The organism is Sulfitobacter geojensis, assembly GCF_000622325.1.
GTDB classification, from domain to species: Bacteria; Pseudomonadota; Alphaproteobacteria; order Rhodobacterales; family Rhodobacteraceae; genus Sulfitobacter; species Sulfitobacter geojensis.
This window is the reverse complement of sequence record NZ_JASE01000005.1, coordinates 1,024,139-1,081,809: the sequence shown is the minus strand read 5'-3', so window position 1 is coordinate 1,081,809 and position 57,671 is coordinate 1,024,139. Positions and strand designations below refer to the sequence as shown.

At 59.1% G+C, this 57,671-nt stretch carries 45 protein-coding genes and 1 pseudogene (2 of these 46 running past the window's edge); 16 read left to right on the top strand and 30 right to left on the bottom strand.

The genetic code is table 11. The annotated features are described in order from the left end of the window. From Z947_RS21470 to Z947_RS0107310, 3 genes are all read right to left on the bottom strand, one after another. Positions 1–672 carry the beginning of a caspase family protein gene (locus Z947_RS21470; RefSeq protein WP_156026632.1) on the bottom strand. The gene continues 1,800 nt to the left of window position 1, outside the view, so the window shows 672 of its 2,472 coding nt (coding positions 1–672); it begins with the start codon at positions 670–672; its stop codon lies beyond the left edge, outside the window. Next, positions 623–1,111: a peptidoglycan-binding domain-containing protein gene (locus Z947_RS0107315; RefSeq protein WP_025043655.1), complete on the bottom strand. Its 489-nt coding sequence runs from the start codon at positions 1,109–1,111 to the stop codon at positions 623–625. The genes Z947_RS21470 and Z947_RS0107315 overlap by 50 nt, the downstream gene beginning before the upstream one ends. 303 nt (positions 1,112–1,414) lie before the next feature. Continuing rightward, the gene (locus Z947_RS0107310; protein ID WP_025043654.1) at positions 1,415–2,896 is read right to left on the bottom strand and encodes an inorganic phosphate transporter; all 1,482 of its coding nucleotides are present in this window, start codon (positions 2,894–2,896) and stop codon (positions 1,415–1,417) included. A gap of 251 nt (positions 2,897–3,147) precedes the next feature. Here Z947_RS0107310 and Z947_RS0107300 point away from each other — a divergent pair, with 251 nt between their 5' ends. Continuing rightward, the gene (locus Z947_RS0107300) at positions 3,148–4,428 is read left to right on the top strand and encodes a flavin-dependent oxidoreductase (RefSeq protein WP_025043652.1); all 1,281 of its coding nucleotides are present in this window, start codon (positions 3,148–3,150) and stop codon (positions 4,426–4,428) included. A gap of 68 nt (positions 4,429–4,496) precedes the next feature. Continuing rightward, positions 4,497–4,826, top strand: coding sequence for an arsenate reductase family protein (locus tag Z947_RS0107295; RefSeq protein ID WP_025043651.1), 330 nt, complete (start codon positions 4,497–4,499; stop codon positions 4,824–4,826). Positions 4,827–5,313: 487 nt separating this feature from the next. Here the strand turns inward: Z947_RS0107295 and ugpB are convergent. Beyond that, positions 5,314–6,561 (bottom strand): annotated as a pseudogene (gene ugpB, locus Z947_RS20850) (sn-glycerol-3-phosphate ABC transporter substrate-binding protein UgpB); the annotation flags it as partial. A gap of 321 nt (positions 6,562–6,882) precedes the next feature. Between ugpB and Z947_RS0107280 the strand changes: the two are divergent. Further along, entirely contained in the window at positions 6,883–7,290 is a 408-nt protein-coding gene (locus Z947_RS0107280; RefSeq protein ID WP_025043650.1) for a DUF1801 domain-containing protein, read from the top strand. Here the strand turns inward: Z947_RS0107280 and Z947_RS0107275 are convergent. The 7 genes from Z947_RS0107275 to Z947_RS0107245 all read right to left on the bottom strand — a co-directional run bounded on the left by Z947_RS0107275 (position 7,287) and on the right by Z947_RS0107245 (position 17,559). Next, on the bottom strand, positions 7,287–8,714 hold the full coding sequence (locus Z947_RS0107275) for a DUF6880 family protein (protein ID WP_025043649.1): 1,428 nt from the start codon (positions 8,712–8,714) through the stop codon (positions 7,287–7,289). The two genes, Z947_RS0107280 and Z947_RS0107275, sit on opposite strands and share 4 nt — an antisense overlap. 40 nt (positions 8,715–8,754) lie before the next feature. Next, entirely contained in the window at positions 8,755–9,789 is a 1,035-nt protein-coding gene (rsgA, locus tag Z947_RS0107270) for a ribosome small subunit-dependent GTPase A (RefSeq protein WP_240477516.1), read from the bottom strand. Positions 9,790–9,871: 82 nt separating this feature from the next. Next, positions 9,872–11,431 (bottom strand): acetolactate synthase large subunit, encoded by a 1,560-nt coding sequence (locus tag Z947_RS0107265; protein ID WP_240477515.1) that lies wholly within the window; start codon positions 11,429–11,431, stop codon positions 9,872–9,874. A gap of 11 nt (positions 11,432–11,442) precedes the next feature. Beyond that, complete coding sequence (locus tag Z947_RS0107260) at positions 11,443–13,011, bottom strand: class I adenylate-forming enzyme family protein (RefSeq protein WP_025043646.1); 1,569 nt, start codon at positions 13,009–13,011, stop codon at positions 11,443–11,445. 5 nt (positions 13,012–13,016) lie between these two features. Then, entirely contained in the window at positions 13,017–15,011 is a 1,995-nt protein-coding gene (locus Z947_RS0107255; protein ID WP_025043645.1) for a TRAP transporter permease, read from the bottom strand. A 78-nt stretch (positions 15,012–15,089) separates the two neighbouring features. After that, a complete protein-coding gene (locus Z947_RS0107250; RefSeq protein ID WP_025043644.1) occupies positions 15,090–16,226 on the bottom strand; it encodes a TAXI family TRAP transporter solute-binding subunit in 1,137 nt (378 codons plus the stop codon). Between the two features lie 301 nt (positions 16,227–16,527). After that, positions 16,528–17,559 carry an L-idonate 5-dehydrogenase gene (locus Z947_RS0107245; protein ID WP_025043643.1) on the bottom strand — a complete coding sequence of 344 codons (1,032 nt, stop codon included), beginning with the start codon at positions 17,557–17,559 and terminating at the stop codon, positions 16,528–16,530. Between the two features lie 147 nt (positions 17,560–17,706). Here Z947_RS0107245 and Z947_RS0107240 point away from each other — a divergent pair, with 147 nt between their 5' ends. Both Z947_RS0107240 and Z947_RS0107235 read left to right on the top strand, forming a co-directional pair. After that, positions 17,707–18,474 (top strand): SDR family oxidoreductase, encoded by a 768-nt coding sequence (locus tag Z947_RS0107240; RefSeq protein ID WP_025043642.1) that lies wholly within the window; start codon positions 17,707–17,709, stop codon positions 18,472–18,474. 13 nt (positions 18,475–18,487) lie between these two features. Further along, on the top strand, positions 18,488–19,381 hold the full coding sequence (locus tag Z947_RS0107235) for an NAD(P)-dependent oxidoreductase (RefSeq protein ID WP_025043641.1): 894 nt from the start codon (positions 18,488–18,490) through the stop codon (positions 19,379–19,381). A 3-nt stretch (positions 19,382–19,384) separates the two neighbouring features. Here Z947_RS0107235 and Z947_RS0107230 read toward each other — a convergent pair whose 3' ends face one another. From Z947_RS0107230 to gap, 6 genes are all read right to left on the bottom strand, one after another. Further along, entirely contained in the window at positions 19,385–20,425 is a 1,041-nt protein-coding gene (locus tag Z947_RS0107230) for an aromatic ring-hydroxylating dioxygenase subunit alpha (protein WP_025043640.1), read from the bottom strand. Positions 20,426–20,648: 223 nt separating this feature from the next. Beyond that, positions 20,649–21,293, bottom strand: a complete 645-nt coding sequence (eda, locus tag Z947_RS0107220; protein ID WP_420804498.1) for a bifunctional 4-hydroxy-2-oxoglutarate aldolase/2-dehydro-3-deoxy-phosphogluconate aldolase — start codon at positions 21,291–21,293, stop codon at positions 20,649–20,651. 10 nt (positions 21,294–21,303) lie between these two features. Then, positions 21,304–23,112 (bottom strand): phosphogluconate dehydratase, encoded by a 1,809-nt coding sequence (edd, locus tag Z947_RS0107215; RefSeq protein ID WP_025043638.1) that lies wholly within the window; start codon positions 23,110–23,112, stop codon positions 21,304–21,306. A gap of 70 nt (positions 23,113–23,182) precedes the next feature. Further along, positions 23,183–23,929 carry an SDR family oxidoreductase gene (locus Z947_RS0107210; RefSeq protein ID WP_025043637.1) on the bottom strand — a complete coding sequence of 249 codons (747 nt, stop codon included), beginning with the start codon at positions 23,927–23,929 and terminating at the stop codon, positions 23,183–23,185. Positions 23,930–23,938: 9 nt separating this feature from the next. Next, positions 23,939–25,393, bottom strand: a complete 1,455-nt coding sequence (locus Z947_RS0107205; RefSeq protein WP_025043636.1) for an aldehyde dehydrogenase family protein — start codon at positions 25,391–25,393, stop codon at positions 23,939–23,941. A gap of 87 nt (positions 25,394–25,480) precedes the next feature. Continuing rightward, a complete protein-coding gene (gene gap / locus Z947_RS0107200; protein ID WP_025043635.1) occupies positions 25,481–26,482 on the bottom strand; it encodes a type I glyceraldehyde-3-phosphate dehydrogenase in 1,002 nt (333 codons plus the stop codon). Between the two features lie 234 nt (positions 26,483–26,716). Here gap and Z947_RS0107195 point away from each other — a divergent pair, with 234 nt between their 5' ends. Then, positions 26,717–27,745, top strand: a complete 1,029-nt coding sequence (locus Z947_RS0107195; protein WP_025043634.1) for a Fe(3+) ABC transporter substrate-binding protein — start codon at positions 26,717–26,719, stop codon at positions 27,743–27,745. A 72-nt stretch (positions 27,746–27,817) separates the two neighbouring features. On the opposite strand, the gene Z947_RS0107190 is transcribed toward Z947_RS0107195, so the two are convergent. Then, positions 27,818–28,768, bottom strand: coding sequence for a 2-hydroxyacid dehydrogenase (locus Z947_RS0107190; RefSeq protein ID WP_025043633.1), 951 nt, complete (start codon positions 28,766–28,768; stop codon positions 27,818–27,820). Positions 28,769–29,018: 250 nt separating this feature from the next. Here Z947_RS0107190 and Z947_RS0107185 point away from each other — a divergent pair, with 250 nt between their 5' ends. The 3 genes from Z947_RS0107185 (at position 29,019) to Z947_RS0107170 (ending at position 32,838) form a co-directional block, all read left to right on the top strand. Next, on the top strand, positions 29,019–30,071 hold the full coding sequence (locus tag Z947_RS0107185; RefSeq protein WP_156026689.1) for a cupin domain-containing protein: 1,053 nt from the start codon (positions 29,019–29,021) through the stop codon (positions 30,069–30,071). A gap of 322 nt (positions 30,072–30,393) precedes the next feature. Continuing rightward, positions 30,394–31,560: a nucleotide sugar dehydrogenase gene (locus Z947_RS0107175; protein WP_025043631.1), complete on the top strand. Its 1,167-nt coding sequence runs from the start codon at positions 30,394–30,396 to the stop codon at positions 31,558–31,560. Positions 31,561–31,575: 15 nt separating this feature from the next. Beyond that, positions 31,576–32,838 carry a glycerate kinase type-2 family protein gene (locus tag Z947_RS0107170; protein WP_025043630.1) on the top strand — a complete coding sequence of 421 codons (1,263 nt, stop codon included), beginning with the start codon at positions 31,576–31,578 and terminating at the stop codon, positions 32,836–32,838. On the opposite strand, the gene Z947_RS0107165 is transcribed toward Z947_RS0107170, so the two are convergent. Continuing rightward, positions 32,835–33,749 (bottom strand): aminotransferase class IV, encoded by a 915-nt coding sequence (locus Z947_RS0107165; protein ID WP_025043629.1) that lies wholly within the window; start codon positions 33,747–33,749, stop codon positions 32,835–32,837. The two genes, Z947_RS0107170 and Z947_RS0107165, sit on opposite strands and share 4 nt — an antisense overlap. Positions 33,750–33,851: 102 nt before the next feature. Here Z947_RS0107165 and Z947_RS0107160 point away from each other — a divergent pair, with 102 nt between their 5' ends. The 3 genes from Z947_RS0107160 to rpe all read left to right on the top strand — a co-directional run bounded on the left by Z947_RS0107160 (position 33,852) and on the right by rpe (position 38,832). Beyond that, positions 33,852–37,055 (top strand): 2Fe-2S iron-sulfur cluster-binding protein, encoded by a 3,204-nt coding sequence (locus Z947_RS0107160; RefSeq protein ID WP_025043628.1) that lies wholly within the window; start codon positions 33,852–33,854, stop codon positions 37,053–37,055. After that, complete coding sequence (locus tag Z947_RS0107155; RefSeq protein WP_025043627.1) at positions 37,052–38,053, top strand: NAD-dependent epimerase/dehydratase family protein; 1,002 nt, start codon at positions 37,052–37,054, stop codon at positions 38,051–38,053. The genes Z947_RS0107160 and Z947_RS0107155 overlap by 4 nt, the downstream gene beginning before the upstream one ends. Before the next feature lie 89 nt (positions 38,054–38,142). Continuing rightward, positions 38,143–38,832, top strand: coding sequence for a ribulose-phosphate 3-epimerase (gene rpe / locus Z947_RS0107150; RefSeq protein ID WP_025043626.1), 690 nt, complete (start codon positions 38,143–38,145; stop codon positions 38,830–38,832). Between the two features lie 36 nt (positions 38,833–38,868). On the opposite strand, the gene Z947_RS0107145 is transcribed toward rpe, so the two are convergent. The 9 genes from Z947_RS0107145 to Z947_RS0107105 all read right to left on the bottom strand — a co-directional run bounded on the left by Z947_RS0107145 (position 38,869) and on the right by Z947_RS0107105 (position 48,762). Further along, positions 38,869–40,362: a class I adenylate-forming enzyme family protein gene (locus Z947_RS0107145; protein WP_025043625.1), complete on the bottom strand. Its 1,494-nt coding sequence runs from the start codon at positions 40,360–40,362 to the stop codon at positions 38,869–38,871. Positions 40,363–40,387: 25 nt separating this feature from the next. Next, positions 40,388–41,158: an oxepin-CoA hydrolase, alternative type gene (locus Z947_RS0107140; RefSeq protein WP_025043624.1), complete on the bottom strand. Its 771-nt coding sequence runs from the start codon at positions 41,156–41,158 to the stop codon at positions 40,388–40,390. Next, the gene (locus Z947_RS0107135) at positions 41,155–41,580 is read right to left on the bottom strand and encodes a PaaI family thioesterase (protein WP_025043623.1); all 426 of its coding nucleotides are present in this window, start codon (positions 41,578–41,580) and stop codon (positions 41,155–41,157) included. The genes Z947_RS0107140 and Z947_RS0107135 overlap by 4 nt, the downstream gene beginning before the upstream one ends. A 14-nt stretch (positions 41,581–41,594) precedes the next feature. After that, on the bottom strand, positions 41,595–42,728 hold the full coding sequence (locus Z947_RS0107130; RefSeq protein ID WP_025043622.1) for an acyl-CoA dehydrogenase family protein: 1,134 nt from the start codon (positions 42,726–42,728) through the stop codon (positions 41,595–41,597). A 3-nt stretch (positions 42,729–42,731) separates the two neighbouring features. Then, a complete protein-coding gene (locus Z947_RS0107125) occupies positions 42,732–43,937 on the bottom strand; it encodes an acyl-CoA dehydrogenase family protein (RefSeq protein WP_025043621.1) in 1,206 nt (401 codons plus the stop codon). A gap of 117 nt (positions 43,938–44,054) precedes the next feature. Beyond that, entirely contained in the window at positions 44,055–45,227 is a 1,173-nt protein-coding gene (locus tag Z947_RS0107120; RefSeq protein WP_025043620.1) for an acetyl-CoA C-acyltransferase, read from the bottom strand. Further along, positions 45,224–47,320: a 3-hydroxyacyl-CoA dehydrogenase NAD-binding domain-containing protein gene (locus tag Z947_RS0107115; RefSeq protein ID WP_025043619.1), complete on the bottom strand. Its 2,097-nt coding sequence runs from the start codon at positions 47,318–47,320 to the stop codon at positions 45,224–45,226. The genes Z947_RS0107120 and Z947_RS0107115 overlap by 4 nt, the downstream gene beginning before the upstream one ends. Before the next feature lie 17 nt (positions 47,321–47,337). Then, positions 47,338–48,114, bottom strand: coding sequence for an IclR family transcriptional regulator (locus Z947_RS0107110; protein ID WP_025043618.1), 777 nt, complete (start codon positions 48,112–48,114; stop codon positions 47,338–47,340). A 165-nt stretch (positions 48,115–48,279) separates the two neighbouring features. After that, positions 48,280–48,762, bottom strand: coding sequence for a class I SAM-dependent methyltransferase (locus tag Z947_RS0107105; RefSeq protein ID WP_025043617.1), 483 nt, complete (start codon positions 48,760–48,762; stop codon positions 48,280–48,282). Positions 48,763–48,945: 183 nt separating this feature from the next. Between Z947_RS0107105 and Z947_RS0107100 the strand changes: the two genes are divergently transcribed. Genes Z947_RS0107100 through Z947_RS0107085 form a run of 4 tightly spaced genes read left to right on the top strand, consistent with a single transcriptional unit; the run spans position 48,946 to position 54,791 of the window. After that, entirely contained in the window at positions 48,946–50,715 is a 1,770-nt protein-coding gene (locus tag Z947_RS0107100) for an ABC transporter ATP-binding protein (RefSeq protein ID WP_025043616.1), read from the top strand. Beyond that, positions 50,708–52,615 (top strand): ABC transporter substrate-binding protein, encoded by a 1,908-nt coding sequence (locus tag Z947_RS0107095; RefSeq protein WP_025043615.1) that lies wholly within the window; start codon positions 50,708–50,710, stop codon positions 52,613–52,615. The genes Z947_RS0107100 and Z947_RS0107095 overlap by 8 nt, the downstream gene beginning before the upstream one ends. Continuing rightward, complete coding sequence (locus Z947_RS0107090) at positions 52,612–53,640, top strand: ABC transporter permease (protein ID WP_025043614.1); 1,029 nt, start codon at positions 52,612–52,614, stop codon at positions 53,638–53,640. Before Z947_RS0107095 ends, Z947_RS0107090 begins: the two co-directional genes overlap by 4 nt. Next, positions 53,637–54,791: an ABC transporter permease gene (locus Z947_RS0107085; protein WP_025043613.1), complete on the top strand. Its 1,155-nt coding sequence runs from the start codon at positions 53,637–53,639 to the stop codon at positions 54,789–54,791. The genes Z947_RS0107090 and Z947_RS0107085 overlap by 4 nt, the downstream gene beginning before the upstream one ends. A 101-nt stretch (positions 54,792–54,892) precedes the next feature. Here the strand turns inward: Z947_RS0107085 and Z947_RS0107080 are convergent, their stop codons facing one another. Both Z947_RS0107080 and Z947_RS0107075 read right to left on the bottom strand, forming a co-directional pair. Beyond that, a complete protein-coding gene (locus Z947_RS0107080) occupies positions 54,893–55,657 on the bottom strand; it encodes an MBL fold metallo-hydrolase (protein WP_025043612.1) in 765 nt (254 codons plus the stop codon). Positions 55,658–55,764: 107 nt separating this feature from the next. Continuing rightward, on the bottom strand, positions 55,765–57,671 hold the 3' portion of the coding sequence (locus Z947_RS0107075) for a mechanosensitive ion channel family protein (RefSeq protein WP_025043611.1). 520 nt of this gene lie beyond the right edge of the window; only the last 1,907 of its 2,427 coding nucleotides appear in the window; its start codon lies off the right edge, out of view; it ends in the stop codon at positions 55,765–55,767.

The window sequence follows — 57,671 nt, the reverse complement described above, 5'->3', positions numbered from 1 at the left end:
AGAGGCCGGCACACCATCAAGGGTCACCGACAGCTCCTTGTCTGGAAACGGGTTCTCGCGGCAACTGTCCAGAATGGCCACCACCGAGCGCGCCCGCGAAGAGGCCAGCGCAAGGATGCTTTGTAAGGACACCGTTTCAAACGGCAGATCATACACCGACGTCACATTGCTGTCCGTTGGCAGGATGTAGTTTCTGCCGCCGACCTGCACGCCGTGGCCCGCGTAAAACACCAACACCTCTGCGCCGAACTCGACCTCGAACAGCATCTCTCGCATCACCGCTTCAAAGCCGCGCTTGTTCAGGTCGTAATGTTCGGACACCGTGTAATCGCTCTGCCGCAGCGTCTGCGCCAACAGCCGGGCATCGGCGACCGCATTTGGCAAATCGCCGACGTTGTCATAATCGCCATTGCCAAGGATCAGGGCAAACCGCTGGGTGCTTTTCTGGTTCAGGTCGAAAGCCACAGGTGCCATGCCGGAAACGCCGGTCGATCTGACGATCAACTGTACGTCCGATGTGCTGTTTTGAGCCACCGCCGCAACAGGTGAACACACCAATCCCAACATGCCGGCGATCAGGAGAGATCCCAACCGTGCCACGGTCATATGCCCTGCAGCGCAATCAGTTCCATGCGCCACCACCGGAGCCGCCTGCCCCGCCACCTGCGTCACCCGACGGCTCCGCAGTCGACGGTGTCGACGGTTTTTGCGCTGGTGCCGGACGCTGCTTTGGGGCCGCCTTGGCCGCAGTTTTTGCCTTTTTCGGCTGGGCGTAGGTGGTTGTGCTTGCCGCCTGTTGCGGCGCGTTCGACCGCAGACTTTGCAACAGCGGCGTGCTGACAAAACCGGTTACAGGCGCCCCGATATCGCGCTGATAAGTTCTGATCGCCTGACGGGTCGACGTGGTAATCACGCCATCCGCCCCGCCACGCATATATCCAAGGCGCGCCAGAAGTATTTCGATTTCCCGGTTCTCGCTTGCACTCATCAGATGATCTGCACGGGGCCAGTCAATATCCCGAAATCCCGCGGCACCCTGCCCGGGAGGGGCGCATGCCCCCAATAGAAGCGCAGAAATCGCACAAGTGGCGTACATAAATGGTCTGATCATTGCCGACCCTTTCAAAAGAATTGAACTATAAAAATGCGGCAACTAATAAATAATTATGTAACATTACGTGAGATCGCCCTAAAAACAAAAACATTTCTCGTGCAGGGCCGATGGACCTTGATCGTCCAGTAGGATCGCAATTGATTTAGTCAGACCGAAAGCAAAATAATTTCCGGTTAAAACAACTCCCTAGGAACAAGCGTGTGCTTAATGCATCGCTTGCAAATAACTCTGTGTTGCGCACTTCGGCGTTTCGCAAATACCCGCCTGGCGATCTTACTAAAGATACACCTCAACCGATGGTTAACTCATTACTTGATTGATCCCTAAAAAGATCACTGCCGACAGGACGGCCGCCGCCGGAACGGTAATGACCCATGCCGCGAGGATTGTCATGACATGCGAGCGGCGAACCAATTTGCGCCGTCTGCGCTCTTCTGGTGCGTGAACCGTTGTATCGGGCAAACGAAGGCGTGCCTTGCGCATGCGCCGTTCTGCATCCCATTCGCGGAAAAAACCAACTCCGAAAACACCGCCAACCGCAATATGGGTCGAGCTGACCGGCAGGCCCAGCCAACTGGCGAGAATAACTGTGATCGCAGCCGACAGCGCCACGCAATAAGCGCGCATCGGGTTCAGTTTGGTAATCTGTCCCCCGACCATGCGGATCAGTTTGGGGCCGAACAGAAACAGACCAAACGATATGCCCAAGGCACCGATCACCATGACCCAGAACGGAATGCTGACGGCTTGTGTGAAATCGCCGGATTGCGACGCCTGGACGATCGCGGCCAGTGGACCAACCGCGTTTGCGACATCGTTGGCACCATGCGCAAAGCACAACAAAGCCGCCGAAACGACCAGCGGGATACCAAACAGTACTTTCAGCGACTTGTTCCGGTTTTCAAGCCCCTCGGCCTGTTTGCGGATGACGGGGATCATCACCAACCAGACCAGAACACCAACGGCAAGCCCGATGATTAGGGCCGATGACATGTCAATCTTGATGATCTTCTTCAGCCCCTTCAGCGCCAGATAAGACCCGAACGCCCCTGCCATAATGCCGACCAGCAGCGGCACCCACGTACGCGCGGCCGCGATTTTGTCTTCGCGATAGATAATGCGCGACTTGATAACCCACAGGAAAAACGCCGCAATCACGCCCCCCAGCACGGGCGAGATCACCCAGCTGGCTGCGATCTTACCCATGGTTGGCCAGTTTACCGCTGCAAAACCGGCCGCGGCAATGCCCGCGCCCATGACGCCCCCGACGACGGAATGCGTCGTTGAAACCGGCGCCCCGACCCATGTGGCAAGGTTCACCCACAGGGCGGCCGACAACAGGGCTGCCATCATGGCCCAGATAAACACCGACGCTGTGCCCATGCTTTCGGGTGCAATGATGCCTTTGGCGATGGTTGAAACAACATCCCCGCCCGCAATCAGCGCCCCCGCGCCTTCAAAAACCACAGCAATTGCAATAGCACCGCCCATCGACAAGGCACCCGCACCCACCGCAGGCCCCACATTGTTGGCCACATCATTCGCCCCGATGTTCAGCGCCATATAGGCCCCCAAACAGGCGGCAATCACGACAATGACCGTATTGCTTTCCTGACCGAAGAACAGCATCGCGGAGATACCGGCCAACAGCACAAAGACCAGTGAAATGCCCGGTCCCACCAGTGGACGCGAAGTGTAGCTGCTGAGCCGGTCAAGATTGGAGTAACGTTCCAGATCGCGGTCCAGTGTCTCTAGATGCCGTGCGTCACCTTGTTGCGTCATATGTGTTACCCCTTTGAGTTAGCGAGTCCTCTACAGTTCAACACGGCTGAAAATCAACTGCCCAGTTGTGTCTGCACCGGTCTTAACCAATGGGCGCAGGCGGAATACACCAATCACGGGTAGCCTGCGCTTCTTTGCAAAGCCGTTGTGGTTTGGTGTGTTTTCTATGAAGGTCTGTGTTGACAGGCGCAAAAAACATAAATCGAAAATGGCAGGTATGCCCATTCTCCCATTTTAACGGATGCACAGATATGACCACTGACACTCCTGTACTCATCGCCGGCGGCGGTATTGGTGGCCTGACACTGGCGTTGACATTGCACCAGATCGGCGTGCCCTGCGTGGTGCTGGAAAGCGCCGCGGAAATGCGCCCTATGGGCGTGGGCATCAACATCCAACCCAATGCCGTGCGCGAATTGTTCGATCTTGGCATCACGGCTGACGCGCTGGACAGCATCGGCGTGCCGGCGCGGGAATGGGCGTTGGTCGGGTTGAACGGCAAGGAAGTCTATGCCGAACCGCGCGGGCAATTGGCCGGATACAACTGGCCCCAATATGCCGCGGACCGCGGCGCCTTTCACATGTTACTGTATCAAACTGTGCTGGACCGGTTGGGGCCGGATGCCGTGCGCCTTGGTCGCCGCCTGCAAAACTACGAGATATGCGACGGGGGCGTAACGGTTGATGTCACCAGGGAGGACGGAACAATCAAACAGCTGCGGGCCCGCCTGTTGATTGGCGCGGATGGCATCCATTCAACCGTTCGTGCACAGATGCACCCCGACCAGCCCCCTATCCACTGGGGCGGTGCATTGATGTGGCGCGGCACGGTGCGCATGAAGCCGCTGCGCACCGGATCGTCCTTTGTGGGCTTGGGCACACATCAGCATCGCATGGTGATCTATCCAATTTCACCGCCGGATGCAGATGGCACCTGCATCGTGAACTGGATCGCCGAAGTCACGATGGACAATGCCGAAGGCTGGCAACAGTCCGGTTGGTTCCGACCTGTCGAAGTTGACAGGTTTATCCATCACTTTGATCAATTCCGTTATGACTGGTTGGACGTGCCTGCCATGCTGCGCCGTGCGGATTGCGCATTCGAGAACCCGATGATCGACCGCGATCCTATTCCAACGTGGGTTGACGGCCCCGTTGCCCTGATGGGCGATGCGGCCCATGCGATGTATCCCACGGGATCAAACGGTGCCAGTCAAGCGATTGTCGATGCACGGGTCATCGGCGCACAGATGTTGGAACACGGCGTGACCGCGACTGCTCTTTCTGCCTATGACACGCAGCTGTGCGGCCCGATTTCTGCATTGGTGTTGCGTAATCGCGGGGCAGGCCCGTTTGGCATGTTGAACCTGCTTGATGAACGCTGCGGTGGTGTGTTCGACGATATCGAAACCGTCATGCCCGCCACTGAACGGCAGCAGTTTATGGCGAATTACAAAGCCGCCGCCGGTTTCGCCATCGAAAGCCTGAACGCCGCCCCCCCTACCGTGACCGCAGGGTCGCGGGTCACCTAAACCGAAACTGTTGCGCAGCCCTGGCCGATGACCCAAAGTGCACGACAACTCCCGAAAGGATTTGCACCATGATGATTTACGGACTGAGCACCTGTTCGGTATGCCAAAAAGCCCGCAAGGCGCTGGAGGCGGTGCGCAAAGATGTCGCCTTTCGCGATGTGCGCGCCGACCCGCTGAGCGAGGACGAATTGGCGGTCATGATCGCCGAATTTGGCGACCGGTTGGTGGACCGGACCTCAAACGATTACCGCGCGCTCAGCGCGTGGTTAAAAGCCTCCGAAGCCGAGGCACAGATCGCCGCACAGCCCAAGGTCATGGCCCGCCCCGTTCTACAGGATGGTGAGGACTGGTATTTGGGTTGGGATGATGCCGTGCAAAAGGCGCTTCTGCCCGCGTGAGTTAAGTTGCGCGGCGCAGGCCGGTATCCACATCGAACAGATGTGCCTTATCCGGCTGAATGGTAAAACGCAGTTCTTAGCTGGGCTGATCCATCAGATGCACACCTTGTAGGCTGGCAGTGAAATTACCGCTTACGGCATCGACAGCCCCGTGCAGCAATGTGTTTGCCCCCAGTGGTTCTGCCATTCTGGCCTGAACGCGGATCGCGCCGTCGTCCTGCACCAGCAGATGTTCCGGCCGCACGCCCAGCTTGACCGGTCCGTCCGGCCCGACGCCGGCCGCGACCACCTTGGCCTCGATCTGGTCCTTGGGCAGCTTTGCAATCTTCAACCCGTAGCCCATGTTCTGGCGCACCGACATATGCGGATAAAGCGCGTAGTTCTGGAACACCATCGCGATATCGCGGTCCATCGGTTCCTTGTCATTGGCGCGCTGGCCGCCAATCTGCACTTCGCCACCCGATACGGTTTCCAGCCCCGCAACCATGCGCAGCAATGCATCGCCAAGCTCTTTGGCGCTGTCCATTGCTTTTTGTGCTGTCTTGTCACCCGACCAGATACCTTCCAGATCTTCGTCGATGATGCCCCGGATCTGGTCAAACGATCCCAGACGCAGACCTTTGGAATTGGCCGTCGGCTGGTTGGTGGTCATCTGGATTACCGCAACATCGGTGCCGGGGTTTTCGTCATAAAAACCCGCCGCGCGTGTCGCTTCGCCGGCTTCCGTGGTGATTGGCAAGTAACCGGTGTCCTGATGCCATTTGGCCTGAACATCGGACGAGGACAGATAGCTCAGGAACGTGCCTGCACCTTTGTATTCTTCCGCCTCATGACCTTCCATCACCCACAAGGACGCACCACCGATGATGGTGTTTTGTGGCGCATTTCCAACGCCTTCCCAATAAGGCAGCGGACGCACGTCAAACTCAAACTCTGCATCGGCCTTGATCCCTGCGTAACCCGCCGAGCTTTCGGTGAACAATGCGCATTCGCCGGAGCGGAAGTTCGCACCGCCCTCGTTGCGACGGCCGGCATAGATGAACTTGCCATCCTTGGCCCACTGGCCCATCGCATTCAGGTGTGCCACCTGTGCTTCGCCGTTCAGCATCAGTTCTGTGTCGACACCGGCGAAACCGTTGTCTTTGCTGGCGAACGGCACGTCATGATAGGCCGACAGGTTCTCAAGGTGGATCCAGCTTTGCCATGCTGTGACCAGCGGGCAATCTTCGCCCCCCGCCTTCAGCGCGTCCAGTGTGGTGCCGACGTTCTGCCATGTGGACAGGTCTGTATCGGGATCAACACCGGCAGCTTCCATCGCATCGCGGTTCACCCAAAGAACAGGTGTGGAAGAGTTGAACGGCAACGACAACATGTCACCCTCCGCAGACGTATAGTACCCTTTTACAGCACCGATATAGGCATCCGGCTCAAACGTTGCGCCGCTGTTGGCCATGACTTCATGCACCGGACGGATTGCGCCCTTGGCTGCCATCATCGTGGCTGTGCCGACTTCGAACACCATCAGGATGTGGGGCTGTTCGCCGGCGCGAAACGCGGCAATCCCCGCGTTCAGCGTTTCGGAATAGTTTCCTTTGTGGGTCTGTACGACGGTATAGTCGTCCTGACTTGCGTTGAACTCTTCGACTTGTGCGGCGACCAGTTCACCCAGACGCCCCGTGAAAGCATGCTAGATATGCACTTCGGTTTGGGCCATTGCAGCGATTGGCGACAGCATGGTTGAAACGGCGAGCGCGCCGATGAAAGACTTTTTCTTGATTTCTCCCCTGCACCACAGCGGTGCGTTGTCATTTCGGCCACTGGTTTCAGACCAGAGCCGTGGCGCGGCGACACAAACGACATTCAGCTGCCCCGGTTCATCCGCAACACTTGCAGGGCGTTTGACAAGGTTTCGCAACGAACTTGTTAGAGAAAGCGTATTTTTAACAGTATGTTACGGAATTTCCTTCGGATCAGCGGGTAAACAAGTTTCATAAGCGGCATCGCTGCTTTAAACTTGAACTGAACACAATCGAAATCCCGCGGAAAAGGGAAATTCATGCACGCCATCCCTGCGCAGATATCGCCCGCCTTTGACAAATTCGCGCCTGATCATCGGGAGAGATTGCTCAGATTGCGGCAGATGATTTTTGACGCAGCGCTAGCCGACCCGCGCATCGGCGATATTGAAGAGGCGCTGCGCTGGGGCGAACCCGCTTATCTGACCAGCCAAAGCAAATCCGGCAGCACCATACGGCTTGGCGTTGAAAAAACGTCCGGCCAGCCCGCATTGTTTTTCAATTGCAACACCACGCTGGTCGAAGAATTCCGCGCCCAGTTTGGCACTGCTTTGGCCTACGCCAAAAACCGCGCAGTTCTTGTTTCAACGACAGATGGCGACGCGGGTCAAGCGCTTCGAATCTGCATTGCCGCCGCGCTCACCTATCACCTGCGCAAAAAAGCTTAGGGCAGCCGCGCCCAGAACGACGACTTGTGTTTGTGCCGCTCGCGCAAATACCCCTCGAACACTTCATGCGGCGGGAAACGGCCGTAATCCGTCACCTCAAGATCAGCGGCGATACAATCCATCAAATGATCGGCAGCATGGCCGTATCGTGTGGTGCGCCCCTCCGAGAGCGCATAATCAATCATCGCCCGCCACAACAAAACCGCAGCCCGCGGGTGCCTGTCACGCAAGGATTCCGCGGCAGGGGTCAGCAACTCGTAATGGTTCCCGTTCAGTTCTTCGGCGCGGTCCTCGACCAGTTTGGCCGCGAATATCAAATCGGGCCATTCCAGGAAGAAGGACAACGCGGTGGTGATGTCCTCAAACTGTAATGCATGCGCTTTGGCCTCATCCTCGACCTCGATGTCATCAAAATCCGGCAGCACTTTCAGGTAGTCGCGCAACACGTCACGATCCAGCGTAGCGCAAAATACCGACCATCGGTGGGTCTGCGCGTCCGGCAACCGGTCCAGCGCAAGAAGACAGGCGATGTAAACCCTGTCCCATCGCAAATCATCCACGCGCCGCTGATCCAGATCGGCGCCTGTCAGAACCGCCAGCGCCGCGCTGGCGCGTCCTTCGCCCAGTTCAAGTTCGGCCACTTCTGCCGCGACATGCGGACGGGCGAGTTCCGCCGCAGAATATTGCGCAACATAGGCATCGGTATCGCCCTGCGCGACGGCGATCTCTTGCAGACACCGCTTGATCAGACGCGACTTTTGCTCTTCGGCGTAATTGCCACCGTTGCTGCGTAAATCGCGAAGAAATTGAATGGCGGCGTGGCTCTGTGGTTCCTCAACGGGTGTTTCAGCATGGGCCGTAACCAGTGTCTTGAGGTGATCAAGCCCCGCCGTTCCCAACGTGTTCGCCATCAACCCGATGATGCCGTCGAATTCACCATAGCCGTTGTCGCGCATAACCTCCCATACCCGCAGCGCCAAGACCTGCGGGTCCAGACCGGCACGCGGCGCGATGTCTTCAAGCTGCGCACGTGCGTTGCGAAATACGTCCCCCACATCCCCGCGGCTGTCATCAACGCGTTCGTAAACCGACGGGGCCAGATCGACGAATTCCCACAGCAGATCGAAAGCGACATCAGGCGCATCTGGCGCAATCTTGCCGATGATCATCTCGGCCTGCGTGGTCAAATCCTTGATCAGCGCCTTGCGCCTTCGCCAGCCGACAAAACTGGTCGAGCGCCGGATGGAATTCAGCCGTTTGCGCACATCACGGGCCAGTTCGGTCGGTCCCAGATTATGGCTCAGTTCCAGCCGCAATCGCCGTTTGATTTCGGCGCTGCCGGTGCTGACCTCGATCAGGAGATTGGCGAGGGTTTCCGCGCCAAGTGCTGCCAGATTTTCCGCATTCAGAGTTTTCTTTGACATGGCGCATGTTCGCATTCACCGCGCCCCAAGAAAAGAGCACTTAGCGTTTCCGGCGCTTCCCTTGCGGTTTTTTGTTGCCGCGTGGACCCGTAGTTTGCGGGGTGTTGTCCTGATTTTCATCCGCCAGTTTACGCCAGCGTTCCAACCGGTCTGGCATCACGCTGCCTGCGGCGATCCCCGCCTGCACCGCGCAACCCGGTTCATGGGCGTGGGTACAGTCGCGGAATTTGCAATCCGGGGCGAGCTCCGCGATTTCAGCAAACAGCACGTCCAGTCCTGCGGCCACGTCACTAAGATGCAGCGTGCGGATGCCCGGCGTATCAATCACACAGCCCCCCGCCTGCGTGGTGTGCAGGGACCGCGCCGTCGTTGTGTGGCGCCCTTTCGCATCATCCTCGCGGATGCCGCCGGTTGCTTGGGCGTCCTCACCCGTTTTGTTGGCCAGCGTGTTCAGCAACGTCGACTTGCCCACACCGGACGACCCTACCAGCGCCACCGTCTGTCCGGGGCCGCACCACGGGGCCAGCATCTGCGCCGCCTCGGGTGTTTTCGCGTTAAGAGTCACAACAGACAAACCACGTTGCAAGGCCTTGGCCTGTTCTTCGAAGGGCGTGACCGTGCGCGCCTGATCGGCCTTGGTCAGGACGATCACCGGCTGTGTCTCCGCCTCGTTGGCCAGCGCCAGATAGCGTTCAAGACGCGCGGGGTTAAAGTCGTCGTTGCAGGAAGTCACAATAAACAAAGTATCGACATTCGCCGCGATCAACTGTGGGACCCGCGCGCCTTCCGTCTTGCGCTCCAGCAAGGCATGCCGGTCCAGACGGCGCAGAAACATGCGCGTTTCAGGATCCGCCAAGACCCAATCGCCCACAGCGAAGTCCGTGGTTTTCGATGTCGCCGGCAGGTTGACTTTGACCGTCCCCGCCGGACCTTCGGCCGTGAGGCGCGAGCGGTGCACAGTCGCAATGCGCAGACGCGCAAGCGATGTTTCATCCGCGCCCAGCTGTGCATCAAAGAAATCAGACCACCCAAGGGCGGCCAAAGGGCGCGGTGTATGTTCAGATAATTTTGACACAAGATCCTGAATGGGGATGAAGCGGGGCTGATGCAAGTGTTTGATGCGTTACCGTAACGCATCCCTGCCCAGCCCCCTACACTTACAGCATCACTTCGATCAGGTTCGGGCCGCCGCTGGCCAGCCCGTCGGCCAGCGCATCCTCCAGCCCGTCGCAATCCGTGACGCGCACCGCATCCACGCCCATGGAGCGCGACATTTGCACCCAATCCAGCGCAGGCCGGTCAAGGCTAAGCATGTCAACCGCACGGGGTCCTGCGTTGGCAACACCGACATTCGTCAGCTCGCCGCGCAAAATCTGGTAGCTGCGGTTGGCAAAAACAAGGATCGTCACGTCCAGTTTTTCACGCGCCATCGTCCACAACGATTGCACCGTATACATCGCCGACCCGTCACCTGTCAGGCACATCACCTTGCGGTCAGGACAGGCAACCGCCGCCCCGATTGACGCAGGCAGGGCATACCCGATCGAGCCGCCGCAATTGTTCAGCCACGTGTGTTTCGGTGCCCCCTTGGTGGCGGGGGAAAAGGCGCGGCCGGTGGTCACGGATTCATCGACGACAATGGCGTCTTCGGGAATGGCGCGCGCGATCAGGGCCGCAAGGTTATCGAGATTAATCGGGCCGTCGGGGCGCTCCGGCATGGAGGCTTCGACCACATGGGCGGGCGGTGTTGCGCTTGCCTGCGTCCCCTCTGAAAGGGCCGTGAGGGCCGCGCCAAGGTCAGCACCGGCATCCGCAAGTTTCACTATTTCCGCCCCATCACGGGTCAGGATCGCGGGTTTTCCCGGATAGGCAAAGAACCCGATGGGGGCCCGTGCACCAATCAGAACGATACGTTTAAAGGGCTCCAGCACCTTGAGCGCAATGTCGATAGGATAAGGCACACGCCCCACGAAAACGCGCCCTGCGCCGCGTTCCAGACGGGCGTTCGACCACTCCGACAGGATTTTACAACCGGTTTTCGCAGCGATACGCCCAGCGGTTTCCAGATTGCTTTCGGTCAGCGCCCCACCGCCCAGCAACAACAGGGTTTCAGGGCCATCAAGGGCATCGATGGCCTGCGCAAGCTGGCTTTCGTCAAAGGGCGCAGGTGCCGGCAGATCAACAGCATCCTGTGGCACGCCACCTTCGTTCCATGCTGTGTCACTTGGCAAGACCAACGTCGCAATCTGGCCCGGTGCTGTCATTGATGCCTGCACCGCTTTCGCCGCATCCGCCCCCACGGTGGCCGCAGAATGCGAAGTGTGTACCCAATGCGACACCGGCCGCGCGATCCCTTCGATGTCCGAGGTCAGCGGCGCGTCCAGCTCAATATGGGTAGAGGCATGTTCGCCCACAATATTCACCACGCCGGACCCCGCCTTTTTCGCGTTGTGCAGGTTGGACAAGCCATTGGCCAGCCCCGGCCCGAGGTGCAGCAAGGTCGAGGCCGGTTTGCCCGCCATGCGGTAATACCCGTCCGCCGCACCGGTCGCGACGCCCTCTTGCAACGCAAGGATCGAACGCATGCCCGGGATATGGTCAAGGGCCGCAACAAAGTGCATTTCCGAGGTGCCCGGATTGGTGAAACAAACGTTCACGTCATTGGCCAAAAGAGTGTGAACAAGGCTTTCGGCGCCATTCATTTTAGGGTCTGTCATTGGTTTGCCTTTCACGATGTTTCTTTGTCCCAGTAGGGCGCGCGCAAGTCTTTCTTGAGGATCTTGCCAATGGTGCTGCGCGGCAGCGTGTCGCGGATTTCGATGTTGGACAGGCGCTGGCTTTTGCCCAGCCGCGTGTTCGCTTCGGCCAGAATTTCGTCTGCTGTCCGCGTCGCTCCGGCACGGCACACCACAAGGCCCAAGGGCGTTTCGCCCCAAGCCTCTGAGGGCACGCCGATGACTGCCGCGTCGGTGACGTCCGCGTCCTGCAACAACACCAGCTCCAGATCATTGGCGTAGATGTTCAGCCCGCCCGAAATAATCATGTCCTTTTTGCGATCCGACAGGATCAAGAATCCGTCTTCGTCAAAATACCCCATGTCGCCTGAGCGGAAATAGATCTGCCCTTGCGCGTCGCGCCAGATGTATTCGGCAGTAAGGTCGTCGCGACCGAAATATCCCGCCATCATCGTCGGACCGCGCCCGCAAATCTCACCAACCTCGCCCTGCGCGACTTCCTTGCCCGACGTGTCGATCAGGCGAATGTCGTTGCCAGGGGCCAGTTTCCCCACGGTATGCAGTTTGGTCGGGAATTCATCGGCCGCCAGTACGGTCACACCGCCGCCTTCGGTCAGACCGTAATATTCCAGCAAGCGACCGGGAAAGCGGGCCAACACGTCTTTTTTTACATCCGCGCGCAACGGGGCCGATGTCGAAAACTTTACCCGCATCGACGATAGGTCAAAGGTATCGAAATCAGGCACATCCATGATGCGTTTATATTGCACTGGCACCAACATCGTGTGGGTGATTTTTTCGCGCTGAACGATTTCCAGATATGCGCGCGCGTCGAACTTGGGCATCAGATAAACGGTCGATCCGCCAAACAAGGTCGGCAGGAACGCAACGATTGTCGTGTTGGAATAAAGCGGTGTCGAAATCAGCGTGCGGGCATTGTCGTCATACCCGTTCGGCGTCACGCGATCCATTTGCGCCGCGCGCATCCAGTGATTGTGCAGGATGCCCTTGGGTGTGCCCGTGGTGCCGGAAGAATAGATCAGGTTGAACGCATCCGACATTTCAATTGCGACCATCGGATCACTGTCCGCCGCGCCCGCCAACGCGGTGTCATAGGCCGTGAAATCCGCGTGTTCGAAATCAATCGCATAGCGGTCGAGCGGCAGATCGCTAACGAAGCCTGAAACCAGATCAAGATATTGCTGTGCTACGAAAATCGCCTTGGCACCGCAATCGGTCAACATCTTTTGCAACGCATCCGGTGACGCCATGGACGACAGCGGCGTGACACACCCCCCTGCCCGCAGAATGCCCATAAACAATTCAGCATAAGCGATGGAGTTGGCCGAGATGACAGCAATATTGTCGCCCTTGCGCAGCCCTTTTGCAAGCAACAGGTTCGCAATGCGGTTGATGCGGCGATCAAAAGCCCCCCATGTCACAGAGGTGTCGCCACAAACCAGCGCAACCTGCTCGGGATGAGCAGCGGCGTTGGTCCGAATGCGGGCGACGATGGTTTCGGTGGGCGGTGTGTCGGAATGTGGTGGCGTAATCGGGATCATAACTCTCAGGTTGGGTTTGGGCCCGCGGCATTACTCCGCCAGGCGGTGAACATTGGCAGGGCGCACAGGACAGCCCCGATCAGGAAAGAGGAGGCGTAGCCGAGGCTGACCAAACCGGTCTGCGGCATCGCGATCAAAACACCACCACAGAACAAAAGGATGCGCAGCGGCATGCCGCTGGCCCCTTCAAGCGGGCCGATCAGGCTGATGTAGCCTTGCAGGGCGGATGAAATCATCGCGACACCGATCATGGCACAGCTCAAGGCGACCACGACTTCCCACGCAGGGGCCTGCCCGATCAGCGCCGGATTCAGCACAAAGAAGAACGGCGCGATGTAAATCACACCGCCAAGGCGCATGGCCTCGAACCCTGTCGCAATCGGATTGGAGCCAGCCATGGTCGAGGCGGCAAAAGCCCCGAGGGCAACCGGCGGCGTGATATAGCTGACCATCCCCCAGTAAAGGATGAACAGATGCACCGCGAGAGTGTTCAGTCCACCCGCTTCGAGCGCGGGCGCAAGGACGACGGCAAGGAAAATATAACAAGCCGTCACCGTCATCCCCATGCCAAAGATAAACGCGGTCATCGCGCCCATCAACAACAACACCAACGTGTTGTCACCGGCCATAAACACCAGTTCGTTCACCAGCGTGCCCGCAAGGCCCGTGGCCGAAAACGACCCGACAATCAGACCGACGCCAAGCAGGATCGCGGTCAGCTCTGCCAGCCCCATGCCGACACCCACGATCATATTGCCCAAACGCTGTTTGTTCAGCCGGAACCGCGCACGGAACTGGTTTACCAAGAGCAACAGTGCGGTAGCGTAAAACGGTGCCGAAGATTCCTGACGCAGGCCGATCATCATATAAAGTAGCAGCGCGAAGACAAAGATATAGGGCCAGCCCTCTTTCATCACTTCCTTAAGACGCGGCAAGTCCGGTCGCGGCAGACCGCGCAGGCCACGTTTGGCGGCATAGGCGTCGATGCCGGTGAACAGCCCCCAGTAAAACAGGATACTTGGGATCGCCGCAGCAAGGGCGATTTCCACATAAGGGCGCGACAGGAACGACGCCATGATAAACGCCGTGGCCCCCATGATCGGCGGCATCAACACCCCGCCGGTGGAGGCGCAGGCCTCCGTCGCGGCGGCGGTTTTCGCGCTGAAGCCGGTTTTGCGCATGGCGGGAATGGACACAGCACCGGTCGTCAGCACGTTCGAAATAACAGAGCCGGACATCGACCCCATGAAACCACTGGCAAAAATGGACACCTTGGCTGCGCCGCCGCGATACCCGCCGACAAGCCCAAGTGCGAGGTCGTTAAAGAATTGCCCGCCACCGGTGCGTTGCAGCACAGCGCCAAACAGGATGAAACCGATCACCACACCGCCAAAAGCCTTCATCGGAATGCCAAAGGAGCTTTCGGCAGAGAAGACGTGATAGGGCACAGTTTGCATGAAGGTGCTTTGAAAACCCGAAAACGGATCCGGCACATGGCCTGCAAAAGTCGGGTAGAATGCAAAGAAGCAAACGATCAGAAACAGGACCAAACCGCCTGCCCGCCGCGTCGCTTCGAGGATCAGAAAGAAGAACACAACCGAGACATATTGCGCAGTCTGGGGTGCCGCATATTCCCAGCCCTGCGACAAATTGGTTTGGGCTGTTTGCGCCAGATAGCCGGTACAGGCCAAAGCCAAAGCGAACAGCGCCCAATCCAGTAGGGACGGCACACCGCCCTTGCCACCGCGCATCTGGAAAATAAGAAAGCTAAGGGCCAGAAAAAGGCCACCAAGGATATAGAGGTATCGTCCTTCGATCAGGACGATGCCTAGAATCTGCAAGTTGAAAAGCTGGTTGATCACCAAAATCAACGAGAAAAGCGTGCCCGCCACCACGACCCAGCGCGCTGGCCCCGCGATACGTTCGGATGGGGTGCCACCGTCTATGGCAACCTGTTCAACTCCTTTAGGCAAAGGAGTTTGCGCGTTCTGATCTGTCATGAGGGCACTCTTATCTGGAACAACAAAGCGTAAACCGGCCGATGCGGACACCGGCCGGTTTACATCAACTAGGAAAGATCAAAATACGACGGCAAAACCGCCATCGGCCAAAGCTTTGCGGCGTGCGTCGCCCCATGCGGCTTCCCAATCGGCGGGTGCTGCTGCTTTGGTTGCTTCCCACGCCGCGGCCAATGCTTCCTGACGTGCAATCAGATTGTCGTTATGCGCCTGTGCAGAATCGTTCCAGACACCAACCTCTGTGTAATAGCGGATCGCGCCCTCGTGGTAGGGAACAACCCATTCCATATTCTGCTTGTCCATCGCCCAGCCGCCGATACCCGGTGAATTGCCGTCATACTCGGGAAACAGCTCCACCATCGCCTTGGTCATGTTGTAAACCAGATCCGCCTCGGTCGCTTCCATCGCGGTCAATACAGGATAGGCGTAACCGGCCCCCTGATGGCCGTCGGTGCCGTCGATGCCCGCACCGACTTTGGCTTTGTTGATCTGAAAGAAGGGCGCAATATCGGTCATGCGCTTGAAACCCTCGGTGTCCGCCGGATCAATCGGGGGCCAGAACAAACCGCGCGGGCCGGCTTCGGCCTCATAGGTTTTGCCCGAATTGGTCGCCGCAAATGCGGCATCTACCTGACCTTCGATCACGCCATTCCAGCTTGCGCCATAGCCGCCGAAATCAACACGTTCGACATCGTCCCATGTCAGACCGGCGTAGGCCAGATATGCTTCGGTATTCACGTTCAGTGCAGGCGCACCCACGATATAGGCCACGCGCTTGCCCTTGAGATCCGCGTAAGTTTTGATCCCCAGATCACCCGCCACACCAACCGCAAGGTTGATCGCACCGCCGTTGTTGGCCATCAAAACGCGCACCGGCTGAGGGCCCCAGTTTTCCGCGCCGAAATCAAAGACACCTTCCTGTGCCATAAAGCTGCCGCCGACACCGGTCGCCGAAAACTGCACACGTCCCTGACGCAGCGGCTCGGTGCGTGACACATCATTCTTGCCCGGCAGCACGCGCAGGTTTACGCCCGCCGCATCCTGCAGCGCAGCACCAATCGCAACCGCTTGGTTATAACCCGCGGATCCGGTCCCGTAGGCCGTCCAGCTCATTTGCTTTGGCAGCTCAAAGTCCGCCGCCATTGCCATCGACCCCGACAGGCCCAAAACAGCAATTGCAGATGTAAAATAGTTCATGATCGTCCTCCCATAAAATTCCCGACCTCCCATCCGCTTGCGCGGGGTGGCGGGTGTGGCGGTTACGCGTTTTTGAAACGGCGTTCCGCTCTGTGGATCAGGATAGAGAGAATGGCTTTGTTAAGTCAACACATCTTGGGGAATGGCCGTGTTCATATTTAAGTGACGCTGCGCCAAACGCCCCCACCGAAGTGGCGCGGGGCCAGCACGCAGTCGCCGCAGCGATCTCCACCCGATCCGGCCACTGTTAAAACAGCCCCGTTCCGCGATGCACCCGTCGGCAACCGGTGCTTCAGGCGTCTTATGAAAAAGTAATCTGCGCTTTCATTGCGCGACTTCGATCGCCTGCAGTTTCAAAGGCTTCAACGGCCTGATCCAATGCAAAACTGTGGGTGATCAGGGGCTTCACATCGATCAATCCTTTTTGCATCAGGCTGACCCCGGTGTGAAACTCTTCGTGAAAACGGAACGACCCCTTCAGCGAAAGCTCCTTGGCCGTCATTGCCTGCACCGGCAAGGTCATATCGCCCCCCAATCCCAGTTGAAGGATCGTACCGCCCGGCCGCATCGTGGGCACAGCAGCGGTCAAAGCCTGCGCCGCGCCGGAGCATTCAAATAGCACATCGAAATGTCCCTTGTCCGCGCCGTAAGCTGCCAATTGATCCGCGTTCTGCGCCATGTTGACGGTGATATCCGCCCCCGCCTGTTTTGCCATCCCCAATGTGAAATCACCCAGATCGGTCGCAACAATCAAATCCGCACCGGCGCGGCGCGCGGCCAGAATGCACAACACGCCTATGGGTCCGCATCCTGTCACCAGAACCGATTTGCCCAGCAAAGGCCCCGCGCGGCGCACGGCATGCAAACAGACGGCAAGCGGTTCTGCCATCGCGGCCTCGCCGGCGCTTAACCCGTCTGCGACTGCGCATTGCGACGCCTCTGCCACCAGCAACTGTCGAAAGGCACCCTGAATATGCGGAAATGGCATGGCCGAACCATAAAATCGCATGTTTAGACAGTGATTGAACATTGCCGCGTCACAATACTTGCATCGCCCGCAGGGCCGCGATGGAGACACGGCAACCAGTTGTCCTTCGTGCAATTCGGTGACGCCAGCGCCCAGCGCCATGATATGACCGGACACCTCATGGCCCAATACCATCGGTTCTTTCAGGCGAATATCGCCAAATCCACCGTGGTTGAAGTAATGCAGGTCGGACCCGCAAATCCCCCCCGCAGCAAGCCGGATTTGCACCTGTCCCGCTTGCGGTGTTTCAACCGGCTGCGCCTCGATACGCAGGTCTTTGGGAGCGTGGATCACAATAGATTTCATAGCATTTTCTCCCCTGCCCGTTTTCGACCGGGCGCTGCGTTCACCACATTGCCCAACAGGATCGCCCCACCGGAACACCGTTGACTTTGGTTGTTACCGATAACAGAAACATGGGATCCATAAATTGTCGAGACCGTTAGGAACGCCATGAGCCTGAACCTATTTGACCTCACCGGCAAACGTGCCTTGATTACCGGCTCCTCCCAAGGGATCGGATTTGCCTTGGCGCGTGGACTTGCCGCTGCAGGGGCGGAAATCGTGTTGAACGGACGTGATGCGAACAAGCTGGCCACTGCGGCAGAGGTGTTGCGCGGCGAAGGTTGCACCATTCACGAACTCGCGTTTGATGCCACAGATCATATCGCGGTGCGTGCGGCGGTCGACGGGTTCGAAGCCGAGACAGGCGCGATTGATATTCTGGTCAATAATGCAGGCATGCAGCACCGCGCCCCGCTGGAAGATTTCCCTGCCGACGCTTTTGAGCGATTGTTGCAGACCAATGTGGCTTCGGTCTTTCACGTCGGCCAAGCTTGCGCCAATCACATGATCAAACGCGGTGCCGGTAAGATTGTGAACATATGTTCCGTGCAGACCGCCCTCGCCCGTCCGGGCATCGCGCCCTATACGGCCACCAAAGGCGCTGTTGCGAACCTGACCAAAGGCATGGCGACGGATTGGGCGAAACACGGGCTGCAATGCAACGGGCTGGCCCCCGGATATTTCGACACCCCCCTGAACAAAGCCCTGGTAGATGACCCCGACTTTACCGACTGGCTATCCAAACGCACCCCTGCGGGGCGCTGGGGCAATGTCGATGAATTGGTCGGCACCTGCATTTTCCTCTCCTCTGCCGCCTCTTCCTTCGTGAACGGCACCACGGTATTCGTGGACGGCGGCATCACTGCGTCCTTGTGACAAAACCGGAAACATGAACATGCCTCTAAATATCGCATTGATTGGCGCTGGTACCATGGGCGGCGCAATCGGACGGCGGTTGTTAGCGACCGGCCAAAACCTGACCGTCTTTGATCTGGACCCTGAAAAGGTGGCGGACCTTGTGAAGCTTGGGGCAAGCGCGGCGGCAAGTGCCGCCGAAGCCGCAGCGCCCTGCGATTATGTCATCACCAGCCTCAATGCGCCCCACATCGTTGAGATCGCCATTTTCGGCGCGGGTGGCGTGGCGGAGGGTGCGAAAAAGGGGACCCTGATCATCGACATGTCCTCCATTGATCCCGAAGCGACCAAGGCGATGGGGAACAAGGCCGCAGAGAAAGGGTTGCGTTGGGTCGACAGCCCCCTATCGGGTGGCGCGCCCAAGGCGTTGAGCGGCGAGCTGACCCTGATGGCCGGTGGCACGGCCCCAGATGTCAAAGACGCGCACAATGTGCTGCAATATCTGGCCAGCAACTACACCCACATGGGCCCTGTCGGCGCAGGCCAGACGACCAAGTTGATCAATCAGGTGCTATGCGGGTTGAACTTTATGGCCGTGGCCGAAGCCACCCAACTGGCGCTGGACGCGGGTGTCGATGCGGCCAAAGTGCCTGTGGCCCTGAAAGGCGGGCGCGCGGACAGCGCGATTTTGCAAGAATATATGCCGCGCTTTGCGACCAAGGATTACCGCCGCACGGGACGCATCGACAATATGGTCAAAGACCTGAACGGCGCGCAGGATCTGGCACGGCGCACACATACCTCGATGCCCTTGACTGCCCTTTGCGCCGAAGTGCACCGGATGCTGACGGCCGCCGGTCTGGGCGGCGAAGATCAAGCGGCCCTGATGGAGTATTTCACCGGCCCCGACCGCACGCAGTTCGACTAACCCTCACTCTGCCATCTGGCGATCAACCTGCTGTTCTTCGTTGATCATCGCCTGCAATTGCCGCCGGAACCGCAGCTGTCCCGCATCAATCGGCAGATCGATATGGGGCGATCGCTTGTCGCTCATGCCCTCTTGCACCGCATTCAGCACGGCACGGTCCTCTTCAAAGGCGTGCTGCACGTCATCACTCATCAGCTGGGACAATGCCGCATCGTCAGGGCGGATGTTACGCAGTTGAAACCAGTAATACCGTGTCTGGCCTTCGGTTGTGGGGGTCATGAAATTATAGCTGTCCATGATGAACACATCCTCGTGCAGTGGCCCGTCTGGCCCACCCGTTCCGGCCGGCGTAAAGACCGCTTTGATCAGTGCATGTGAGGGGTAGCGTACTTCGTAATGCTGCAAGCGGTCGCAATTGCCGGAAAAACCGATAACCTTTTTGTAAAACGGGGCCGGTTCGACGTCCATCATCCAGCGGTGCACGATCACCCCGTCATCCGTTTTACTGACCCGCAGCGGCGCGTCTTTGGTCGCCGATTGTCCAAAGCTGCTGGCATGCACCCACGCCACATGCGTGGGGTCCAGCAGGTTATCGCACATCAACAGATAATTGCAGTCCAGTTCCATTGCCGCCCCACGGTTGATGCCCCACGCGGGATCGTCATAGTGTTCGATCTCGAAAATATCATGCGGATCGGCCAATGCCGGATTGCCCATCCATATCCAGACCAACCCGTATTTTTCATGCAGAGGATAAGCATGGACACGGGCCTGCGACGGAATACGCCCCGTTCCCGGTGCCCAAACACATTGGCCCGCACAATCAAAGGTCAGCCCGTGATAGCCACATTCGACCGTGTCCCCCTTGATGCGTCCCTTGGACAGCGGCAGCTTTCGGTGGGGACAGGCATCTTCCAGCGCGACCAATTCGCCGCTTTCAGACCGGAAGACACAAATCTTTTCGCCCAAAACAATGATTTGCTGAAGCGCACGGGTGATCTCGTGATCCCACGCCGCGACGTACCATGCGTTCTTTAAAAACATTGCGGCCTCCCGATTGCTGCGGCTCAATTAGAAACCGCGATCAACAGGACAGTCCAGCGCAAAGCGCCACATAACAAGCGGTTCGCAGGCGGGATCATCGCGGGGGCGCGCCAGAAGTCCCCGCATCCGTGTTCAGCACCGCGGCGGCGCTGCGCACGGCAGGGTCCAACCGGTCCATCGACCATGCGATCCAGTTTTGTGCCGACGCCCGGCTTTCTACCGATTAAGACGGCTGGCCCAGCTGACTGGCGGCGCGGGCAAGGGCTTCGATCTCGTCCCATTTCCCTGCGGTGATCAGATCATTGGGGGCGACCCAGCTGCCGCCTGCGCAAATCACATTTGGCTGCGACAAATAGCTTTGCGCATTGTCGGGGTTGATGCCGCCGGTCGGACAGAAAGTGATCTGCGGCAGTGGGCCACCGATGCCCTTTAACGCACCGACCCCGCCCGAAGCTTCGGCAGGAAAGAATTTTTGCACATCATAGCCGCGCGCCAAAAGCGCCATCGCTTCTGATGCTGTCGCAGCACCCGGAAGCATCGGCAAACCTGCTGCTTCGGTAGCGTCCAGCAATGCATCAGTCGCCCCCGGAGATACGCCAAACTGCGCGCCCGCTTTGACCGCTGCGGCAACATCATCCGCTGTAACCAAAGTGCCGGCACCGGCGTAGCCGCCTTCGACCTTTGCCATCTCCGCAATCACGTCAAGGGCGGCAGGGGTGCGCAATGTCACCTCAAGAACAGGCAGGCCGCCGCGCACCAATGCTTCGGCCAGGGGCCGTGCGTGGGTCACGTCATGCACTACCAGTACCGGAATAATCGGGGCCAGTGCACACAGTCGGCGCGCCTCAATCGAACGTGAATTTTCCATCGTCATATCCTTACCATCCAAAGACGCTTGCGCCTGTTTCTGCAGCCCCCACCGATGCACGGAACGGCGCGAACAGTTCGCGGCCCGTGCCAGCATGGCCGCCGGTTAAATCTGCCGACGCCAAGGGTCGCGCAGCGGCATCGGCGTTCAGGTTTTCCAAGGTTCCGCTAACCGCATCCAGACGCAGCATATCGCCATCCTGCACCTGTGCAATCGGGCCGCCGTCCACCGCTTCGGGGCAGACATGGATCGCTGCGGGCACTTTGCCAGACGCGCCGGACATGCGCCCGTCCGTGACCAACGCCACCTTTTGCCCGCGTCCCTGAAGGATCGCGAGCATCGGCGTCAGGCTGTGCAGCTCCGGCATGCCGTTAGCCTTTGGCCCCTGAAAGCGGACCACAACGATGACATCACCGGTAAATTCGCCAGCTTTGAACGCGGCCTTGGCGTCCTCCTGCGAATGGAACACCCGCGCTGGCGCCTCAATGATGTGGAATTCAGGTTTCACCGCCGAGACTTTGATCACGCCTGCCCCCAACGATCCCTTGAGATGTTTCAAACCGCCTGTTGCGGCAAAAGGGGCGTCGATCGTGCTGACAATCTTGTCGTTCAGGCTGACGTCAGTACCGGCCTTCCAGACCAGTTCGTCGTCCTGCAAAAACGGTTCTTGAGTATAAAGCGCAAGCCCCCTGCCCGCGACCGTCATCGTGTCGGGGTGTAACAACCCACCTTTCAGCAATTCGCTGATCACGAGGCCGAGCCCCCCCGCAGCATGAAAGTGGTTCACGTCAGCCAAACCATTCGGATAGACCCGCGCCAGCAACGGCACCAGTTCGGACACCTCCGAGAAATCTTCGGGCGTCAGAACAATGCCCCCTGCCCGCGCCATCGCAACCATATGGATCAAAAGGTTCGTCGACCCGCCCGTCGCCATCAGGCCGACCATACCGTTCACAAATGCCTTTTCGTCAAGAATATCACAGACCGGTGTGTAGCTGTCGCCCAGTGCCGACAGCGACAAGGCGCGACGGGCCCCTTCGGCGGTCAGGGCCTCGCGCATGCCGGTGTTGGGCGTGACAAAGCTGGACCCGGGCAGGTGCAGCCCCATGAATTCCATCAGCATCTGGTTGGTGTTCGCCGTGCCATAGAACGTGCAAGTGCCGGGGCCGTGATAGGCGGCCATCTCGGCGGCCATCAGCTCTTCACGACCACATTCACCGGCGGCAAATTTCTGGCGAACCATTGCCTTGTCGTCGTTGGCCAGACCGCTGGTCATCGGGCCCGCCGGCACAAACACGGCCGGCAGGTGACCGAACGCCTGTGCGCCGATCACCAACCCCGGCACGATCTTGTCACAGACGCCAAGAAATACGGCAGCATCGAAAACATTGTGGCTGAGCGCGACGCCGGCCGCCATCGCGATTACGTCACGCGAAAACAGGCTCAGCTCCATCCCAGCCTCGCCTTGTGTCACGCCGTCACACATTGCCGGTACGCCGCCCGCAACCTGTGCGGTGCCACCGACACTGCGGGCCGCAGCGCGCAGCACATCGGGAAACACCTCGAAAGGTTGGTGTGCCGACAGCATGTCATTGTAGGCGGTCACGATCCCGAGGTTGCCACCGATACCCGTTGCCAGTTTGCCTTGATCCTCGCCCGCTGCCGCATAGGCATGGGCCTGTCCGCTGCATGATAGGTGGGCGCGCGATGGCCCCTTGCTGGCCGCTGCGCGCATGCGTTCAAGATAGGCGCTGCGCGGTGCAGCGCTGCGCGCCACGATACGGTCGGTTATCTGCTGGAGTTTGGGATGAACGGCCATGAATCACCTACTGTTAGCGTTAACATGGCCGTTCTTACGGGTAAAATGACGTTTAGGCAACTGTTTCCGGTCAGATGCAGCGGCCGCCGTCGACCTCCATGCAAACACCCGTGATCATGCTTGCCTCGTCCGAGCACAGATAGCAGGCGGCATTGCCCATATCCTCAGGCGTGGAAAAGCGGCCCAGCGGGATCGTGGACAGGAACTTGGTGCGCATTTCCGGCGTGTCCTCACCCATAAAACTTTTCAGCAATGGTGTTTCACCAGCAACGGGATTTAACGCATTGACCCGCACACCAGCGGGGGCCAGCTCAACCGCCATGCCTTTGGTCGCGTTGTTCATCCACCCCTTGGACGCGTTATACCAACTGAGGTTCGGGCGCGGACTGACACCGGCGGTGGAGGCGACATTAAGGATAGCACCGGTGCCACGGGCCTTCATCAGTGGCACAATGGATTTTGCCGTCAGGTATACGGATTTCACATTCACTGCGATGACCTTGTCAAAATCATCCTCGCTGATGGTTTCCATCGGGGCGGGCAAATGGGTGACGCCCGCATTGTTAACCAGCACGTCGATCTGCCCCCAAAGATCGATACACCGGTCGGCCATGGCCTGCACACTCGCGCCGTCGGCAACGTTTGTGACGATCACCTCGACACCTTCGCCCAGTTCATTGGCCAGTTCCTGCCCCATCTCAGCGTTCAGGTCTGCGATCAACACACGCGCCCCTTCAGCGTGAAACTTGCGCACAATGCCAGCACCAAATCCTGATGATCCACCTGTGACGATAGCCGTTTTACCGTTCATTCTCATTTGCTGCTCCTATCCGTGCAATGCCGCGACCGTTTTGAGGGTCGAAAATCCATACAGCGCCTCGAACCCTTTTTCGCGCCCATGGCCCGAAAGACCCGAACCGCCAAAGGGCAGCTCAACGCCACCACCCGCGCCGTAGTTGTTCAGAAACACCTGCCCCGCGCGCAGTTGTTTCGCCAACCGCATCTGTCGCGCCCCGTTGGCCGACCAGACCGAAGCGACCAGCCCGTAAGCCGTGCCATTGGCAATTTGCACAGCTTCTTCTTCGGTGTCGAAGGGGATGACCACCTGCACAGGGCCAAAGATTTCATCCTGCGCAAGAACGTGATCCGCCGAAACGCCGGTGAAGAGCGTTGGCGCAACATAGGCCCCGCCTTTTGGCGCATCCGCCATGATCTCGCCACGGGCCGCGACCTCAAGATCACTGCCCTTCGCAAGAAACCCCTCAACTATTTGCTTTTGTCGCATGGACACAAGCGGTCCGACATCCAGATCCTTCATCGCCGGTCCGGCACGCAACGCGGCATAGCGTTTGGCCATGCCGGTGACGACCTCGTCGTAGCGGCTGGTATGGACAAGAATGCGCGATGAGGCCGAACAGGTCTGTCCCGCGTTCTGAATGCCGGCGTTGGTCAGGAAGGGCAACGCCGCGTCGACATCCGCATCTTCGAACACCAGTTGCGGGGATTTACCACCAAGTTCCAGTGTGACGGGGACCACATTCGCCGCTGCACTGCTCTGGATCAATTTGCCCACGCCCACCGATCCCGTAAACGAGATATGGCGCACGCCGGGGTGGGCGGTCAGCGCGGCACCGGCCTCAGCCCCCAGTCCGGGAACAACGTTCAGCGCACCGGCAGGCAATCCCGCATCATGGGCGATCTGCGCAAAGGCCAGCGCGGTCAAACAGGCTTCCTCGGCGGGTTTCAACACGGCGGCATTGCCCATCGCCAAGGCCGCCCCGACAGAACGCCCGATGATCTGCATCGGGTAATTCCACGGGATGATATGCCCCGTTACCCCATGCGGTTCGCGCATCGCATAAACGGTATAACCGTCAAGATAAGGGATTGTCGTGCCGTGGATCTTGTCCGCCGCACCGCCGTAAAACTCCATATAGCGCGCCAGCGCGATCACATCAGCACGCGCTTGTTTCAGCGGCTTGCCGACATCAAGCGCTTCGAGTTCGGCCAGGGCATCGACGTGTTTCAACACCTCTTGCCCGATCCGCGCAAGGATGCGGCCGCGTTCGAAATTCGCGAGCCTCCCCCAGTCGGATGCCAGCGCCGCCTCGGCGGCTTGAACGGCTGTGTCGATATCTTGCGCGTTGCCTTTGGCGATGGCGCACAGCGTGCTGCCATCAGACGGGTTGCGCAGATCAAGGGTTTCACCGCTTTGCGATGGTACCCAGCGCCCCCCGATAAAACACTGTGTCGGGTCGATCCCAAGGGGGCGAAGGGTCATGGTCAGTCCTTTTGATACGAAAGCGCGTATCGGCAGACTAGGCCCGAATTAAGCGGTGTCAAACCGGTTCGGGCTGGTGCATCGCTTCTAGATCAAACCGCCGATATGAACAGCCGTGTCGAGCATCCGGTTGGAGAAGCCCCACTCGTTGTCATACCAGCTGACCACACGCACCATGCCCGCCGAGGTCACGCTGGTTTGCGCAGGCGCAAAGATCGACGACATCGGGTTGTGGTTGAAATCAGAAGAAACCAGCGGCGCTTCCTCATATCCCAACACGCCTTTCAACGCGCCGTTCGCCGCCGTCTGGATCGCGGCGTTTACGGATTCAACAGTTGCGCTGCGCTCAGGCATAAAGCTGAGGTCGACCAAGGACACGTTTGCCGTGGGTACACGAATGGCAGACCCTTCAAGACGGCCCTCAAGATGCGGCAGCACCAGCGAGATCGCCCGCGCAGCGCCGGTTGACGTCGGGATCATCGAAAGCGCGCAGGCGCGTGCGCGATAAAGGTCGGAATGGTCACGGTCATGGGAGGGCTGATCGCCGGTATAGGCGTGGATCGTAGTCATGTAGCCGGTGGTCAGGCCAAAGGCATCATCCAGAACCTTGGCAACCGGAGCAAGACAGTTCGTTGTGCAGGACGCATTCGAAACGACCACATCATCGCCGGTCAGTTCATCGTGGTTTACACCGTAAACGACCGTGCGGTCCGCCTTGGACGCGGGTGCCGATACCAGCACGCGTTTCGATCCGTTTTCCAGATGTGCTGCCGCCTGATCGCGGCTGTTAAAGCGGCCCGTGCATTCCAGCGCCACATCCACATCGCCCCATGGCAGTTCTGCCGGATTGGGCATTGCCGTCAGGCGGATTTCATGACCGTCGATGACCAGCGTGTCCCCTTTAACGGAAACGTCGCGCTGGAAAGTGCCATGTACCGAGTCGTATTTCAGCAGATGCGCCAGATGGTCGACCGGAGCCAGATCGTTGATTGCAACAACCTCTATGTCCTTGCGCCCGCTTTCGAAAACAGCCCGTAGGGTGCATCGTCCAATGCGGCCAAATCCGTTAATTGCTACTTTGGTGGTCATGACAAAAGCTCCTTAAGGGCGTCGCGCATTAATTTTGACGCATGGTTAGCGCTAACAAGGGCTGTAATCAAGTGAAAGCTGGATCGTGCGCAAGGCCACGCCACGCCACCAGAGACGAAAAGCACCCGAATGGTGCGCCCGCAATTCCCGACTATTTCAATAAAGAATATTGCCCTGCACCCGAATCTCGGGTAGTCGAGTAAATCAGTAAACTACTCACACCCAAGGATTCCCATGTCGTTCTTCACAAAATCCACTACCGCAGTACTGGCCGCATCGACGCTGATGGCGGGCAACGCCTTCGCTGATGACGCAAAAGAGCTGAACCTCTATTCCTCGCGCCACTATGACACAGACGAGCGGCTTTACTCCGACTTCACCGAAGCCACCGGCATCACCATCAACCGCATCGAAGGGAAAGCAGACGAGCTGCTGGCCCGCATGCAGGCCGAGGGTGCGAATTCGCCGGCCGATGTTCTGTTGACCGTTGATACCTCCCGCCTTGCCCGCGCCAAGGAAATGGGCGTGCTGCAATCCATCGACAATGCCGTTCTGGAAGACCGCATTCCCGGCAATCTGCAAGACCGTGACAACCAGTGGTTCGCGTTCTCGCAGCGTGCACGGATCATCTTTTATGACAAAGACGAAGTGCAAAACCCGCCAATGGATTACGTCTCGCTGGCCGACCCCGCGTACAAGGGCATGGTCTGCCACCGCTCCTCGTCGAACGTTTATAGCCAGACATTGCTGGCCTCGATCATTGAAAACCACGGTGTGGAAGCGGCGACCGAGTGGGCTGCCGGCATGGTTGCCAACTTTGCGCGTGATCCCGAAGGCGGCGACACCGACCAGCTGCGCGGCATCGTGTCGGGCCAGTGCGATATCTCTGTTGCAAACACCTATTACTTTGCCCGCGCCCTGCGCACCGACGTCAAAGGCCTGAGTGCGGACATCGATCAAATCGGCTGGATCTTTCCGGCGCAGGATGCCGAAGGCGCGCATATGAACCTGTCCGGTGGTGGCGTCGCGGCACATGCACCGCACAAGGAAAACGCGATCGCTTTCCTTGAATACCTGTCCTCCGATCAGGCGCAGCAGTATTTCTCGGCCGGCAACGATGAATTCCCCGCAGTGCCAAGCGTAAAGCGCAGCGAAAGCGTTGCAAAGCTGGGTGAATTTAAAGCGGATGATGTGAACCTGTCGGACGTTGCGAAAAACCTGCCCGAAGCGCAGAAGATTTTTAACGCTGTTGGCTGGAAGTAAGCCTGACAAGCCAGAAAGAAAAAGGGGCGTGCCAGTCGGTGCGCCCCTTTTTTGTTGATAAAACCGAGAACGTTAAACGGGGTTGGGCACCGGCTTGCCGTCAAAAAACGCCACAAGGTTGTCGACCGCCATCACCCCCATCTGTTCGCGCACTTCTTGCGCCGAAGTGCCAAGATGCGGCAGCAGGGTGACGTTTTCCAGCGCGATCAGAGCGGCGGGCACTTTGGGTTCGAATTCATACACATCCAGTCCGGCCCCCGCGATGCGGTTCTCTTGCAACGCGGTGACCAGCGCCTGTTCGTCGATCACATCGCCGCGCGCAATATTTACCAGATAGCTGTCCGGCGACATCGCCGCCAAAGCTGCCGTGTCAATCAGGTGATGCGTTTGCGGCGTCGCGGGCACGGCCAGCACGACCACATCTGCCGCCTTCATAACCGCGTGCAGGTCTTCCAGCTGTGTCGCCTCGAACGGCAGATCGCGGACCGGCGAGCGGTTGTAAAACACGACCTTCATCCCGAAACCGGCAGCGGCACGTTTTGCAATCGCCTTACCGATCCGCCCCATGCCGACCACGCCCAAAGTCTTGCCGCTGACATGCATGCCCAACAGCTGCGTCGGATGCCATCCCGGCCAATTTCCCGCACGCACCATCCGTTCGCCTTCGCCTGCGCGCCGGCAGGTCATCAGCATGAGGGTCATGGCAATATCGGCCGTGGCGTCGGTGACGGCACCGGGGGTGTTGGTCACCTCAAGACCCGCCGCACGCGCCGCACCTGCATCAATGTGATTAAACCCCACACCAAAATTCGCCAGAATGCGCGCCCGCGGCTGGTCTGCAAAGGCATCTGCCGGAAACTGATCGCCCAGAGTTGGCAGAACCGCATCATAATCGCGCAGCGCAGCGGTGCGCTCTGCGACACTCAGCGGTGTGGTTTCAGCGCGCACCGTCACGTCGAATGACGCTTTGGCCGCCTCCAACACCGATTGCGGCAGGGGACGGGTGATCAGCAGTTTCGGCATGTCGGGTTCTCTTTGTAAGGGGTTGTGTCGCACGGGCGGAGTTTACCGTCGCGCATCCGGAATATCGACCCGTCTTGTGGAACCAAGGTGACGGATCGGGCGCTGCCCATTGACGCTTCATATTTAATCGGCGATGGATTGGGGAAATACATCCATATTCATACACCTCAGGAGCGGCACTGTGTCCACCTCAACCGATAATATCCAAACCGGCGAACTGGTCCTGCCTGTCACCGATCTGAAAACCGAGATGCCTTTCTTTTTAAACACCCTTGGTTTCCGGCTTGATCTGATCTTTCCGGCCGATGATCCTTCGGTCGCTGTGATCTCGGGCCATGGTCTGCGCTTGCGGCTAGACCGTGATGCCGATGTCGCACCCGCCTTGCTGCGCCTTTATGCGGATGAACCTGCCACATTGACCGATGGGACAGACGGGGGTGCCACCCTGACCTCGCCCAACGGTAACCGCGTTGAAATACATGACGCCAACCCGCCACTGGTGATCCCCGAAACCCGCCATTCCTTTATGGTGCGCCGCTTGGCCGACAGCGATTCATGGGTGATTGGCCGCGCGGGCATGCGCTATCGCGATCTGATTACCGACCGGCTGGGCGGGTCCATCATTGCCTCGCATATCCGCATCCCTGATGGCGGGCCGGTGCCCGATATGGTCCATTATCACACGGTCGGATTTCAGCTGATCTTTTGCTATCGCGGCTGGGTGCGGCTGGTTTACGAAGATCAGGGCGACCCGTTTATCCTGAACGCCGGTGATTGCGTGATCCAGCCGCCGCAGATCCGTCACCGCGTGCTCGAAGCCTCGGATAACGTTGAAGTGCTGGAACTGGGCGTGCCTGCCGAACATGTCACCACCATTGATCATGAGATGGAATTGCCCAATGGCACCATCAACCCCGACCGCGACTGGAGCGGCAGTAAATTTGTCCACCACAAAGAAGCGGAGGCCGTCTGGGCCCCGTGGCGCATCCCCGGTTGGGACGCCCGCGACACCGGCATTGGCGCAGGCACCGGCGGCGTCGCGGGTGTTACGGTCGCCCGGCCTGACGGGTCCGGCACCACACCATGGTCCAGCCATGACACGGATATCCTGTTCACCTTTGTCAAAGAGGGCACCCTGACCCTTGAGGTCGAAGCAGAAGGTGCCGAGCCGCATGATCTGGTGGCGGGGGACGCTTTTGTGCTGCCGCCGTTCCTGAAAGCCCGCTATGTGAATGCCTCTGCGGACTGTGAGCTGATCGAGGCGACCCTGCCCTCCACCTTCAACACGCAAGTGCACGGCTAACATCAGCAAACACGGACCGCGATCTGGATACGGGCCATGCTTTGCCTAAGGCATGGTCCCTAGATTTTCCACCAGCGCGCGGCGCAAAGCCAGGTGAACGTGACCTGCACCGCATTGTGTCTTGTGTCGGCCATCAATAATTGCGGCGACAGATGCATCTTGCGTCGCGACGTGAAAACCGCTGCGCCTGCCCTCGCCCCGCTTGTTTTCAAGGCAGTGTTGCACCACCTGTTGTGGCGATGCCCCCCTTTCGTGGCACTGATATTGCCAGCAAGATGGGAATATGACAGGTATCTCCGTTAAAAATAGGGCTGAGCAGCTTATGAAAATTTCAGTATTTGGCATTGGATACGTTGGGCTGTCCAACGCAGTCTTATTGGCCCAGCACAATACGGTCGTCGCGGTTGATGTTTCGCCGGAACGTGTTGCGATGATCAACGCCCGCACCTCGCCGATCGAGGAAAAGGCGCTGTCAGATTGGCTGGCGAACCGCACATTGCACCTGAGCGCCACAACCGATGCCGAAGCGGCCTGCGCCGATGCTGACTATATTGTGGTTGCAACCCCCACAGATTACGATCCCAAAACCGACTTTTTCGACACCTCATCGGTCGAACAGGTCCTCGCTATGGCACATAAGGCCAATCCGGCCGCCGCGCTGATTGTAAAATCCACCGTGCCCGTCGGGTTTGTGCGCCGGATGCGCGAGAGCATCGGCAGCGAAAACATCTTTTTCTGCCCCGAGTTCCTGCGCGAAGGACAAGCCTTGCATGACAACCTCAACCCCTCGCGGATTGTGGTTGGCGCAGACACCCCCGCCGCGCGCGGATTTGCCCAGCTGATGGCCGATGGCGCACAGGCCACCAATATCCCCTTGCTCTTCACGGGCCCCGAAGAAGCGGAATCAATCAAGCTGTTTGCCAATACCTACCTTGCCCTGCGGGTCGCCTTTTTTAACGAACTCGACAGCTATGCGCTGAGCGCCGATATGAATGCCCGCGAGATCATTGAAGGCATCGGCCTCGATCCGCGCATCGGCACGCATTATAACAACCCGTCCTTCGGCTATGGCGGATACTGTCTGCCCAAGGATACCAAACAACTGCTGGCCAACTTTTCGGATGTGCCACAAAACCTGATGCGGGCCGTGGTTCAGGCCAATAAGACGCGCAAGGAATATATCGCCAGCAAGGTGATTGAAATGGGGCCGCAAACGGTGGGCATCCACCGGTTGGTGATGAAAGCGGGTTCAGACAATTTCCGCCAGACCTCGGTGCAGGGTGTGATCCGCGACATTCGCGATGCAGGGATCAGGGTGCTGGTTTATGAACCTTCTCTGGGTAAAAAGAAATTCATGGGTTGCGAAGTCGTCACCGATCTTGAAGCGTTCAAGACCGAATGCGATGTGATCGTTGCCAATCGTGCCTCTGCCGATTTGAGTGATGTAGAAGACAAGGTGTTCACCCGCGATATTTTCGGGGTCAGTTGACCCGCAGGAGTTTTGATGACCAACACGCGCCGCGCCTTTTTAAGCCATCTGTTTGACTGTGCCGTCGCGGCAGCGGACCCGTTAAAAGCACTGCAAGGCCGCCTGCCCGTCAAACCCAAGGGCCGCACGGTGGTGGTTGGTGCCGGCAAAGGGGCCGCGCAACTGGCACAGGCTTTCGAGGCACTTTGGGACGGGCCGTACTCAGGCGTGATCGTCACGCGATACGGCTACGGCGCGCCTTGCACTTCGATCAAAGTGATGGAGGCCGCGCATCCGGTGCCGGACGCTGCCGGATTGCAAGCTGCGCAGGCGTTAAAGGCGGCAGTGACCGGCCTTGGCCCTGACGATCTGGTGATTGCGCTGGTTTGCGGCGGTGGATCGTCCCTGCTGCCTGATCCGCCGGAGGGGTTGGAACTGGCCGACCTGCAAGAGCTGAACGAGGCACTGTTGGCATCGGGCGCACCGATCTCGGTGATGAACGACATTCGCAAATGTTTCAGCGGTATCAACGGCGGGCGCTTGGCAGAACTGGCCGCTCCGGCGCAGGTATGCAGCCTGATCGTGTCCGATGTGCCCGGCGACGCGGCGGGCGAAGTTGCGTCAGGACCAACCGTGGCCGGACGCCCACAACCAAGCAGCGTTGCCGCGATGATACGGGCCCGCGGGATCATCCTGCCCGACCGGTTGATGACCCACCTTGACGCACAGTGCGACGGCGAAGCGCCCCGTCTGGTCGACCGCAACGAAACCCGTATCATCGCCTCCGCCGCGATTTCACTGGATGCGGCTGCGAAAGCCGCCCGCGCCAAAGGCGTTAACGCATGGGTGATGTCCGACCGGATCGAGGGCGAAGCGCGCGATGTCGCCCAAGTACATGCGGCGCTGGCGCGTCAGGTTGCCGACACCGGTTTCCCCTATCCTGCACCTGTTGTCTTGTTGTCCGGCGGTGAAACCACCGTCACCCTGCGCCATAAGGGACGCGGCGGGCGCAACAGCGAATTCCAGCTCGCGCTGGCGCTGGCACTGGACGGGGTGGCGGGAATGCACGCGCTGGCCGCCGACACAGACGGGATCGACGGATCAGAGGATAACGCAGGTGCCTTCGTCGATGGCACCACCGCAGACAGGATGCGCCGTGCCGGCAGTGACCCGCAAACGCATCTGCAACACAATGATGCCTACAGCGCTTTCGCGGCCACGGATGATCTGTTTGTCACCGGTCCCACCGGCACGAATGTCAATGATTTCCGCGCTATTCTGATCGGGGATTTACCCTAAGACAACGCCGCCACATGCGCGCGGATCAGCTCCTTGTACAGCGCCTGAATGCGGGCCGTCACGGGACGTTCGCCCGTGCCAATCGGTTTACCGTCAATTTCCGCCACCGGTGTCTGTGCGCCGAACGTGCCAGTCAGAAAAGCCTCGTCCGCACCATAGGTTTCATATAGCGAAAAGTTCTTTTCAAACACCGGAATGCCATTTGTGCGGCACAGATCAATCACCTTCTGCCGCGTAACCCCGTTCATGCAGTAATCCCCGGTCGAGGTCCAAACCTCGCCCCGACGCACAATAAAGAAGTTGCACGCGTTGGTAGTGTTCACAAATCCTTGCGGGTCCAGCATCAAACCCTCATCCGCGCCCGCCGCCTCTGCCTGCAAACAGGCGATGATGCAGTTCAGCTTGGAATGGGAATTCAGCTTGGGGTCTTGCGCCATCGGCAACCCGCGCACCTGCGGCACCGTGGCCAGCCGGATGCCCGCCGATTGCAACCGGTCCACGGGTTTGGAGTGCTCCATGATGATGACCAACGTCGGCCCCGAGGTACTAAGCTGCGGATGCTGGAACGGCTTGTCTTTGATGCCACGGGTCAGCATCAGGCGGCAATGCACATCACCTGTCATGCCATTGGCCTTGGCCGTTTGGCGCATGGCCTCTGCGATGCCGGCCTTGTCCATACCCACATCCATTGAAATGGTTTTGCAGGAGTTGAAAAACCGGTCCATATGTTCGTCGAAAAAGGCCCATACGCCATCGTACAGCCTCATACCTTCCCAGATGCCGTCCCCCAGCATGAAACCGCTGTCATAAACCGACACTTTCGCCGCATCGCGGTGCACGATATCGCCGTTCACATAGATTTTGATGTCGCGATTGCGGATGTCTTCATCTGCTTCATGGGTGGTGCTCATCTGCGGACCTTTCCTTGCTGTGCCTCTTGATAACAGGTTTGTCTGTACTGGCCAGCGCGCGCGGCTCTGGTTTTCTGCACCGTGCTATGGCAAGCCGGAACAATGAAGATTTTCTCCTCCAAAAACCGCCCGCTGCATTTGGGGGGCTATCCCCTTGAACGGCTTCAACGACGTTCTGGCCTGCCCGCGCAAATGCCCGATATTCCATTCCCCGAGACCCGTTTCGAGCGGCCGGAAACACCGCAGAGCATTGCCAATGCGATGGCTCCCTATCAGGCGATGATGGACGTGCTGCGCGCAGGAAAAGCCAATCCGGTGCGCGCGGAAATTCCCAAAGATCCGACGGAAAGAGCAAATCATATCAAGGCCTTCGGGTACTATAACGATGCTTCGATGATGGGTATTTGCGCCTTGCCCGATGCCGCCCGTCTGGGCGAACCGCGTCAAAGCGCGGGCACCGAAGCGCTGGCCGAAGATCTGCGCAGCCGCCAGACCAAGACGCTGGCCGCAGGTGTTGACGTGATCATGGCCAATCTGCGCGAGGCGGCAACAACGCCCGTGCCGCCGCTGCCTGATCACAGCCACGCGGTGGTGATCCTGTTCGCCTATGGTCGTGATCCGCGCCCTGACGAATCCGGCACGGACTGGATCGTCGATATACAGGCCGAGCGCGCCGCACTGCGCGCCACGGAAAACGCGACCGTGATCGCCGATTATATCCGCCAGCTTGGATTTGACGCCCGCGTCCATTCCGCGACGACATCGGACATCAACCTTGGCACATGTGCGCTCGCAAGCGGTCTGGCGGTTTGGGAAAACGGAACATTACAGAACCCTTGGCTTGGCACGCGCTTCGGGCTGGCTGTGGTCAGCACGGATATGGTGTTGAGCCCCGACATGCCGCTTGCCCCAATGGCCGAACAACCGCAGGGCATCCTGAATGGGTTGTCATGGAAACTTGGCACCCATGGCGGGCTGCGCGCAGGCACCAGCGATCCGTTTGCAAAACGCGATTACGTCGATGGCGCGCATCCTTTTGAAACGCTGAAACGTGTGCCCGACCCGACAACCTATATCGACGCGCCCAACGTGCCGCGCGTGCCCAAGCGCAGCGATTTGTTTGCCCGTGGCCAGTTCGGCGACATGGGGCCAAAGGTCCAGGACGCGATGAAGGGCGGGCAGCACGTGGTCAAATCCGCCCCCGCCGCGGCGCAACGGCGCTTGCTGGGCGCATTGATTTTGTTGCAGGACGGCGCGGTATCGGCTGAGCGATCAGGCGCGGACCCCGCCCGCAACGCCGCCAACCTGAAGGCCGCCAGTTATTTCCTTGGCAGCGATGCCTCCGGCCTATCGGCCTGTCCCGACTGGACGTGGTACAGCCATGATGCCACCGGCACGCCCATCACGCCGCCCCACGATCAGGCCCTGTCGCTGATTATCGATCAGGGGTTCGAAACCACTGATGGCTCGTCAGGTGATGACTGGATCAGCGTGTCGCAAAGCATGCGCGCCTACCTTCGGTTTTCGATCATTGGCGGCATCATCGCCCAACACATGCGCAACCTTGGCTATGCCTCCAAATCCCATACGGTGATGGATGGTGATGTGTTGCAACCGCCGCTTTTACTGCTGGCCGGTCTGGGCGAGGTCAGCCGCATCGGCGAGGTGATCCTGAACCCCTTCCTTGGCCCGCGTCTGAAATCGGGCGTCGTCACCACGACCATGCCGGTTGAACATGACATGCCGATCGACTTTGGCCTGCAAAAGTTCTGCGAAGCCTGCAACAAATGCGCCCGCGAATGCCCCTCCGGTGCGATCACCGCAGGGCCTAAAAAAATGTTCAACGGCTATGAGATCTGGAAATCCGACAGCCAGAAATGCGCCACCTACCGGATCACCAACCAAGGGGGCGGCATGTGTGGGCGTTGTATGAAAACCTGCCCTTGGAATTTGGAAGGATTATTCGCCGAAGCCCCGTTTCGCTGGGCGGCAATGCACATCCCCAAGGCAGCACCGATGCTGGCCAAACTGGACGACAAGCTGGGCAATGGCGGGCTGAACCCTGTCAAAAAGTGGTGGTGGGACATTGAGATGAAAGCCGATGGCGGGTTCGCCGCCCCTGCTGCACCTGTGAACACCCGCGATTTGCAGACCGATCTGGACCTGAAATTCGAAGATCAGACCTTGGCCGTTTATCCCGCACCGCTGGCCCCGCACCCTTGGCCCTATCCCGATCCGATGAACCGCGAAGCGGGGATCGCCGCGCATGCGGCCTTGATCAGTGCCGATGAGCACCGAGCCAAGACCGCCGCAGGCGACACGGATCATTTGCATCTTTATCAGGGGGCGGGTGATGCGCCGGTGCTGGATTTACGCGTCACGGGTGTAGATGCGCTGACCGATGCGGTGACGCTTTACACCTTTAGCGATCCGCAAGGGGCGGACCTGCCAGCATGGACCGCCGGTGGCCATCTAGATCTGGTTGTCGCCCCCGAATTTCTGCGCCCCTATTCCCTGCTCAGTGATCCGGCGGACCGGTCCAAATACCAGATCGCGGTGCTGCGCGAAGACGAAGGGCGCGGCGGTTCTTCCCTGCTGCACCGCGTCTTCACCGCGAACCGGCGTGTATTTGTCTCCAAACCCGTGAACCATTTTGAACTGGTCGAGGACGCCCCCCATTCCCTGCTCATGGGTGGCGGGATCGGAGTGACACCAATGATTGCTTTTGCGCACCGGTTGCACGCCCTTGGGCGGCCATTCGATCTGCATTATTCCGCCAGCACCCGCGCTGCCGCGGCCTTTTGCGACATTCTGAAAGCGATGCCTTGGGCCAGCCGTGTCCACCTGCACATGTCGGATGAGGGCAGCCGCGCGGATTTGCCCGCGATCATGTCTGCGTTACCAAAGGGTGCACATGTTTACACCTGCGGTCCCGATACCTACATGCAAGCCGTTATGGACAGTGCAATCGCCTCAAACATCCCCGAAGCGCAGCGGCATCTTGAGTATTTCTCAACGCCCGAACTGCCGGAGTACGTGAACCATCCGTTCACCCTGCGCCTCAAATCGGGTCGTGAAATTGCCGTACCTGCGGATCAATCAGCATCGGACGCTTTGATCGCTGCGGGATTGCCCGTCGACATCAAATGCAGCGATGGCATCTGCGGCGTGTGCAAATGCGGCGTCCTTAAGGGGGCCGTAGAACACCGCGATTTTGTGCTGTCCGCCGCGCAACGCGAAGAGGCGATGATCCTGTGCCAATCCCGCGCAGCCACGCCCAACGCCACCTTGGAGATTGATCTGTGAAAACCGCCCTTGTGACAGGTTCTTCCGGTTTTGTCGGTTACTTCACCTCGCTTGCCCTGCTGGATGCCGGTTGGCGCGTTGTGGGCATCGACAGCATGTCGGATTACTATGATGTAACCCTCAAACAGCGCCGTCAGGAAATGCTGCTAGAACATGCGCAGTTTCAGGTCGTCAACGACAAAATCGAAACGCCCGGTGTGTTGTTGACCCTGTTTGAACAACACCGGCCCGACATCGTGATCCACCTTGCCGCGCAAGCCGGTGTGCGCCATTCGATCCAGATGCCCCGCGCTTATGTTGAGGCGAACCTGATGGGCACGTTCGAACTTCTTGAGGCTGCCCGCACCTTCCCGCCCAAGCATATGCTGCTGGCCTCGAGCTCCTCGGTTTACGGGGCGAACACCAAACTGCCCTACGCCGAAACCGACAAGGTCGACACCCAGATGTCGTTTTATGCAGCGACAAAGAAGGCGACCGAGAACCTCGCCCACAGCTATGCGCACCTTTATAACCTGCCCACGACGATGTACCGTTTCTTTACGGTCTACGGCCCGTGGGGACGCCCCGATATGGCGCATTTCAAATTCACCCGTGCGATCCTGAACGGTGACCCCATCGACGTCTATAACCACGGCAAGATGCAACGCGACTTTACCTATGTGGATGATCTGGTCGCCTCTATCCTTGCGCTTGCTGACGCGATACCGGACCCCGCAAACCCCGTCGAGGGCGACAGTATTTCACCCAATGCCCCATTTCGCGTGGTGAACATCGGCAATGACAGCCCCGTCAAACTGCTGGATTTCATCGCAGCCATCGAAACCGCCTGCGGGCGGGAGGCGATCAAAACCTTCCACGACATCCAACCCGGCGATGTGCCCGCCACCTGGGCCGATGCAACGCTGCTGCATACACTGACGGGGCAACGTCCTGTCACGCCCATCGCCACCGGCATCCAGCATTTTGTCGACTGGTATCGCGATTACTACAAGGTGTGACACCGCGGGCTTTATCCTGCCGTTCAACGCTGTGGCACTTCCCTCGCGCGCCCGGCCCCGCTAAGAAGCGCAAAACAGGAGCCTCCGTTATGACCTTTGACCGCAGCATCAAAATCGCCCCCTCCATTCTTGCCGCCGACTTTGCCAATTTCGGGGCCGAATGCGCCGCCGTCGAGGCAGAAGGCGCCGATTGGGTTCATGTCGACGTGATGGATGGCCACTTCGTGCCGAACATCAGCTTTGGTCCCGCCACCTGCGCAGCGATCCGCCCGCACATCAAGGGCGTGATGGACGTGCATCTGATGATTGCCCCCGTCGATCCCTATATCGATGCCTTCGCCCAAGCCGGTGCTGACGTGATCACCGCCCATATCGAAGCTGGCCCGCACATCCACCGCACTTTGCAGGCGATCCGCGCAACCGGTGCCAAGGCAGGCGTTGCTCTGAACCCCGGCACGCCAGCCGAAAGCGTGGCGCATTTACTGGATCTAACCGATCTGATCTGTGTGATGACGGTAAACCCCGGTTTCGGCGGTCAGAAATTTATCGACATGAGCGACAAAATCAAAACCCTGCGCCAGATGATCGGTGACCGTCCGGTTCACATCGAAATCGACGGCGGTGTGGACGTGAATACAGCCCCCATCGTTGCACAGGCAGGGGCCGATGTGCTGGTTGCCGGTTCTGCGGTGTTCAGAGGCGGGTCAGTAAGCGACCCCGCCCCCTACGGCACCAACATTAAAGCAATTCGTGCGGCGGCCGAAGGCGTCTACGTTTAACGCCCTCGCAAGCCACCAGCAGCTGGAGGAGCAGCGCTACTCCAGCTGATCGGCAAATGCCTCAAGCAATTTGTGTTTCAGGATTTTGCCTGTCGGGGCCGCAGGCAAGCTGGTGCCCAGCACGATCTGGCTGGGCCGCTTGTAACCGGTCAAGCGTTCTTTCACAAAATCACGCAGCTCCGCTGCCTCCAGATCATCCCCTTCGGCAATCTGGACAAAGGCAAGCACCTGCTCGTCGCCGTCTTTCATGCGACCGATGACGGCAGACTGGATCACCTGCGGGTGATCGTTCAACGCGGCCTCGACCTCGGGCGGGTAAACATTGAACCCGCCGTGAATGATCAGTTCTTTGGAGCGGCCCAGAATGTGGATGTGCCCCACCTCGTCTATCTTGCCCAGATCTCCCGTGCGCAACCAACCGTCCGCGCTCAGCGCCTTATCCGTTTCGACCGGATTGCGGTAATAGCCCTTCATCACGTGGGGGCCGCGGACCAGTAGTTCGCCGGTTCCGTTGCCATTGCCCCCGGGGGCCTGATCGTCAATTTTGACTTCAGTGCCCGGCGTCGGCGGACCTACGGAGATATCCGGTGACCCCAAGGCGTTGCGCGTGGCAGAAGCCCCCGAAGTCGTCTCGGTCATGCCAAAGCCGTTTTGCAATGGCAGCCCATAAAAGGCTTCGGCTTTGCGTTTCCACGCCGGATCCAGCGGCGCACCACCAGAGGACACATAGCGCAGGCTGGGCGAGTCGAGCTTACTCAGCCCCTGCTCTTTGGTATATTGCATTACAAGCGCGTGCATCTGTGGCACGGCGGGCAATACCGTGACGCCGTTCATGATTGCATCATACAACGCCTTGGCCGAGAAACGTGCCTCTTGCTGCACCGTTGCCCCCGAATAACACGCACCGGTAATGACAGAAACCAAGCCGAAAACATGGGTCAGGGGCAGCACCCCATAGACCACATCATCCGCGGTCATATCGCGCAGACCCGAAGACGCCATGCCCCCGAAGCGCATGTTGTCATGCGTCATCATCACCCCTTTGGGGTCACCCGTTGTGCCCGTTGTATAAAGCAGCGTGGCCACATCATGCAGGTCAGCATCAGGGTTGGACGGCAAAGCGGCTAGATGCATCGAACCGAAGGCACCGGTTTGTTCTGTCGCCCCCATCCGTTCGGCGTGTTGCAAAGCATCCTTTGAAACCGCCGATGTCATCAACACTGCCGCCGGGGTGGCGTGATCCATGATGCGCTTGACCTCTCCCTCGGTCTGGCGCGCGTTCACGGGGATCACCACTGCATCCATCTTCCAACAGGCGAACAATGCCGCAACCGCAGCGGCACAGTTTTCCGACAACATCAAAACGCGATCATTTGCCGAAACACCAGCGGCGCGCAGCACGTCCGCCAACGCATCGCTGGCGCGGTCCAGATCTGCAAAGCTCCATGCTGTGCCGATACTGTCTGTTAACGCCATCGCATCCGCGCGCACCGCGACCTGATCGGCCAAAAATGCCTCTACCCTTGCCATCTCATCTTCTCCCTAACCAGCGGTCCTATTTGTAGGACGCCGGACGTTTTTCCAAAAATGCCGCAATACCTTCAGCGGCCTCGTCTTTACCGGCTGCAGACGCCATCGCGTTACGCTCTGCATCCAGTTGTTCTGCTTCGCTCGTCTCATATGCCTGCGACACCAGTCCGCGTATCACGCCCTGTGCCTCGCGCGGGCCTGTGGCCAGATGATCCGCCAGCGCCATCGCCTCCTCCATCGCCTTGCCCGACCCTGCCACACGATTGATCGCGCCCAGTTCAGCAAACCGTGTGGCCATGACCGGACGACCCATCAGGCACATTTCCATGACCATGGGGCGGGGCAACAGTCGCGACATTGCCGACGTCAGCCCGCCGTCCGGCACCAACCCTGCCTTAACGTAAGCGGCTGTGAACTTTGCGTCTTTAGCGGCGACAATCAGATCACAAGCCAGCGCAAGGCTGAGGCCCGCACCCGCGGCCCCCCCCTCGACAGCAGCGATCACCGGCACGGGGCACGCGCGGATGCCGCGCAGCAAATCATGCAACTCATCGACCTTCACGCGACGTTCAGGTTCGGTAATCCGGCGGCGTTCGATCAACACGTTCAGATCCCCGCCCGCGCAAAAGAAACTGCCCTCGGAGGTCAGGATCACCGCACGAATGCGGGGGTCCTGCGCCTGCTCCATAGCGGCGTTGATGCAGTCATAAAGCTCCGGCGACAGCGCCCCGCGTTTTTCCGCATTGCCATTCCAGATGATCAGCCGGTCGCCAAGATCCTCGATACGTGCGCTCATGTCAGTTTCTCCTGCGGCACCCGTTTGAACACACCTGTCGAGGTGGCAATCACCGTGCCGTCGTCCTGCGCCAGCACAGCGTTGATATAGAGCAGACTGCGCCCGCCCCCAATCACCGTGCCCGTGGCCTTCACCCATCCAGGACGACCGGGCGCAATAAATTGCGTGGTCATGGAAATGGTCAGAAACGGCGCGGTGCCTGACGGATCAACCGTCAGGGAACCTGCTGTGCCGCTGGCATTGTCGAGCAGACAGCCGGTAATGCCCCCGTGCAGGACATTGTGCCGGTTCGTATGGGTCGGGCCGACATTCAACCAACAATGCGCGCGCGGCGGATCGGATATGTCGACGACATATCCGATCAGCGTTTGCGTGCCCGTTTCGTCGCGGATCAGGTAAGCTTCATCCGGCAAGGGGCTCACGTCATGCCCTCCGCTCATGCAGCGGCGAGGGCGATGAACCGCTCGAGATGGTGATCCGTATCCCCAAACCGATGGTCACCCATGACAATACGCTTGGCGATATGGGCCAGTTCGTATTCTTGCGTCATCGCAATACCGCCGTGCATCTGGATGCTGTCCTCGGCCACCAGACGTCCCGCGCGCCCCATGAGGTTTTTCGTTGCAGAAACATTCACCTCGCGGGTCTTGCGGTCGCCTTCCAGATGGCCGGCGGCATTGATCACCGCGGAACGCGCCTGTTCCATCTCGATCAACAGGTCAGACATGCGATGTGCAAGCGCCTGAAACGTCCCGATCGGGCGGCCAAACTGTTTGCGCGTCATCAGGTAATCTTTGGTCAAGGCTGTCGCGGTTTCCATCGCCCCCAAGGTTTCGGCGCATTGGGCGACCGATGCGGCAGCAGTGCGCGCTTCGATGGCGGCGAATGCCGCGCCCGCTTTGCCAAGTCTCATGGAAGCAGGAATGGTCACATCATCCAGCATGACTTCGGCAGCACGGCCACCGGCCAGCAGGGCATAGCCCTGCATTGTGATGCCCTTGGTATCTGCAGGAACAAGGAACAGGGAAATCCCTGCATCTTCACCCGGCTGTCCGCTTTCGCGGGCCGAAATGACCAGATGATCCGCCGCTTCGGCATTGATCACAACGGCTTTGTGGCCGTTTAGAACGACGTTGTCGCCATCTGCTTTGGCTGTGCTCTGAACCCGGTTCAGGTCATACCGGCTGGTCGGTTCGCCATGGGCAAAGGCCATCTGGCACGCACCGCCGATGATCTCTTCTACCAGCGCAGCTTGGGTCTCGTTGCCCAAATCCGCCACCAGTCCGCCGGCAAGAACCGCCGTGTCAAGGAACGGTTCGACCACGCCCGCGCGGCCCAGTTCTTCAAAGACCACCGCGATGTCGAAACCCTTGCCGCCGAAACCGCCCTGCTCTTCCGTGAACAGCGCGCCGATCACGCCCAGTTCGGCCAGTTCGTTCCAGATATCCGTGGACATACCGGTTGCACTGTCGAGGATGGTGTTGCGCGTTGCCGTGTCATACCGGTCCCGCAAAAAACGGCGCAGCGTGTCTTGCAGCATTTGCCGCTCTTCTGTCAGCTCGAAATTCATGGCTTATCCTCCCATGCTTACTTTGGCGATAATACCGCGCTGGATTTCGTTGGAACCGCCAAAGATCGACAGTTTACGGTTGTTGAAATACTTGGCCGCGACTGGTCCTGCGCCCAATGGATCAGGCAAGCCCGCGTTCGATCCTTCGACCGCTTCAGAGGCAAACGGCATCGCATAGGCCCCTGCCGCACGGCGCGCCAAGTCGTTGATTTCCTGACGGATAATCGTTCCCTTGACCTTAAGCATCGAGGCCTCGATGCCCGGTGTGCCGCCACCGGCCGCTTTGGCGATGATGCGCATGTTTGTGGTCGCCATCGCCTTTAGGTCAATTTCGACCTGCGCGACGCGTGCTGCAAAATGCGGGTTCTGGATCAGCGGCTTGCCGCCCGCCATTTCGGATTTTGCCAGACGTTTAACCGTGTTCAGACCCGCCTGAGAGAAACCGACACCAGCAATATTCGTACGCTCATGCGTCAGCAGATATTTCGCATAGGTCCAGCCCTTGTTCTCTTCGCCAACAAGGTTCTCAACGGGCACCTCGACGTCTGTGAACCAGACTTCATTCACCTCATGGGCACCGTCCAGCAGGATGATCGGGCGCACTTCGATGCCCGGTGTGTTCATGTCGATCAACAGGAATGAAATGCCTTCCTGCTGTTTCACATCCTTGTCGGTGCGCACCAGACAGAAGATCATGTTGGCGTGCTGGCCCAGTGTCGTCCATGTCTTCTGGCCGTTCACGATGTAATGCGTGCCCGCCTCGTTCTTGACAGCCGTGGTTTTCAGCGAGGCAAGGTCGGAACCCGCACCCGGTTCGGAATAGCCCTGACACCACCAGTCATCGCCGTTCAGCATGCGGGGCAGCCAGTAATCGTTTTGCTCCTGAGAACCGAATTTATGCAGCACGGGGGCCAACATCGAAAAACCGAACGGCACAATGCGCGGCGCATCGGCGGCGGCGGCTTCTTCTTCGAAAATGTGCTTTTGCACGGCGTTCCATTCGGCGCCGCCGAATTTCTTGGGCCAGTTGGGCACCAGCCAGCCCTGTTCGTTCAGAATCGCGTGCCAGCGTTCCATATCGGCTTTGGTCAGCCCTTCACCATCGGTGCCTGCAACCTTATCGCGCAGCTCCTTCGGCAGCTTTTCTGCCAGAAAGGTGCGGACTTCGTCGCGGAACGCCTTTTCTTCGTCTGAGTAACTCAGGTCCATCTCTTCTCTCCCTATAAGTCTACCGGTTCCGGTTTCTGTCGCCCCGCAACACGCGGCCCCTGACAGGGGGCGAATGCGTCTTGCGAAGCTGGTGTTCAGAAACGTACGAAAGCGGCTTTAGTAAATTTCGAACAGGCCGGCAGCACCCATGCCGCCGCCAATACACATGGTCACGACACCCAGTTTCGCGCCGCGCCGTTTGCCTTCCAGCAGCAAGTGGCCGGTGCAGCGTGCGCCGGTCATGCCGAATGGGTGCCCGATCGCGATTGAGCCGCCGTTGACGTTGTATTTCTCGGGGTCGATGCCCAATGTATCGCGGGAATAGAGGCATTGTGACGCGAATGCCTCGTTCAACTCCCACAGGTCGATGTCGTCGATTTTCAGCCCGTGACGTTCCAGCAAACGCGGCACAGCGTAGATCGGGCCGATGCCCATTTCGTCGGGTTCACAACCGGCAACAGCAAACCCTTTGAAAGCGCCCAGCGGCTCAAGCCCCTGTTTTTCCGCTTGTTTGCTGTCCATTACCACCACGGCGGCGGCCCCGTCTGACAGTTGGCTGGCGTTGCCTGCCGTCACAAAACCACCTTCGCGCACGGGCTTCAGACCCGCCAGACCTTCAAGCGTTGTGCTGGGGCGATTGCATTCATCCTTGTCGACCGTAACCTCGTGATACGAGATTTCCTTGGTCTCTTTGTCCTGCACACCCATTGTGGTTTTCATCGGCACGATTTCGTCGTCGAATTTGCCGGCAGCTTGGGCCGCGGCAATCCGCTGCTGGCTGCGCAGGCCGAATTCATCCTGATATTCACGGCTCAGGCCATAACGCTCGGCGACAATATCTGCCGTTTCGATCATGGTCATGTAGATGGCGGGCTTGTGCTCCTCCAACCATGCATCCTTGACCGACTTGGAGTGGGGCGCGACCATCGAAATACTCTCGACGCCACCGGCAACCATCGGGCCAGCGCCCTCTTGGGTGATGGCGTTGGCGGCCATTGCAACCGTTTGCAAACCCGAGGAACAGAACCGGTTGACCGTGACACCCGCCGCGGTGATCGGCAGACCCGCGCGCAGGGCGATCTGGCGGGCGATATTGCCGCCGGTCGCGCCTTCGGGGTTGGCACAGCCCATGACCACATCTTCGATCTGGGACGGGTCAATACCGGCGCGTTCAACGGCGTGTTGAACAGCATGTCCGCCCATCGCGGCACCATGGGTCATGTTGAACGACCCGCGAAAAGATTTGGCCAGCCCCGTGCGGGCGGTGGAGACAATTACAGCTTGTTTCATTTTGCGGCGTCCTTGTTCAGATCATCAAATGTGCGGCCTTCGGCCACGAGTTTTTTCAACAACGGGGCAGGTTGCCAGAACCAGGCATCCTCGGACGCATAGGCTTCGATATCGGCCAGAACAGTGTCCAGCCCGACAATATCGGCCCACTTCATTGGCCCCCCCCAATAGCGCGGAAATCCGTAACCGAAGAGCAGCGTCATATCGACGTCCAGCGGACGGCGGGCGATGCCTTCGCCGACGACTTTCGCGGCTTCATTCACCATGGCACACATGTAGCGGCGCACAATCTCTTCATCGGTGAAGGGACGTGGCGTAATTCCAAGCTCGGCTTGTTCGGCGGCAACCAGTTCGCTGATCTTGGGGTTCGGCACACCTGCGCGTTTGCCCGCTTCGTAAAGGTAATACCCCTCGCCGGTTTTCTGGCCGAAATGGCCCTCTTCGCACAGGCGGTCGATATAGGTGGGGACGCGTTCTGCCGGATGGCGATCGGGCGCTTTGCGTTTGCGTGTCATCCAGCCGATATCAAGACCGGCAAGATCGGCGACAGCGAACGGCCCCATAGCGAAACCGAAATCGACCAAGGCTTTGTCGATCTGGTAAGGCGACGCGCCGTCCAGCACCATATGATCCGCAGCCGTACGGTAGGTCGCGAGAATGCGGTTGCCGATGAACCCGTCACACACGCCCGCGCGCACAGAGATTTTTCCAAGTGCCTTGCCCAGTGCAAAACCGGTCGCCACCACATCGGGGGCGGTTTGTTCGGCCACAACCACTTCGAGCAGTTTCATGATATGCGCCGGAGAGAAGAAGTGCAGCCCGATCACATCCGCAGGCCGCGATGTCGCAGCAGCGATTTCGTCAACATCAAGGTACGAGGTGTTGGAGGCCAGAATGCAACCAGCCTTGCAGACCGCGTCGAGCTTGCCAAAGACCTCTTTCTTGACCTCCATGTTTTCGAACACGGCTTCAACCACCAGATCGACGTCTTTCAGACTGTCGTAATCTGTCGACACGGTCAGCGCCTTTTGGGTCAGCGTGTCGAACTTTTCCTGACTGATCTTGCCGCGCTTCAAAGCGCCGGAAAGGTTGCCGCTGATCCGGCCATGGGCGGCCTCGGCGGCCTCGACCGTCATTTCGATCAGCACAACATCAAACCCCGACAGCAGCGCTGCCGTCGCAATGCCTGCGCCCATTGTACCGCCACCAATCACGCCAATGGCTTTCAGGTCTCGGGGCGTAACGCCCTTCAACTCGGGCAGGTTGCCCACCGCGCGCTCAGAAAAGAACGCGTGGATCATGCCCTGACGTTGGTCAGTGCCCATCAATTCAACAAACAGATCACGCTCCTTGGCCATACCTTCGGCAAAGGACAACTCGCTGGCGGCTTGCACGGCGCGAACGGCTGTGGCGGGGCTGATCTGGCCGCGGCCTTTTTGCAGCACCGCATCATAGGTGGCATCCCAGTCAATTGCGGGCGCTGCGGGCAGTTCGCTCACGGGACGGCGCGCCGCACCCTCGGCCAGCAAATCGCTTACATATGACAGACCAACCGCTTCGGGATCGCCTTCGGCGACGCGGTCCACCACGCCCATATCGAGCGCTTCGGCGGCTTTCACCTGACGGCCGCTGGTGATCATATCAAGCGATTTCTCGACCCCTGCCAGACGTGGCAAACGCTGGGTGCCCCCCGCACCGGGGATCAGCCCCAGATGCACTTCGGGCAGGCCGATGCGGGCGCTCGGTTGCGCAATGCGGTAATGCGCGCCCAGCGCGATTTCCAAACCGCCACCCAGAGAGACACCGTGCATGGAGGCAACCACCAGCAAGGGCGATGCTTCGATCCGGGTACAGAGGGCCGGCAGGTTCGGCTCCATCGGTGGCTTGCCGAATTCTGTAATATCGGCACCGGCGATGAACGCCCGCCCCTCGCCCACGATCAGCACTGCGCGCACGCCTTCGTCTGCCTCGGCACGGTCCATCGCGTCCCACAGGCCTTGGCGCACCGCTTGGGACAGGGCATTTACCGGCGGGTTCTGGATGCGCAGCACAGCCACGTCGTCATGTCGGGTATAGGCGATCTTATCGGTCATCATATTCTCCTGAGTGTTCATCCGCGACGGGCCAGTGCAGGCGCATGTCCGGTTCTGTGTTCTAAACGGCGCACAGCGTCCCTGAGGGCGGGGCCGACTTCTGCGACCATCCGCTCATCGGGCAGATCCCTTGGCAAGGCACCGCAGGTAAAGGCGACGGCCTCGCCGAATTCTGTTGCGTAATAGGGAACGCTGACCGCGTTTACCGTGCTGGCGTAACGTGTCGGCGCAGGTGCCATTGCAAAGCCCTGCCCGATCAGCTGGTCATAACCCTCCTGCCGGAATTGCGCCATTTCGCCCGCGTCATCAATTTCCGCGAATTTGGTGGTATCCAGCGAAGCCAACACCGCCAGACCCGATGACGATCCGTAGACCGGAATGCGCTGTCCGGGATCAAGCCAGATCGTCGCCGCACCACTGGGCCGCCACGTTTTGACCAACAACATCCGCGCGCCATCACGCACCGCGATCAGGGCCAGTGTGCGGGTCTCGTCCGCGAGGCGTTGCATGGTGTCGGACGCAAGATCCACAAAGCTGTTGGAAAGGGAGGCAACCGACCCCAGTGCAACCGCCGCCGGCCCCAGCCGGAACCGTTCGTTGCGCCCGCCATGTGCCAGATATCCAAGTTCGCATAGCGTATAGGTCAGCCGTGAAATCGTCGGTTTGGGCAGGCCGGTACGGGCAGCAATTTCGGCATGGGTCAGGCCATTATCGCTTGCGTGAAAAGCCCGCAGAATCCCAAGCCCCCGCCCCAGCGTATTGGCGAATTTACGGTCGGTGGTTTGCGCATTCATTGCGCTGCCCCCTCTGTCCGTTTCGGTCCTGTTTGTCTGGCCTTCTGCACTGACATGCTCCACTTGTTTCACATAGTAAAACTGCATTTCAATTCTTACGCCAAGACGTAAAGACCCCTTGCGATTCCTGCAAGAGGTCTTGATCGTTTAGGTCGTTACGTCGTTTTAGCCGTAGATGAAGCAACTGTTGGGAACAGCATCGGATGGCAACGCCTGTTCGGTCAGCCCGTCGAAATACATCCGGTCGCTGGCAACCATCAGACCGCCCTTGGCCAATAGCGGCTCGACAAGCGGTGAAATCGCTTTCGCAAAGGCGTCATTTTTGGCCGGGTTGTGCCCGCCCAAATCAGCATGGATTAAAGATGCTGTCGAACCGAACCGCTCAAGGGCCTGCACCAGCGTGTCATGGACATCACCAAGGATCAGCATGTCATCGGGTGGCGTGCTTTGCGGGTGCGACGCGACGGCGCGCTCGAAAACATAGATGGCCCGATCCGGCATGTTTTCGGCCATGTGGTGATAAGTACGTCCGTTGCCAAGGCCCAGTTCAAATACCGGCCCGCCCAATGTAGCAGTCTGCGCAATGGCGTGATCCAAACAGGCCCGTTGCGACACCATTCGGTTAATAAAGTGATCAAGACGGCTCATGGCAGGTTCCTTTGGTTTGAAAGAGGCGCAAAATACGCCGTTCCGCCCCTTGTGTAACCTGAATGCACCGACCGGAGCCAGTGCCGTACGGGCACAACCGCGTGAGGGTTTCCTTGCTGGACGGGTCGCCGCAAATCGGCTTCACTCCGAATCCTGAAGCTGTAACACCTCGTTAGGACCCAAATGACCTCTTTGCTGGATGTAGATGCGCTTACGATCGGGTTCGGTGATGCACCGCCCGTTGTAAACGACGTCAGCTTTTCAGTATCCGCAGGAGAGACTTTGGCTTTGGTCGGGGAAAGCGGGTCGGGCAAGACGCTGACCTGCCGCACAGCCCTGCGCATTCTGCCTGCGGCAGCGCAGATCAGAGGCGGTTCGGTGACCTTTGCAGGTCGCGAACAGCCGGTGGATTTGCTTGGCTGCCCCGAACGCCAGATGCGCGCCATTCGTGGCAACCGGATTGCGATGATCTTTCAGGAACCGATGCGGTCCCTGTCACCGCTACACCGGTTGGGACATCAGGTGGCAGAGGTGCTGCGCATTCACCGCGACATGGGCGCGCGCGAAGCCAGAACGCGGGTGTTGGAACAGTTCGATAAGGTCGGGTTTGTCGATCCCGAGCGCGCCTTTTCTAGCTATCCGTTCGAAATGTCGGGCGGCATGCGCCAACGGGCGATGATCGCAATGGCAATGGTCGCACAGCCCGAATTGCTGATCGCCGATGAGCCAACGACGGCGCTGGATGTGACGACACAGGCGCAGGTGCTGGGATTGATCAACGCCCTGCAAAAAGACACCGGCATGGCTGTGATCCTTGTGACGCATGATCTGGGTGTCGTCGCGAATATGGCGCAGCAGGTTGTGGTGATGAACAAGGGCCGCGTGATGGAAGCGGGCCGCGCCGAACATATTCTCGCCGCGCCGGCCCATGGCTACACGGCCAAACTCTTTGCCGCTGCGCCAATGATCCCGACGGTTGCCACGCCCGCGCCCGAACTATCGCATGACGATGTGATCCTCGATCTCAAGAACGTCACCAAGACCTATACCATGCGCGCGCGCGGATGGCGGGCTCCGGTTTCTATCACCGCCTGTCGCGACGTGAACCTGCAAGTGGCGCGCGGCAAAACGCTGGCCGTGGTCGGGGAAAGCGGATCGGGCAAGACGACTTGCGCGCGCGTCGCCCTGGGCGCGGAACGGCCCGACGCCGGTGGCGAGGTTCGGTTTTGCCCTGTCGCGGGCGACCCCGCCCTGCCGGTTCACGACATGAATGCAGCGCAACGCACCGCCTTTCAACGCCAAGCGCAGATGGTGTTTCAGGACCCCTATTCTTCGCTCAGCCCGCGCATGCGGGTGCTGGAGGCGCTGGTCGAACCGATGGAAATCCACAACATAGGCAGCCGTCGCGACCGGATCGAAAAAGCTGCGGAAATGCTGCGTCTGGTGGGGTTGAACCCCGATATGCTGCGCCGCTACCCGCATGCGTTTTCGGGGGGGCAGCGGCAACGCCTGTCTATTGCGCGCGCTCTGACGCTGGACCCGAAACTGCTGATATGTGACGAACCGACCAGCGCTCTGGATGTTTCGGTGCAGGATCAGATCCTGACGCTGCTGGAAGACATCCGTGATCATGCGAACCTGAGCTATCTTTTTATCAGCCACGATTTGGCCGTAGTGGCGCGCATTGCGGATGAAGTGGCCGTCATGCGGGCCGGCGTAATCGTTGAACAGGCCCCGCCGGACACGCTGTTTTACAATCCGCAACACCCCTATACCAAAGCACTGATCGCGGCGCAGCCGGAACCGGATGTGACCCGCCCTATCGACCTTGAACTGGTCTCCAAAGGGGCGGGTGCCCCGACCAGTTGGCCCGAGATGTTCCGCTTTGATGGCACAACCGCGCCGGCCTTGCGTGAATTGGAACCCGGTCATAAGGTGCGCTGCCATGCGTAAGCTCTTTGCCCTTCTTGCCGTACTTGCCGCGCCGGCGCTTGCCCAAACCCCTTTGCAGGAAACCACCTTTTGGGCGCAAGAAGTCGCGGCTGGCAATCTGCCCCCGATTGGCGAACGCCTGCCCGACGCCCCGCTGGTCGTCGATCTTGAAGCGAAAGGGCGCAGTTTTGGCACGCAGGGCGGCACGTTGCGCACGCTGGTGACCCGTTCAAAAGACGTCCGTCAGATGGTCGTTTACGGCTATGCGCGTCTGGTCGGGTACGGCCCGGACTATGAACTTTACCCGGACATCCTGCGCGATGTCGAAGTGATCGAAGACCGCAAGTATATCCTCCACCTGCGCCCCGGTCACCGCTGGTCCGACGGTGCGCCCTTCACCTCTGCCGATTTCCGCTACTGGTGGGAAAAGGTGGTGAACAACCCCGAAATCACCCCCTCCGGTCCGCCTGAATTTATGACCGTCGATGACAAACTGGGCCGCGTCACCTTTCCTGATGATCACACCGTGATCTTTGAATGGGATACGCCGAATTCCAACTTTCTGCCCCTGCTCGCCCAAGCCGCCCCGCCGTTTATTTACCGGCCTGCCCATTATCTGCGCCAGTTCCACATCGATTTTGCCGAGACCGAAACACTCGCCGAAGAGGTCCGCCGCGCCCGGGTCAAAAGCTGGGCCGCGCTGCATAACAAGCGCGACAGCATGTATAAATTCGACAACGCTGACCAGCCGACCTTGCAGCCGTGGATCAATGCCAGCGGGCGCAGCTCACGCAAGCTGTTTGTGCGCAATCCGTTTTACCACAGGATAGATGCGCGCGGCGTGCAATTGCCCTATATCGACGTGGTGAACATGACGATCGTCGGCGGCGGGCTGGTTGCGGCAAAGGCCAACGCGGGTGAAGTGGATTTACAGGCGCGCGGCCTTGATTTTCCCGATGTCTCGATCCTGAAAAAGGGCGAGGCCGATGGCGGCAATTACCGCACGCTTTTATGGGCCAGCGGCGTGGCCAGCCAGATCGCGATCTATCCGAACCTGAATTTCAACGATCCCGTCTGGCGCGAGGTGATGCGCGACGTGCGGTTCCGCCGTGCGCTCAGCCTCGGCATTGACCGGCGCATGATCAACAGGGCGCTTTACTTTGGTTTGGGAAACGAGGGCGGCATGACGGCGCTTTCCTCCAGTCCGCTGTTCAACGAAACCGATCTGCTGGCGTGGTCGGCCATGGACATCGAAGCGGCCAATGCCCTGCTTGATGACATGGGGCTTAGCAATCGCAATGACGCCGGCATCCGCATGTTGCCCGATGGCCGCCCGATGGAGTTTGTGATCGAAACAGCCGGTGAACGGCAAGAAGTGGAAAACGCGCTGGCCATCGTGACCGACACATGGCGCGAGATTGGCATCAAACTGGTGATGCGCCCGCTCGATCGCGATATTTTGCGCAATCGGGTTTATGCAGGCGTCAGCATGGCCGCGATCTGGTTCGGGTGGGACAATGGCCTGCCCACGGCAGCGACCTCGCCCAAATATCTGGCTCCGACCAATCAGGAGTTTTTCGCGTGGCCCAAGTGGGGCCAGTATTACGCAACCGCCGGCAGCGCGGGCGAGCCGCCCGATATCGAAGCCGCCAAAAAGTTGATGCAGCTGGCCGACGATTGGTCCCACACCACAGTGCCTGCGGAACGCAAAGCGATCTGGCGCGCGATGCTGGACATTCACGCAGACCAGCAATTTGCCATCGGCATCCTCTCCGAGGCCCCGCAACCGGTTGTGATCTCCAAACGGCTGCGTAATGTGCCGGAAAAAGCGATCTGGGCCTATGATCCGGGCGCGCATTTCGGGGTACACCGTGTGGATGAATTCTATTTTGACGACGCATTCGAGCAGGTGACGCAATGATCCTGCTGCGCTATGCCGGTTATCGGTTCCTGACGATGTTGCTGACCCTGTGGGTGGTGTCGATCATGGTCTGGATCATCATCAACCTGCCCCCGGGGGATTACCTGTCCAACCAGATCGCCGAATTGCGCGCCACCGGTCAGGCCGAAGGTGTTGCCAAGGCCGAGTTTCTGCGCGCCGAATACGCGCTGGATCGCCCCATTTGGGAACAATATTTCATCTGGGTCGGCATGATGCCCGGTCCCAACGGCTTTTCCGGCCTGCTTCAGGGTGATTTCGGTTGGTCCTTCGAATTTGATCGTCCTGTCGGCGAGATCGTCGGCGATGCACTTTGGCTGACGGTTCTGGTGAACCTCGCCGCTGTTCTGTTTGTCTATGCCGTGGCCCTGCCCCTTGGCGTTCTGGCTGCTGCCAAGTCCGAAACATGGGTGGATTACACCGCCGGTTTTGTCGGATATCTGGGGCTTGCCACGCCCAATTTCCTGCTGGCACTGATCCTGTTCTACTACGGCAATAAATATTTCGATCTTCCGATTGGCGGGCTCATGCACCCCGCGTTCGAGGGCGCGCCGATGACATGGGCCAAGGTCAAATCCATCCTGTTGCACCTGATCGTGCCCACCTTTGTGATCGGCACATCGGGCGCGGCCGCAATGATGCAACGTCTGCGCGCGAATATGCTGGATGAACTCAGCAAACCCTACGTAGAAACCGCGCAGGCCAAAGGGCTTGGGCCGACCAAGATGCTCACCAAATATCCGCTGCGGATGGCGTTCAATCCCTTCGTCGCGGACATCGGCAACCTGCTGCCCGCCATGGTATCGGGCTCGGTGCTGGTCTCCGTCGTGCTGGGCCTGCAAACCATCGGGCCATCCCTGCTGACGGCGCTTAAATCCCAAGACCAGTTTCTTGCCGCTTTCGTGTTGATGTTCGTTGCGATGCTGACGCTGATCGGCACGATGATTTCCGACCTTTTGCTGGTCTTACTCGACCCGCGCATCCGGTACGGAGATCGCAGCAAATGACCGATCACCCCGACAACCGTTATGTCGATCCAGAACCATGGAGCGATGAGGTCGACATCAGCGCGCCAGAACGCTCGGATATGGATGCGCCTGCGTGGCTGCTGACATGGCGCAAATTCAAACGGCATAAACTGGCGCTGGTGTCGGGCCTGTTCCTGTTGACCTGTTATCTGATCCTGCCAATTGCCGGCTTCATTGCCCCCTACACCCCAAATGAACGCAGCGCGGATTACCTCTATGCCCCGCCGCAAAGCGTGAACCTTTGGCACGAGGGCCGCTTTGTCGGGCCGTTTGTCTATCCCACTGTGGCTGAAGCCGACCTTGAGCAGTTCCAATGGCACTATACCACTGATGAAACCACGCCGATGCCACTGGAGTATTTCTGCGAAGGCGAGACCTATCGCCTGTTCGGTCTTATCCCCTCTGACACCCACCTGTTCTGTGCGCCCGACGGGGCCACGATTTTTCTCTGGGGATCTGACAGGCTGGGGCGCGATGTCTTCAGCCGGATCCTGTATGGTGCGCAATTGTCCCTGACCGTTGGCCTGATTGGCATCACCGTGTCATTCCTGCTTGGCATCACCTTCGGTGCAATGGCGGGGTATTTCGGCGGCAAAACCGACTGGGTCGTGAACCGCGCCATCGAAATTCTGCGTTCCCTGCCGGAACTGCCGCTGTGGCTGGCCCTATCCGCTGCCGTTCCATCGAATTGGGGTCCAGTGGCGGTCTTCTTCATCATTTCGATCATTCTCGGCATCCTAGACTGGCCCGGACTGGCGCGCGCGGTGCGCTCGAAATTCCTGTCCCTGCGCGAAGAGGAATACGTCAAAGCCGCAGAAATGATGGGGGCAAAACCATCCCGGGTGATCCGCCGCCACCTTCTACCCAACTTTATGTCCCATCTGATCGCCAGTGCGACCCTGTCGATCCCCGCGATGATCCTTGGTGAAACGGCGCTCAGTTTTTTGGGCCTTGGCCTGCGCGCACCGGCTGTCAGTTGGGGGGTTATGCTGAACGACGCCCAAAACCTCGCCAGCATTGAAATCTACTGGTGGACCGCCATTCCGATGCTGCCAATCATCGTGGTCGTTCTGGCCTTCAACTTCCTCGGCGACGGCCTGCGCGCCTCACTGGACCCCTACAAAAGCTAAGGGCGCTGGCTAATCGCCAACGCCCCCCTTTATCAGGCCGCTAAGATACGGAGGTCCCGCGGCACAGCCGCCGGATTGACGCACATCCCTCCTTGCAATGGTTAACCGTACCAGTTGCCGAACTTCACCTCGGTGTCGCCGCTTACCATTTTCGCGAAAGTTTCGGGATCTTGTGTGCCACCATCACGGCCACGATAGTGATAGGGGTAAACATAGGACGGTGCGAATTCCGAAACGGCAGAGGCGGCCGCATTCGCGTCCATTGTGAACGGAAGGTTCATACAGACAAAGGCCAGATCAATGTCTTGCAGGGCGCGCATTTCGGGAATGTCTTCGGTGTCGCCAGAGACATACATACGGAAGCCCTCGAAGTTCAGCACATAGCCGTTATCGCGCCCCTCGGGGTGAAAATTCTTGCGCTCTTCGGTTGTGTTGTAGGCCGGTATCGCTTCGATCACCATTCCGGCGAAATCGGCGGTGCCGCCGTTGGCCACTTCGCTTGCGCGCGCTTTCAGCGCCTCGGGCAGCTTGCCCATCACCGCAGGGTTGGCGATGATCTGGGTGCTATCAGCGACAATCGCCAATAGAGTCTCTTCCTTATAGTGATCACCATGCTCATGAGTGATCAGGATCAGATCAGGTGCAGGCATATCTTCGTACAGCGCGCCCTCGCCCACCGGATCGACATAGATCGTCCCCTTGGGCGTCTCAAGCACGATCGAGGCATGCGCCACGGGATGTACGGTGATGTTGCCGGCAGGTGTTTCAAAGCTGTCCGCGCCATGTCCGTCCGCATGTGCGGCGAACGGCAAAAGGGTAATGGTTGCGGTAGTCGTGGCAAGGAAATGTCTGCGAGTCTGGGTCATGGGACGCTCCTGTCGTTGGGTTCGATAAAAAGCTAGCGGGCCATTCTTACAAGTCAACGTGCAGCACGGCTCGCGCCGTTCAACATCGCGCCATCGGCAATCTACCGCTAACGGTCATCCCCGTTGGTGTCTGCGCCGCCCTCCAGCATCTCCTCTTCGATCGAGGTCTGCGCTGCTGCGGTGATTGTGTTTTTCTCTTCCTCGCTCAGATCTTCGACTTTGCCATCGGCCAGACGGACCGTCACCTCGCGGTGCGCGAACTTGATGCCTTCGCGTTCGAACAGCTCACGGATATCCTGATAAATCCGTTTGCGGATCACCCACTGGTCCCCGGGTTTTGTCATGAATTTGACGCGGATGATCATCGCGCTGTCCTGCATTTCAATCACGCCTTGGGATTTCAGCGGCTGAATGAAATCAGGGCCGATGACCGGATCTTCCAACAACTGCTGCCCCAGCTTTTTGATCAACTTGCGCACCCGTTCCACATCCGTGTCATAGGTCACCCGCAAGGGCAGTTTCATGATGACCCAGTCGCGCGAATAATTCGTCATCACCTGCAATTCGCCAAAGGGGATGGTGTGCAAAGCGCCAAGGTGGTGGCGCAGCTGGAACGAACGTACCGAAATCTTCTCGACCGTGCCTTTGACGCCGCCAACATCCAAATACTCGCCCTTGCGAAAGGCATCGTCGAACAGGAAAAACGCACCGGCAAATATATCGCGCACCAAGGCTTGCGAGCCAAAACCGACCGCGACACCCACAATACCGGCCCCCGCGAACAACGGTGCAACGTTGATCCCGACCTGCATCAGCACGATCAGCATAATCGTCACCACAACCACAATCAGCATGAAGTTACGGAACAAGGGCAGCAAGGTCGCCAGACGGCTGGCCGAGGTGCCGCCGCCTTCATCGCCCAGCTCGCCCTCTTCCTGATCCCCGACTTCCTCGCGAATTTTCGTGTCAATCCAGATGCGAAAGGCGTGATAGATGATATAGCCGAAAAAGCAGACGACCATGATATCCAGCAACCTGTCCGCAAAGCTTTCGACCATTTGCGCGCTGTCATTGTCCCAGATGTAAAAGAACGCATATGTTCCAGCGACCAACGCTAGAATGCCGGCAACACGACGGGCCAGCCCTTCGAAGGTGTTCAGCGGGTGGCGTGGGGCGATCGCTGCGCGCGCCTCTTCCTCTTCGGCGCGGGTTTCTTCCAGTTCTTGCGTCAGGCGGGCGACTTCTTCGTCATTGGTCGCTTGTGCTTGTGCGGTTGCAAGTGCTTGTTCCTGCTCTTCTTCCTCTTCCATAATCCGGTTCATGCGGCGTAGGGCACGCGCGCGCGCGAAACTGCGTTCGATCAGGAAATTGATCACGCCATAGACCACGATAATCGAAATCAGGATGCCATAGGCCCCCGCAATCAGCGGTACGGCGTTCGGACGGCCAAGCACCAGACCATAGGTCAGCTGGAACCATGCGAAAAGCACGTAAAGGATAACGGCCGGGGCCCAAAGCTGACTAAGCAGCCGCACGCCCATGCTGGTGTTTTCAACAGTCTGGCCATTGCGCAACGCCCCCGAAATGGCGTGCCGGTTGACCAGCACCATCACGATATTAATCAAAACGATAACACCGGACAGGATCGAGGACAGGAAGGCATAGACATCATAGTTCAACCCCAGTTCCGCGATCCATGCGCCGAAAAGGATCGCGCAGATCTCGAAAACCGCCAGTGTCCAAAGCCACCGGTGCAACCGGTTGGCATCCCGATCGCTGAGCGCCGGTATGCGATACTGCGAAAGATAAGGGGACAAGATCATCCGCCACAGGCCCGCGACCAAACGGCAGGTGAAGTAACCGACGTTGATCAACGTGACCGTGAACTGGATTGCCGTGTCTTCAAGGGTGCCAAATACGATTGCACCTATGACATAGGCCACAGCCATCGACACCAGAATACCCCCGACACCGACGATAAACCGCAGGACAAGGAAGGGCATTTTTTCGGCAA

Excerpts from the sequence above, each read along its gene's own strand:
- Z947_RS0107315 (WP_025043655.1), bottom strand. The coding sequence starts at position 1,111 with ATGATCAGACCATTTATGTACGCCACTTGTGCGATTTCTGCGCTTCTA.
- Z947_RS0107310 (WP_025043654.1), bottom strand. The coding sequence starts at position 2,896 with ATGACGCAACAAGGTGACGCACGGCATCTAGAGACACTGGACCGCGAT.
- Z947_RS0107300 (WP_025043652.1), top strand. The coding sequence starts at position 3,148 with ATGACCACTGACACTCCTGTACTCATCGCCGGCGGCGGTATTGGTGGC.
- Z947_RS0107295 (WP_025043651.1), top strand. The coding sequence starts at position 4,497 with ATGATGATTTACGGACTGAGCACCTGTTCGGTATGCCAAAAAGCCCGC.
- Z947_RS0107280 (WP_025043650.1), top strand. The coding sequence starts at position 6,883 with ATGCACGCCATCCCTGCGCAGATATCGCCCGCCTTTGACAAATTCGCG.
- Z947_RS0107275 (WP_025043649.1), bottom strand. The coding sequence starts at position 8,714 with ATGTCAAAGAAAACTCTGAATGCGGAAAATCTGGCAGCACTTGGCGCG.
- Z947_RS0107265 (WP_240477515.1), bottom strand. The coding sequence starts at position 11,431 with ATGACAGACCCTAAAATGAATGGCGCCGAAAGCCTTGTTCACACTCTT.
- Z947_RS0107260 (WP_025043646.1), bottom strand. The coding sequence starts at position 13,011 with ATGATCCCGATTACGCCACCACATTCCGACACACCGCCCACCGAAACC.
- Z947_RS0107255 (WP_025043645.1), bottom strand. The coding sequence starts at position 15,011 with ATGACAGATCAGAACGCGCAAACTCCTTTGCCTAAAGGAGTTGAACAG.
- Z947_RS0107250 (WP_025043644.1), bottom strand. The coding sequence starts at position 16,226 with ATGAACTATTTTACATCTGCAATTGCTGTTTTGGGCCTGTCGGGGTCG.
- Z947_RS0107245 (WP_025043643.1), bottom strand. The coding sequence starts at position 17,559 with ATGAAATCTATTGTGATCCACGCTCCCAAAGACCTGCGTATCGAGGCG.
- Z947_RS0107240 (WP_025043642.1), top strand. The coding sequence starts at position 17,707 with ATGAGCCTGAACCTATTTGACCTCACCGGCAAACGTGCCTTGATTACC.
- Z947_RS0107235 (WP_025043641.1), top strand. The coding sequence starts at position 18,488 with ATGAACATGCCTCTAAATATCGCATTGATTGGCGCTGGTACCATGGGC.
- Z947_RS0107230 (WP_025043640.1), bottom strand. The coding sequence starts at position 20,425 with ATGTTTTTAAAGAACGCATGGTACGTCGCGGCGTGGGATCACGAGATC.
- eda (WP_420804498.1), bottom strand. The coding sequence starts at position 21,293 with ATGGAAAATTCACGTTCGATTGAGGCGCGCCGACTGTGTGCACTGGCC.
- edd (WP_025043638.1), bottom strand. The coding sequence starts at position 23,112 with ATGGCCGTTCATCCCAAACTCCAGCAGATAACCGACCGTATCGTGGCG.
- Z947_RS0107210 (WP_025043637.1), bottom strand. The coding sequence starts at position 23,929 with ATGAGAATGAACGGTAAAACGGCTATCGTCACAGGTGGATCATCAGGA.
- Z947_RS0107205 (WP_025043636.1), bottom strand. The coding sequence starts at position 25,393 with ATGACCCTTCGCCCCCTTGGGATCGACCCGACACAGTGTTTTATCGGG.
- gap (WP_025043635.1), bottom strand. The coding sequence starts at position 26,482 with ATGACCACCAAAGTAGCAATTAACGGATTTGGCCGCATTGGACGATGC.
- Z947_RS0107195 (WP_025043634.1), top strand. The coding sequence starts at position 26,717 with ATGTCGTTCTTCACAAAATCCACTACCGCAGTACTGGCCGCATCGACG.
- Z947_RS0107190 (WP_025043633.1), bottom strand. The coding sequence starts at position 28,768 with ATGCCGAAACTGCTGATCACCCGTCCCCTGCCGCAATCGGTGTTGGAG.
- Z947_RS0107185 (WP_156026689.1), top strand. The coding sequence starts at position 29,019 with ATGCCTTTCTTTTTAAACACCCTTGGTTTCCGGCTTGATCTGATCTTT.
- Z947_RS0107175 (WP_025043631.1), top strand. The coding sequence starts at position 30,394 with ATGAAAATTTCAGTATTTGGCATTGGATACGTTGGGCTGTCCAACGCA.
- Z947_RS0107170 (WP_025043630.1), top strand. The coding sequence starts at position 31,576 with ATGACCAACACGCGCCGCGCCTTTTTAAGCCATCTGTTTGACTGTGCC.
- Z947_RS0107165 (WP_025043629.1), bottom strand. The coding sequence starts at position 33,749 with ATGAGCACCACCCATGAAGCAGATGAAGACATCCGCAATCGCGACATC.
- Z947_RS0107160 (WP_025043628.1), top strand. The coding sequence starts at position 33,852 with ATGAAGATTTTCTCCTCCAAAAACCGCCCGCTGCATTTGGGGGGCTAT.
- rpe (WP_025043626.1), top strand. The coding sequence starts at position 38,143 with ATGACCTTTGACCGCAGCATCAAAATCGCCCCCTCCATTCTTGCCGCC.
- Z947_RS0107145 (WP_025043625.1), bottom strand. The coding sequence starts at position 40,362 with ATGGCAAGGGTAGAGGCATTTTTGGCCGATCAGGTCGCGGTGCGCGCG.
- Z947_RS0107140 (WP_025043624.1), bottom strand. The coding sequence starts at position 41,158 with ATGAGCGCACGTATCGAGGATCTTGGCGACCGGCTGATCATCTGGAAT.
- Z947_RS0107130 (WP_025043622.1), bottom strand. The coding sequence starts at position 42,728 with ATGAATTTCGAGCTGACAGAAGAGCGGCAAATGCTGCAAGACACGCTG.
- Z947_RS0107125 (WP_025043621.1), bottom strand. The coding sequence starts at position 43,937 with ATGGACCTGAGTTACTCAGACGAAGAAAAGGCGTTCCGCGACGAAGTC.
- Z947_RS0107120 (WP_025043620.1), bottom strand. The coding sequence starts at position 45,227 with ATGAAACAAGCTGTAATTGTCTCCACCGCCCGCACGGGGCTGGCCAAA.
- Z947_RS0107115 (WP_025043619.1), bottom strand. The coding sequence starts at position 47,320 with ATGACCGATAAGATCGCCTATACCCGACATGACGACGTGGCTGTGCTG.
- Z947_RS0107110 (WP_025043618.1), bottom strand. The coding sequence starts at position 48,114 with ATGAATGCGCAAACCACCGACCGTAAATTCGCCAATACGCTGGGGCGG.
- Z947_RS0107105 (WP_025043617.1), bottom strand. The coding sequence starts at position 48,762 with ATGAGCCGTCTTGATCACTTTATTAACCGAATGGTGTCGCAACGGGCC.
- Z947_RS0107100 (WP_025043616.1), top strand. The coding sequence starts at position 48,946 with ATGACCTCTTTGCTGGATGTAGATGCGCTTACGATCGGGTTCGGTGAT.
- Z947_RS0107095 (WP_025043615.1), top strand. The coding sequence starts at position 50,708 with ATGCGTAAGCTCTTTGCCCTTCTTGCCGTACTTGCCGCGCCGGCGCTT.
- Z947_RS0107090 (WP_025043614.1), top strand. The coding sequence starts at position 52,612 with ATGATCCTGCTGCGCTATGCCGGTTATCGGTTCCTGACGATGTTGCTG.
- Z947_RS0107085 (WP_025043613.1), top strand. The coding sequence starts at position 53,637 with ATGACCGATCACCCCGACAACCGTTATGTCGATCCAGAACCATGGAGC.
- Z947_RS0107080 (WP_025043612.1), bottom strand. The coding sequence starts at position 55,657 with ATGACCCAGACTCGCAGACATTTCCTTGCCACGACTACCGCAACCATT.